Source organism: Neorhizobium sp. PAMB6630 (assembly GCF_058242775.1).
The window spans coordinates 555,001-611,353 of the sequence record NZ_CM177836.1 but is presented as its reverse complement, the minus strand read 5'-3'; the positions used below and the strand labels follow the sequence as shown (position 1 = coordinate 611,353).

Annotated in this window: 52 protein-coding genes, 1 tRNA gene, 2 rRNA genes and 1 pseudogene (2 of these 56 running past the window's edge); 32 read left to right on the top strand and 24 right to left on the bottom strand. The window is 61.1% G+C overall.

Translation table 11 applies throughout. From position 1 onward, the window contains the following. The 3 genes from ngg to AC4CWF_RS02860 form a co-directional block, all read left to right on the top strand. On the top strand, window positions 1–1,563 hold the 3' portion of the coding sequence (gene ngg, locus AC4CWF_RS02870) for an N-acetylglutaminylglutamine synthetase (protein ID WP_491283628.1). Its footprint begins 246 nt before the window's first position; only the last 1,563 of its 1,809 coding nucleotides appear in the window; its start codon lies off the left edge, out of view; its stop codon occupies window positions 1,561–1,563. A 4-nt stretch (window positions 1,564–1,567) separates the two neighbouring features. Next, the gene (locus tag AC4CWF_RS02865) at window positions 1,568–2,776 is read left to right on the top strand and encodes an osmoprotectant NAGGN system M42 family peptidase (RefSeq protein ID WP_491283627.1); all 1,209 of its coding nucleotides are present in this window, start codon (window positions 1,568–1,570) and stop codon (window positions 2,774–2,776) included. Between the two features lie 75 nt (window positions 2,777–2,851). Further along, window positions 2,852–3,253: a four-helix bundle copper-binding protein gene (locus AC4CWF_RS02860; RefSeq protein WP_491283626.1), complete on the top strand. Its 402-nt coding sequence runs from the start codon at window positions 2,852–2,854 to the stop codon at window positions 3,251–3,253. A gap of 94 nt (window positions 3,254–3,347) precedes the next feature. On the opposite strand, the gene AC4CWF_RS02855 is transcribed toward AC4CWF_RS02860, so the two are convergent. Continuing rightward, window positions 3,348–3,734, bottom strand: a complete 387-nt coding sequence (locus AC4CWF_RS02855; RefSeq protein WP_491283625.1) for a diacylglycerol kinase — start codon at window positions 3,732–3,734, stop codon at window positions 3,348–3,350. Window positions 3,735–4,007: 273 nt separating this feature from the next. Here AC4CWF_RS02855 and AC4CWF_RS02850 point away from each other — a divergent pair, with 273 nt between their 5' ends. The 5 genes from AC4CWF_RS02850 to AC4CWF_RS02830 all read left to right on the top strand — a co-directional run bounded on the left by AC4CWF_RS02850 (window position 4,008) and on the right by AC4CWF_RS02830 (window position 8,767). Then, window positions 4,008–5,177, top strand: coding sequence for an ABC transporter substrate-binding protein (locus tag AC4CWF_RS02850; protein WP_491283624.1), 1,170 nt, complete (start codon window positions 4,008–4,010; stop codon window positions 5,175–5,177). 263 nt (window positions 5,178–5,440) lie between these two features. Then, a complete protein-coding gene (locus AC4CWF_RS02845) occupies window positions 5,441–6,301 on the top strand; it encodes a branched-chain amino acid ABC transporter permease (protein ID WP_491283623.1) in 861 nt (286 codons plus the stop codon). Next, entirely contained in the window at window positions 6,298–7,329 is a 1,032-nt protein-coding gene (locus AC4CWF_RS02840; RefSeq protein ID WP_491283622.1) for a branched-chain amino acid ABC transporter permease, read from the top strand. The genes AC4CWF_RS02845 and AC4CWF_RS02840 overlap by 4 nt, the downstream gene beginning before the upstream one ends. Next, on the top strand, window positions 7,326–8,072 hold the full coding sequence (locus tag AC4CWF_RS02835; protein WP_491283621.1) for an ABC transporter ATP-binding protein: 747 nt from the start codon (window positions 7,326–7,328) through the stop codon (window positions 8,070–8,072). Before AC4CWF_RS02840 ends, AC4CWF_RS02835 begins: the two co-directional genes overlap by 4 nt. Then, window positions 8,069–8,767, top strand: a complete 699-nt coding sequence (locus AC4CWF_RS02830; protein ID WP_491283620.1) for an ABC transporter ATP-binding protein — start codon at window positions 8,069–8,071, stop codon at window positions 8,765–8,767. The genes AC4CWF_RS02835 and AC4CWF_RS02830 overlap by 4 nt, the downstream gene beginning before the upstream one ends. 104 nt (window positions 8,768–8,871) lie before the next feature. Here the strand turns inward: AC4CWF_RS02830 and AC4CWF_RS02825 are convergent, their stop codons facing one another. From AC4CWF_RS02825 to AC4CWF_RS02805, 5 genes are all read right to left on the bottom strand, one after another. Then, window positions 8,872–9,000: a hypothetical protein gene (locus AC4CWF_RS02825; RefSeq protein WP_491283619.1), complete on the bottom strand. Its 129-nt coding sequence runs from the start codon at window positions 8,998–9,000 to the stop codon at window positions 8,872–8,874. 209 nt (window positions 9,001–9,209) lie between these two features. After that, window positions 9,210–10,475 carry an ABC transporter substrate-binding protein gene (locus tag AC4CWF_RS02820; RefSeq protein ID WP_491283618.1) on the bottom strand — a complete coding sequence of 422 codons (1,266 nt, stop codon included), beginning with the start codon at window positions 10,473–10,475 and terminating at the stop codon, window positions 9,210–9,212. Window position 10,476: 1 nt separating this feature from the next. Then, the gene (locus AC4CWF_RS02815) at window positions 10,477–11,523 is read right to left on the bottom strand and encodes an aldo/keto reductase (protein ID WP_491283617.1); all 1,047 of its coding nucleotides are present in this window, start codon (window positions 11,521–11,523) and stop codon (window positions 10,477–10,479) included. Between the two features lie 4 nt (window positions 11,524–11,527). After that, window positions 11,528–11,872 (bottom strand): TIGR04076 family protein, encoded by a 345-nt coding sequence (locus tag AC4CWF_RS02810; protein ID WP_491283616.1) that lies wholly within the window; start codon window positions 11,870–11,872, stop codon window positions 11,528–11,530. A gap of 9 nt (window positions 11,873–11,881) precedes the next feature. Further along, complete coding sequence (locus tag AC4CWF_RS02805; RefSeq protein ID WP_491283615.1) at window positions 11,882–12,595, bottom strand: GntR family transcriptional regulator; 714 nt, start codon at window positions 12,593–12,595, stop codon at window positions 11,882–11,884. Window positions 12,596–12,692: 97 nt separating this feature from the next. Between AC4CWF_RS02805 and AC4CWF_RS02800 the strand changes: the two genes are divergently transcribed. The 9 genes from AC4CWF_RS02800 (at window position 12,693) to AC4CWF_RS02760 (ending at window position 21,717) form a co-directional block, all read left to right on the top strand. Then, window positions 12,693–13,496 carry an ABC transporter ATP-binding protein gene (locus tag AC4CWF_RS02800; RefSeq protein WP_491283614.1) on the top strand — a complete coding sequence of 268 codons (804 nt, stop codon included), beginning with the start codon at window positions 12,693–12,695 and terminating at the stop codon, window positions 13,494–13,496. Continuing rightward, the gene (locus AC4CWF_RS02795; protein WP_491283613.1) at window positions 13,493–14,236 is read left to right on the top strand and encodes an ABC transporter ATP-binding protein; all 744 of its coding nucleotides are present in this window, start codon (window positions 13,493–13,495) and stop codon (window positions 14,234–14,236) included. Before AC4CWF_RS02800 ends, AC4CWF_RS02795 begins: the two co-directional genes overlap by 4 nt. After that, complete coding sequence (locus tag AC4CWF_RS02790) at window positions 14,233–15,144, top strand: branched-chain amino acid ABC transporter permease (protein WP_491283612.1); 912 nt, start codon at window positions 14,233–14,235, stop codon at window positions 15,142–15,144. Before AC4CWF_RS02795 ends, AC4CWF_RS02790 begins: the two co-directional genes overlap by 4 nt. Beyond that, the gene (locus tag AC4CWF_RS02785; protein ID WP_491283611.1) at window positions 15,141–16,112 is read left to right on the top strand and encodes a branched-chain amino acid ABC transporter permease; all 972 of its coding nucleotides are present in this window, start codon (window positions 15,141–15,143) and stop codon (window positions 16,110–16,112) included. Before AC4CWF_RS02790 ends, AC4CWF_RS02785 begins: the two co-directional genes overlap by 4 nt. A gap of 5 nt (window positions 16,113–16,117) precedes the next feature. After that, window positions 16,118–17,584, top strand: a complete 1,467-nt coding sequence (locus AC4CWF_RS02780; protein WP_491283610.1) for an aldo/keto reductase — start codon at window positions 16,118–16,120, stop codon at window positions 17,582–17,584. 313 nt (window positions 17,585–17,897) lie between these two features. Beyond that, complete coding sequence (gene osmF, locus AC4CWF_RS02775) at window positions 17,898–18,764, top strand: glycine betaine ABC transporter substrate-binding protein OsmF (RefSeq protein WP_491285169.1); 867 nt, start codon at window positions 17,898–17,900, stop codon at window positions 18,762–18,764. A gap of 66 nt (window positions 18,765–18,830) precedes the next feature. After that, entirely contained in the window at window positions 18,831–19,997 is a 1,167-nt protein-coding gene (locus AC4CWF_RS02770) for an ABC transporter permease (RefSeq protein ID WP_491283609.1), read from the top strand. Continuing rightward, window positions 19,994–20,932, top strand: coding sequence for an ABC transporter ATP-binding protein (locus AC4CWF_RS02765; RefSeq protein ID WP_491283608.1), 939 nt, complete (start codon window positions 19,994–19,996; stop codon window positions 20,930–20,932). The genes AC4CWF_RS02770 and AC4CWF_RS02765 overlap by 4 nt, the downstream gene beginning before the upstream one ends. Then, a complete protein-coding gene (locus tag AC4CWF_RS02760) occupies window positions 20,929–21,717 on the top strand; it encodes an ABC transporter permease (RefSeq protein WP_491283607.1) in 789 nt (262 codons plus the stop codon). Before AC4CWF_RS02765 ends, AC4CWF_RS02760 begins: the two co-directional genes overlap by 4 nt. On the opposite strand, the gene AC4CWF_RS02755 is transcribed toward AC4CWF_RS02760, so the two are convergent. Continuing rightward, window positions 21,714–22,469 carry an IclR family transcriptional regulator gene (locus AC4CWF_RS02755; RefSeq protein WP_491283606.1) on the bottom strand — a complete coding sequence of 252 codons (756 nt, stop codon included), beginning with the start codon at window positions 22,467–22,469 and terminating at the stop codon, window positions 21,714–21,716. The genes AC4CWF_RS02760 and AC4CWF_RS02755 overlap by 4 nt on opposite strands. Window positions 22,470–22,573: 104 nt before the next feature. Here AC4CWF_RS02755 and AC4CWF_RS02750 point away from each other — a divergent pair, with 104 nt between their 5' ends. The 9 genes from AC4CWF_RS02750 to AC4CWF_RS02710 are packed head-to-tail and all read left to right on the top strand — an operon-like array spanning window position 22,574 to window position 33,169. Then, on the top strand, window positions 22,574–23,506 hold the full coding sequence (locus AC4CWF_RS02750) for a polysaccharide deacetylase family protein (RefSeq protein ID WP_491283605.1): 933 nt from the start codon (window positions 22,574–22,576) through the stop codon (window positions 23,504–23,506). Between the two features lie 45 nt (window positions 23,507–23,551). Beyond that, window positions 23,552–25,045 (top strand): ABC transporter substrate-binding protein, encoded by a 1,494-nt coding sequence (locus tag AC4CWF_RS02745; protein WP_491283604.1) that lies wholly within the window; start codon window positions 23,552–23,554, stop codon window positions 25,043–25,045. A 15-nt stretch (window positions 25,046–25,060) separates the two neighbouring features. Beyond that, window positions 25,061–25,981, top strand: coding sequence for an ABC transporter permease (locus AC4CWF_RS02740; RefSeq protein WP_491283603.1), 921 nt, complete (start codon window positions 25,061–25,063; stop codon window positions 25,979–25,981). A gap of 4 nt (window positions 25,982–25,985) precedes the next feature. Continuing rightward, the gene (locus AC4CWF_RS02735; RefSeq protein WP_491283602.1) at window positions 25,986–26,855 is read left to right on the top strand and encodes an ABC transporter permease; all 870 of its coding nucleotides are present in this window, start codon (window positions 25,986–25,988) and stop codon (window positions 26,853–26,855) included. Between the two features lie 10 nt (window positions 26,856–26,865). Continuing rightward, a complete protein-coding gene (locus AC4CWF_RS02730; protein WP_491283601.1) occupies window positions 26,866–27,654 on the top strand; it encodes an SDR family NAD(P)-dependent oxidoreductase in 789 nt (262 codons plus the stop codon). 11 nt (window positions 27,655–27,665) lie between these two features. Continuing rightward, window positions 27,666–28,661, top strand: a complete 996-nt coding sequence (locus tag AC4CWF_RS02725; protein WP_491283600.1) for an ABC transporter ATP-binding protein — start codon at window positions 27,666–27,668, stop codon at window positions 28,659–28,661. Then, window positions 28,658–29,638 carry an ABC transporter ATP-binding protein gene (locus tag AC4CWF_RS02720; RefSeq protein ID WP_491283599.1) on the top strand — a complete coding sequence of 327 codons (981 nt, stop codon included), beginning with the start codon at window positions 28,658–28,660 and terminating at the stop codon, window positions 29,636–29,638. Before AC4CWF_RS02725 ends, AC4CWF_RS02720 begins: the two co-directional genes overlap by 4 nt. A gap of 11 nt (window positions 29,639–29,649) precedes the next feature. Next, window positions 29,650–32,001 carry a penicillin acylase family protein gene (locus tag AC4CWF_RS02715; RefSeq protein WP_491283598.1) on the top strand — a complete coding sequence of 784 codons (2,352 nt, stop codon included), beginning with the start codon at window positions 29,650–29,652 and terminating at the stop codon, window positions 31,999–32,001. A gap of 7 nt (window positions 32,002–32,008) precedes the next feature. Then, window positions 32,009–33,169 (top strand): M20 family metallopeptidase, encoded by a 1,161-nt coding sequence (locus AC4CWF_RS02710; protein WP_491283597.1) that lies wholly within the window; start codon window positions 32,009–32,011, stop codon window positions 33,167–33,169. Between the two features lie 294 nt (window positions 33,170–33,463). On the opposite strand, the gene AC4CWF_RS02705 is transcribed toward AC4CWF_RS02710, so the two are convergent. From AC4CWF_RS02705 to AC4CWF_RS02645, 13 genes are all read right to left on the bottom strand, one after another. Then, window positions 33,464–34,102, bottom strand: a complete 639-nt coding sequence (locus tag AC4CWF_RS02705) for an SRPBCC family protein (RefSeq protein ID WP_491283596.1) — start codon at window positions 34,100–34,102, stop codon at window positions 33,464–33,466. Window positions 34,103–34,121: 19 nt separating this feature from the next. Continuing rightward, a complete protein-coding gene (locus AC4CWF_RS02700; protein WP_491283595.1) occupies window positions 34,122–34,940 on the bottom strand; it encodes an XdhC family protein in 819 nt (272 codons plus the stop codon). Between the two features lie 2 nt (window positions 34,941–34,942). Then, complete coding sequence (locus tag AC4CWF_RS02695; protein ID WP_491283594.1) at window positions 34,943–36,130, bottom strand: vWA domain-containing protein; 1,188 nt, start codon at window positions 36,128–36,130, stop codon at window positions 34,943–34,945. A 1-nt stretch (window position 36,131) separates the two neighbouring features. Further along, complete coding sequence (locus tag AC4CWF_RS02690) at window positions 36,132–37,013, bottom strand: AAA family ATPase (RefSeq protein ID WP_491283593.1); 882 nt, start codon at window positions 37,011–37,013, stop codon at window positions 36,132–36,134. Window positions 37,014–37,027: 14 nt separating this feature from the next. Then, window positions 37,028–39,457: an aerobic carbon-monoxide dehydrogenase large subunit gene (locus tag AC4CWF_RS02685; RefSeq protein ID WP_491283592.1), complete on the bottom strand. Its 2,430-nt coding sequence runs from the start codon at window positions 39,455–39,457 to the stop codon at window positions 37,028–37,030. Continuing rightward, window positions 39,454–39,954: a (2Fe-2S)-binding protein gene (locus AC4CWF_RS02680; RefSeq protein ID WP_491283591.1), complete on the bottom strand. Its 501-nt coding sequence runs from the start codon at window positions 39,952–39,954 to the stop codon at window positions 39,454–39,456. Before AC4CWF_RS02680 ends, AC4CWF_RS02685 begins: the two co-directional genes overlap by 4 nt. 10 nt (window positions 39,955–39,964) lie before the next feature. Further along, window positions 39,965–40,831 (bottom strand): FAD binding domain-containing protein, encoded by an 867-nt coding sequence (locus AC4CWF_RS02675; protein WP_491283590.1) that lies wholly within the window; start codon window positions 40,829–40,831, stop codon window positions 39,965–39,967. Between the two features lie 173 nt (window positions 40,832–41,004). After that, window positions 41,005–42,273, bottom strand: coding sequence for an MHYT domain-containing protein (locus AC4CWF_RS02670; protein WP_491283589.1), 1,269 nt, complete (start codon window positions 42,271–42,273; stop codon window positions 41,005–41,007). Between the two features lie 553 nt (window positions 42,274–42,826). Further along, window positions 42,827–43,321, bottom strand: coding sequence for a GNAT family N-acetyltransferase (locus tag AC4CWF_RS02665; RefSeq protein WP_491283588.1), 495 nt, complete (start codon window positions 43,319–43,321; stop codon window positions 42,827–42,829). A 20-nt stretch (window positions 43,322–43,341) separates the two neighbouring features. Next, window positions 43,342–44,220, bottom strand: a complete 879-nt coding sequence (locus AC4CWF_RS02660; RefSeq protein WP_491283587.1) for a carbohydrate ABC transporter permease — start codon at window positions 44,218–44,220, stop codon at window positions 43,342–43,344. A 3-nt stretch (window positions 44,221–44,223) separates the two neighbouring features. Beyond that, window positions 44,224–45,114: a carbohydrate ABC transporter permease gene (locus AC4CWF_RS02655; RefSeq protein WP_491283586.1), complete on the bottom strand. Its 891-nt coding sequence runs from the start codon at window positions 45,112–45,114 to the stop codon at window positions 44,224–44,226. Next, window positions 45,111–46,220, bottom strand: coding sequence for an ABC transporter ATP-binding protein (locus AC4CWF_RS02650; protein ID WP_491283585.1), 1,110 nt, complete (start codon window positions 46,218–46,220; stop codon window positions 45,111–45,113). The genes AC4CWF_RS02655 and AC4CWF_RS02650 overlap by 4 nt, the downstream gene beginning before the upstream one ends. A 107-nt stretch (window positions 46,221–46,327) precedes the next feature. After that, window positions 46,328–47,584: an ABC transporter substrate-binding protein gene (locus tag AC4CWF_RS02645; protein ID WP_491283584.1), complete on the bottom strand. Its 1,257-nt coding sequence runs from the start codon at window positions 47,582–47,584 to the stop codon at window positions 46,328–46,330. 157 nt (window positions 47,585–47,741) lie between these two features. Here AC4CWF_RS02645 and AC4CWF_RS02640 point away from each other — a divergent pair, with 157 nt between their 5' ends. Next, window positions 47,742–48,539, top strand: a complete 798-nt coding sequence (locus tag AC4CWF_RS02640; protein WP_491283583.1) for a GntR family transcriptional regulator — start codon at window positions 47,742–47,744, stop codon at window positions 48,537–48,539. 87 nt (window positions 48,540–48,626) lie between these two features. On the opposite strand, the pseudogene AC4CWF_RS02635 reads toward AC4CWF_RS02640, so the two are convergent. Next, window positions 48,627–48,821: pseudogene (locus AC4CWF_RS02635) on the bottom strand (integrase core domain-containing protein); the annotation flags it as partial. A gap of 262 nt (window positions 48,822–49,083) precedes the next feature. Here AC4CWF_RS02635 and AC4CWF_RS02630 point away from each other — a divergent pair. The 5 genes from AC4CWF_RS02630 to AC4CWF_RS02610 all read left to right on the top strand — a co-directional run bounded on the left by AC4CWF_RS02630 (window position 49,084) and on the right by AC4CWF_RS02610 (window position 53,090). After that, window positions 49,084–50,057, top strand: a protein-coding gene (locus AC4CWF_RS02630) for an IS630 family transposase (RefSeq protein WP_491283582.1) whose coding sequence is annotated in 2 segments (ribosomal slippage) — window positions 49,084–49,434 and window positions 49,437–50,057 — 972 coding nt in all. Because the reading frame shifts where the segments join, the coding sequence is not laid out codon by codon here. Window positions 50,058–50,086: 29 nt separating this feature from the next. After that, window positions 50,087–50,428: an IS66-like element accessory protein TnpA gene (tnpA, locus tag AC4CWF_RS02625; protein ID WP_491281694.1), complete on the top strand. Its 342-nt coding sequence runs from the start codon at window positions 50,087–50,089 to the stop codon at window positions 50,426–50,428. Then, on the top strand, window positions 50,425–50,772 hold the full coding sequence (gene tnpB / locus AC4CWF_RS02620) for an IS66 family insertion sequence element accessory protein TnpB (RefSeq protein ID WP_491281693.1): 348 nt from the start codon (window positions 50,425–50,427) through the stop codon (window positions 50,770–50,772). The genes tnpA and tnpB overlap by 4 nt, the downstream gene beginning before the upstream one ends. Window positions 50,773–50,850: 78 nt before the next feature. Beyond that, window positions 50,851–52,506 carry an IS66 family transposase gene (gene tnpC / locus AC4CWF_RS02615; RefSeq protein ID WP_491281692.1) on the top strand — a complete coding sequence of 552 codons (1,656 nt, stop codon included), beginning with the start codon at window positions 50,851–50,853 and terminating at the stop codon, window positions 52,504–52,506. Beyond that, entirely contained in the window at window positions 52,506–53,090 is a 585-nt protein-coding gene (locus AC4CWF_RS02610; RefSeq protein WP_491281691.1) for a plasmid pRiA4b ORF-3 family protein, read from the top strand. Before tnpC ends, AC4CWF_RS02610 begins: the two co-directional genes overlap by 1 nt. Before the next feature lie 163 nt (window positions 53,091–53,253). Here AC4CWF_RS02610 and AC4CWF_RS02605 read toward each other — a convergent pair. From AC4CWF_RS02605 to AC4CWF_RS02595, 3 genes are all read right to left on the bottom strand, one after another. Next, window positions 53,254–53,330, bottom strand: a tRNA-Met gene (locus AC4CWF_RS02605). A 178-nt stretch (window positions 53,331–53,508) separates the two neighbouring features. Then, window positions 53,509–53,623 (bottom strand): 5S ribosomal RNA (gene rrf, locus AC4CWF_RS02600). 273 nt (window positions 53,624–53,896) lie between these two features. Further along, window positions 53,897–56,353, bottom strand: a 23S ribosomal RNA gene (locus AC4CWF_RS02595); it runs 427 nt beyond the window's last position.

The window sequence follows — 56,353 nt, the reverse complement described above, 5'->3', positions numbered from 1 at the left end:
GATATCGCCATCTATGTGCATGATCCGCATGTGCTGCTGGCTGAAGCGCCGCAGGAGATCTTTCTCGACCCGTCGCACACCTTCCGCCTCGACCTTGCGACCTACCGCTCGGGACGCCGCCAGCCACGTGGCTTTTCCGTGCGTCGCCTGTCGTCCGAAGCGGATGCGCGGGCCGTCAACCGCATCTATTCGGCCCGCGGAATGGTGGAGGTGCGCCCGGATTTCTTCTGGTCGAACCGTGACAACCGGGCGATCACCTACCTGGTCGCCGAAGACGAGACGACCGGCGAGGTGATCGGCACCGTCACCGGCATCGATCACACCCGCGCCTTTGCCGATCCCGAACAGGGTTCTTCGCTCTGGTGCCTGGCGGTCGATCCGCAGGCCCGCCATGCCGGGATCGGCGAAACGCTGGTGCGGCGCCTCGCTGAACATTTCAAGGCGCGCGGCGCGGGCTTCATGGACCTATCGGTGCTGCACGACAACGAGCAGGCGATCGCGCTTTACGAAAAGCTTGGTTTCCGCCGTATCCCCGCCTTTTCCGTCAAGCGCAAGAACTCCATCAACGAGCGGCTTTATGCCCGCCCGCTCGAGGCCTATGACGCCCTGAACCCCTATGCGCGGCTGATCGTGGACGAGGCGCGCCGGCGTGGCGTGCATGTGGAAATCACCGATGCGGAAGGCGGCTTCTTCCGGCTGTCGAATGGCGGGCGCTCCGTCCATTGCCGCGAAAGTCTGTCGGAAATGACATCTGGCGTTGCCATGTCGATCTGCGACGACAAGGCAGTGACCCGCCGGGTGGTGGAACGGGCCGGGCTTGTGGTGCCGGAACAGATGACCGCCGATGGCAATGATGACGCTCTTGCCGGTTTTCTGACAAAACATGGCCGGGTGGTGGTAAAACCCGCACGCGGCGAACAGGGCCGTGGCGTCGCGGTCGGCCTCGATACGATGGAGGACATCAAGGCCGCCATTGCCATTGCCCGTGAAGTCTGTGACCGGGTGCTGATCGAGGCCTGCTTCGAAGGTGAGGACCTGCGCCTCGTGGTCATCGATTTCAAGCTGGTGGCCGCTGCCATCCGCCGTCCGCCGCATGTGATCGGCGATGGACGCCAGACCGTGCGCCAGTTGATCGAAACCCTGTCCCGGCGAAGGGCCGCAGCGACCGGCGGCGAAAGTACCATTCCGATCGATGGCGAAACCGAACGTTGCCTGCAGATGTCCGACCTGACGCTGGATGACGTGCTGGAAGAGGGTCGCGACGTGGTGGTGCGCAAGGCGGCAAATCTTCACACCGGCGGCTCGATCCATGACGTGACCTCCATCGTGCATCCACGGCTGGTGGACGCGGCCATCAAGGCCGCGCGCGCCATCGATATCCCCGTTGTCGGCATCGATTTCATGGTGAAGGCGCCGACCGAACCGGATTACGTGTTCATTGAAGCGAATGAACGTCCGGGCCTTGCCAACCACGAGCCGCAGCCGACGGCTGCCCGTTTTCTCGATCTGCTCTTCCCGCTTTCGGGCCACCGCGCCGCCCGCAACGCCCTGGGGAAAATGTAACCGCATGACCATCGATATCGACGAAGACTATCTCCTTGGCCAGCTTAAGGCGCTGCTGTCGATCGACAGCCCCACGGGTTACACCGACCAGGTGGTGCGATACTGCTCGCAGGAGCTGGAACGGCTGGGTCTCACGCCGGAACTGACGCGGCGCGGTGCCATCCGTGCCGTGCGCCAGGGCAGCCGGCGCAAGGGGGCCCGCGCCATCGTCTCGCATGTCGATACGCTCGGCGCGCAGGTGAAGGCGATCAAGGACAATGGCCGGCTGGAACTGGTGCCCATCGGCCATTGGTCCGCCCGTTTTGCCGAGGGCGCGCGGGTGACGATCTACAGCTATCACGGCACCTTTCGCGGCACGATCCTGCCGCTGAAGGCGTCCGGCCACACGTTCAACGACGAGGTGGATACCGCGCCTGTCGGCTGGGCACATGTGGAACTGCGCATCGATGCCATCACCGCGTCCGCTGCGCAGACACGCGGGCTCGGAATCGATGTCGGCGATACGGTGGCCATCGATACCGGCACCGAATTTCTCGACAACGGCTTCATCAATTCCCGCCATCTGGACGACAAGGCGGGCGTGGCCATTGCCCTTGCCGCCATCGAGGCGCTGGAGCGGACGGGGGCCTGCACGCCCGTCGATACGCACTGGCTGTTCACCATAGCCGAAGAGGTCGGCGTTGGCGCCTCATCCGTTCTGACGGCCGAAATCGCCTCGATGCTGACCATCGACAATGGCACCACGGCACCGGGGCAGAATTCCTCGGAATTCGGCGTTACTATCGCCATGGCCGACCAGACCGGACCTTTCGATTATCACCTGACGCGAAAACTGGTGGATCTCTGCATCGAAAACGACATTCCCTACCAGAAGGATGTCTTTCGTTATTACCGCTCAGATTCAGCCTCCGCGCTGGAAGCAGGCCACGATATCCGCACCGCACTTGCCACTTTCGGCGTGGATGCCTCGCATGGTTATGAACGCATCCACACCCATGCGCTCACAAGCGTTGCAAAGCTGGTCTCGGCCTTTGCCGTCAGCCCCGTCAATATCGACCGCGACGCCGAGGAAATTTCGAGCCCCAAGGGGTTTACCACCCAGCCGACGGAAGAGGCGGAACAGGTGGTGCAGCTTGCCACCGAAGGTGGACGCGCGCCGGAACAGCAGCGGCCGATTGGAGCGCATTTGACTGGAAAGCCTGAACGGACCTGATCACCTTGGAACCATGGCTGGCACGTTTGGTTGGAAGAGCATTAACCCCGAACAAAGACCATAAGGAGAAGATCCATGCAGGTTCGCGAGATGATAGCCAGCCATCCCCACGTTGCCGGCAATCCGCAGGACGCGCTTCTGCGCTGCATCGAGGCGTGCTACGACTGCGCCCAGACGTGTACAAGCTGCGCCGATGCCTGCCTTGGCGAAAAACAGCATGACATGCTGATCCAGTGCATTCGCCGCAATCTCGATTGTGCCGACATCTGCGCGGCAACAGGCGCCATCGCCTCGCGCCGCACCGGTTCGAATATTGAAGTGATGCGCGCCGTGATCCAGGCCTGCGCCGAAGCCTGCCGCGTGTGCGCAGAGGAATGCAGCACCCATGCCGAGATGCACGAGCATTGCCGCATCTGCGCCAAGGCCTGCGAGCGCTGCGAAAAAGCCTGCCGCGAGGCCCTGCCCAACGTTCACTGAGCAGCAGGCCCCTTTCGGCTGGCACGAGCCACCCAGGCGCTGCCCGCCGGATTTTCTTTCCTCAACACAGGTATGGTGGTCAAGGCTGGCTTGCTCAGCCCGGGAAGGCGGCGCTGTAAAGCGTGTGCAGGAACAGGATGCCATTGGCCAGAAGCAGGCAGAACACGGCAAACGAGCCGAGATCCTTGGCATGGCGAGCGGCCAGCGAAAACTCGGGCGAGACGCGGTCGACGATTTCTTCGATGGCCGTGTTCAGCGCCTCCACCGCCACCAGAACCAGGAACAGCACAAGTGCCGCCAGATAGGTGCTGAACGCAACGCCGATCAGCGCATAGACACAGCTGATGGTCAGAAATACCGCGCATTCATGCCGAAACGCCGTTTCGCCAAACAGGCGACGCGCACCGCCCAGCGAATAACGCGCAGCCGCCAGAACATGGCCAAGGCCCCGTTGTCTTTGATGCCGAAGAGGTTCGGACATGTTTGCGCTCCCCACACAATCTCCTGCACATAACAAGGCTGCATGCATCACGCAAAGGCAAAGCTCTAAAGCACCGCGCGGTCAGCCCGCAGCGCTTGCGTCTCTGCCTTGCCTGCCGCAAGGTGGCGCTTGTCCTTCGCAGATTTGGTGTATACATTGCTTCCTGCGGCTCGAGGAGGAGACTTGAATGCCGCAGCGAAAACATGCGCATAGCATTCATCGGGTTCATGGGAGTGAGCCTGTCGCGGGATTTGAACTCTGGGAGGAGTATACATGGCATCCGTATCGAGACGCCTTTTCATGACAGGCGCTGCCCTGTGCAGCCTGTTGTTTTCGCATGCCCAAGCCGCAGAAACCGTCAAGATCGGCCTCGTATTGCCGATGACGGGCCCCTTCGCCTCGACCGGGCGTCAGGTGGAAGCCGGCGTCAAGGCCTATATGGCGCTGAATGGCGACACGGTGGCGGGCAAGAAGGTGGAAGTGGTGCTGCGCGACGACGCCGGAACGGCGGACCAGACGCGGCGCATCGCGCAGGAACTGGTGGTCAAGGACGGCGCCTCGATGCTGATGGGCTTTGGCCTGACGCCGCTGGCGCTGTCGGTTGCGCCGGTGCTGAGCCAGGCCAAGGTTCCCGCCATCATCACCTCGGCCACCACCTCTATCATCACCCAGAAATCCGATTATTTCGTGCGCACCAGCATGGCCGGCCCGCAATCGGCCGTGCCGGTTGCCACCTGGGCGGCCAAGAACGGGCTGAAGCGCGTCGTCACGCTCGTCTCCGATTACGGCCCGGGCATCGATATCGAAAAGGGCTTTACCGATCAGTTCAAGAAGGACGGCGGCGAGATTCTGGAAGCGGTACGTGTGCCCCTGCAGAACCCGGATTTTGCCCCCTTCCTGCAGCGGGTGCGCGATACCAAGCCGGACGCCGTCTTCGTCTTCGTGCCCTCGGGCGTCGGCTCCATCTTCATGAAACAGTTTGTCGAACGCGGCCTTCGCGATGCCGGCATCAAGCTGATCGCAACCGGTGACGTGACCGACGATGACCTGCTGAACGGCATGGGCGATGCGGCACTTGGCGTGATCACCGGCCACTTCTATTCCGCAAACCATGACAGCCCGGAAAACAAGGCGTTCGTGGCGGAGGTGCGCAAGGCCAACAAGAACATGCGGCCGAACTTCATGTCCGTCGGCGGTTATGATGCCATGGCGCTGGCCTATGCAGCGCTCAAAAAAACCAATGGCAATACCGACGGCACCAAGCTGGTGGACGCCATGAAGGGCATGGCCTGGACGAGCCCGCGCGGACCAATCACCATCGACGCGAAAACCCGCGACATCGTGCAGGACATCTACATGCGCGAGGTGAAGAAGGTGGATGGCGAGCTTTACAACGTCGAATTCGCCACCTTCCCGAAGGTGCGGGACCCGAACACACCCTGATGGGCAGGATGCGCCGGCAAGGCTCACGCCTTTCGGCGCATCCGTCTGCCGCATCAGATCCCTGATGGCGCGGAACGGGACGGCTCTTCGGCAGCTTCGCCGCCCTCCTTCGCCAGCCAGACACTGGATGCAGCGATAGTCGCCGGCATCCGGAGCGATGATGCAGCCATCAAAGCGCGTGCCGGGGCATCAGCGTTCCGGCAGCAGACACACCCTGCGCCTGATCCGCGTCTTATCATGTCCCGCCATCTCCGGGAGGAACGATGCTGACAATCCTGTTCGATGGCATTGCCTATGGCATGCTGCTCTTCGTTCTTGCCTGCGGGCTGGCCGTGACGCTTGGCCTGATGAACTTCGTCAACCTTGCCCACGGCGCCTTTGCCATGGCCGGCGGTTACGTGACCGTGGTGCTGATGAACCGCTATGGCATTTCCTTCTACTGGTGCCTGCCGGCGGCATTTCTCCTCTCCGGCGCGCTGGGCGCATTGCTGGAGGTCACCCTCTATCGCCGCCTCTACAACGCCTCGCATCTCGATCAGGTGCTGTTTTCCATCGGCCTCGTTTTCATGGCCGTGGCGGGCGTGGATTATGTCATGGGCGGACAGCAGCAGCTGATTTCGCTGCCAAGTGCCCTGTCGGGCCGGTTCAGCCTGATGGGCGTCGATATCGGCCGCTACCGGCTGTTCATTATCGTCCTCTGTGCAGCGCTCACCATCGCGCTTCAAACGACGCTTGCCAGAACCCGTATCGGCAGCCAGCTGCGGGCCGCCGTTGATGATGGACGGGTGGCGCGCGGACTTGGCATCAATGTCTCGCTGATCTTCATCCTGACCTTTGCACTCGGGTCGGGCCTTGCCGGCCTCGGCGGTGCGCTCGGGGTGGAACTGCTGGGGCTCGATCCGAATTTTCCGCTGAAATACCTCATCTATTTCATGATCGTTGTGACGATCGGCGGCACATCCTCCATCACCGGGCCGTTTCTGGCTGCCCTGCTGCTGGGTATTGCCGATGTGGCGGGTAAATATTACCTGCCGTCGCTTGGGGCCTTCATCATCTATGCGGTGATGATCGCCTTCCTGATCTTGCGCCCCAACGGGCTGTTTTCCAGGGAGGGAGGACGATGAGCCGACTGCCCCGACAGGCGCTGGCCAGCGCCTTCCTTCACCGCAAGGCCCGCTGGAAACCGCTGGAATTTGCCTTCTGGATAACAGCACTTGGGGCAGCCTTTGCATTTCCCTCGCAGCAATTGCTGCTGAGCGAAATCGCCATCCTGGCGCTTTTTGCCCTGTCACTCGATCTGATCGTCGGTTATGCCGGCATCCTGTCGCTGGGTCACGCCGCCTTCTTTGGGATCGGCGCCTATGCCGCCGGGCTTATCAGCCTGCATGCTGTGGCAGAACCGGTCACGGGGCTGATCCTGTCCGGCGCGATTGCCGGCCTTGCCGGTCTTGCCACCAGCTTTCTCGTCTTGCGTGGCAGCGATCTCACCAAACTGATGACAACGTTCGGCGTCAGCATGCTTCTGGCGGAAGCGGCAAACCAGGCCGCCTGGCTGACAGGTGGTGCCGACGGCTTGAGCGGCATCGTGATCGATCCCATTGTCGGCCTGTTCGAATTTGATCTCTTCGGGCGCACCGGCTATCTCTACTGCCTGGGGGTGCTGTTTGCCGCGATGTTCGTCGCGCGCCGCATCGTCAATTCGCCCTTCGGCCTGTCGCTGAAGGCGATCAAGCGCAACAGCCGGCGGGCGGCGATGCTGGGCATTTCGCCCAATCGCCGGATTGTTGCCATCTATACTTTGTCTGCACTCTATGCCGGCTTTTCCGGCGCGCTTCTGACCCAGACAACCAGCTTTGTTTCGCCCGATGTGCTGGCCTTTCACCGCTCGGCAGACGTGCTGCTCGTTCTCGTGCTGGGTGGCGTCGGTTATCTCTATGGGGGCGTGATCGGGGCGGTGATATTCACCGTGCTGCGCGCCTGGCTGTCGGTCGTCACCCCGCAATACTGGATGTTCTGGATCGGGCTGATCCTGGTGGCGCTTGTGCTTGTCGGGCGTGATCGCATCAGCCCTGCCCGGCTTCTGGCCGGGCTCCGGGCGCGAACCGGCAGCCCTCCCTCCAGTCCCGCACAACACCAAAAGGAGGAGGCATGACACCCGCACTCGAAACCCGTGCACTGGTCAAGCGCTTCGGCGGCCTTGTCGTGACCAATGATGTTTCGCTGTCCGTCGCCCCCGGTGCCCGCCATGCGCTGATCGGCCCGAACGGCGCCGGAAAGACCACGATCATCAACCTCCTCACCGGCGCGCTCACCCCCAGCAGCGGGCGCATCCTGATCGGCGGCGAAGACATCACCGATGCAACACCCTTTGCCCGGGTAAAAAAGGGCATGGCCCGCACCTTCCAGATCAACCAGTTGTTTGACGACCTGACACCGCTGGAATCGATGGCGTTGGCGGTGAGTGAACGGCTGGGACACGGCACTCGCTTTTGGCGGCCTCTCGCCTCTGACAGGCAAGCGGCCGCAGAAGCTGCCGATATCCTTGAGCGCTTCCGCCTTGCCGACGTGATGTGCCTGCCGACGCGCGGTCTTCCCTATGGCAAGCAACGCCTGCTTGAAATCGCCCTTGCCATCGCGCTGAAGCCGAAGGTGCTTCTCCTCGACGAACCGGCCGCCGGCGTGCCGGAGGAGGATCGCCACGAGGTGCTGACGATTGTGCGCGACCTGCCGACGGATGTGACGGTGGTGCTGATCGAGCACGACATGGACCTGGTGTTTTCCTTTGCCGACCGCATTTCGGTTCTGGCGGCAGGCCGGCTGTTTGCCGAAGGCAGCGTCGCCGACATTTCGCGCAATCCCGACGTGAAGGCCATCTATCTCGGAGATGCCGCATGACCCAATTGCTGCGCATCGAACAGTTGGTTTGCGGTTATGACGAGGCGCAGGTGCTGAACCGCATCGACCTTTCGCTTGGCGAAGGGCAATCGCTGGCCCTGCTCGGGCGCAACGGTGCCGGCAAGACGACGCTGATCAACAGCATTGTCGGGGTGACCACCCATCATGCCGGCCGCATTCACCTCAACGGCGAAGACATCACGCAGCTTCGCCCCGAACAGCGCGCCGCGCGCGGCATCGGCTGGGTGCCGCAGGAACGCAACATCTTCCGGTCGCTGACGGTGGAGGAAAACCTCACCGCCTCCGCCCGTGCCGGCCGCTGGGACCTTTCCACCATCTATGCGATGTTTCCGCGATTGAAGGAGCGCCGCCGAAACCTTGGCAACCAGCTTTCCGGCGGTGAACAGCAGATGCTGGCCGTGGGCCGCGCCCTGATGCTCAATCCAAAACTCCTGCTTCTCGATGAGCCCCTGGAAGGGCTGGCCCCGATCATCGTGGACGAACTTCTGGCAGCGCTGCGCCGTATCGTCACCGAAGAAGGCCTGGCGGCCATCATCGTGGAACAGAAGGCCCGCAAGATCCTGCCGCTGACGGACGAGGCCATCGTCCTCAACCGCGGCAGCATCGCCCTTGCCGCAGCCTCACGAGACCTCTTGGACAATCCTCACCAGATGGACGCACTGCTGGCGATCTGAGCCGCAGCCGTTCCCCACCACGACCGGATCTGCCTGATGCCGCGCATAAAAAAGGCACGGCGCTGAAGAACGCCGTGCCGAAATGTCCAACTGCAATCGTCAGCCTAGAACTTGATGCTCAACTTGCTGCCGAAGATCTGCGACGTGGTCGTCGAACCGAAAGCACCGTCATAATAGAGACGCAGCGTTGCAGCTTCGCCGGCAAACACATCCGCGCCGACCGAAGCGCGCACTGCGTTCCTACAAGCAGTCAACCGAAGGCGCTCTTTTTCCCGGCGCGCAGGATCTCCTGCTATGCAGCAGCAAAGGCTGCGCTACAAGGCAGGCACCGTTGACGCAGCGGCTTCCGCGCTCGCATCAGATCGGGAGCGCCCGGATGAACGGGCGCTCCAGTTCTTCGGCTGGGATTCCACTTCAGTGGTTTGGCACCGCTCAGGACCCTTTACGGGGCAAGCGAGGCCTTCAGCTTGGACACATCATCGGCTTCCATCTGGCCGATCGTGGTAACTTCGCCATCCTTGATCTTCCAGAGGCGGAAGGGGCCGGTGATGTCGCCGTACTTGTCGAAGGAGACGGGGCCAATCACGCCTTCATATTTGATCGGCTTGCCGTCCTTGATCAGCTTCAGCGCCTTTTCGAATTCGGCCTTGCCGGCATGGATCGGCGTGCCGCCTTCGGCCACCACTTCGGAAATGGCGGTCTTGATGGCGGCCTTGTCCGCCTTGCCGGCCTTGGCAATGGCCAAAGCGACGATGGCACCGGCATCATAGGAACGGTCGGCGGCAGGCGCACCCGGCGAGATGCCACCCGAGAATTTTTCATAATTGGCGTTGAAATACTCCGTCGATGCCGTCGGGCTGGTGCCGGACGAGGTGCCGTAGGCATCGTTCAGATACTGTGCGCCGACGCTTTCGATGAAGTCCTTGGAGTTCATGCCGTCATTCAGCAGGAACTTGGCGGCCCCGCCGCCGGAGAGCCAGGCGCGGGCAATCGTTGCGCCGTCCACCGGCGTGCTGACGAGGTAGAGCGCATCGGGCTCGTCCTTCATCGCAGCACTTGCTTCTGACGAATAACTCGCCTGCTTTTCGTTATAGGGCGTCGTGGAGGTGATTGTGCCGCCGAGCTTGGCATAGGCAGCGGTGAATTCCTTCACCATGTTGACGCCAAAATCGTTGTTGACGTGGATGATGGCGATCTTCTTCAGGCCCTGATCGAGGGCGTACTTTGCAGACGCCGTGCCCTGCAGCGCATCGGACGTGATGGTGCGGAAGAAGACGCCGTTCGTCTTGCCGTCGCGACCGAGCACCGTCAGCGTCGGCGAGGACGAGGCGGGCGACACCTGCACCACGCCGGCGGGCGCCGTCACGGAGGTAAGGATCGGGATCGAAACCGACGAGATGATGCCGCCGATGATAACAGGCACCTTCTTGATGTTGACGAGCTGGGTGGCCTGATCGACAGCAACCGTGCCCTGGCTCTGGCTGTCGCGGGTATCCATGACAAGCTTGCAGCCGCCGACGCCGCCGGCATCGTTGAAATCCTTGAACGCCATTTCGACGGATTTGGCGCCCGCCTTGCCGTATTCGCCGGCAGGACCGGTGAGTTCCATGACGACGCCGACCGTGATGTCACAATCGGCGGAAAAGGCCGGAAGGGCGGATACGGCAAGCCCTGCCAGCATGGTGGATGCAAGAACCAGTTTTTTCATCTCATTCCCCTTTGTTGAGATTGTACTTCATGATGCTGCCGTGACGCCCGTTGCGGTCGCGTTCGAGCGTGTAGACGTCACCCTCCAGTTCCTTCGCCTCGGCCATGACAGCCTCGATGTCGGAGAGATCCTCGGCCGACAGTGCAATGTCGGATATGGCGAGGTTCGATATCAGATGATCGCGGTTGCGCGCGCCGACGATGACGGCGGCCACACCGGGACGCCGCAGCATGGCAGCACTTGCAACGGTCGCGATATCCGTTTGGTGCCGGTCAGCGATCCGCCGCAACGTGGCAAGCAAAGCCTGGAACAGGTCCCAGCCGCCGATATCGTCGATGATCAGCTTGTATTTGGTGAGCGAGCGGTTTTCGAGCGGATGCGCGGGCTCAGAAACACCCAGCCACTTGTCGCTGAGGAAACCGCCTGCCACCGTGCCGTAACAGAAGAGCGCAAAGCTGTTCTCTGCCGCCAGCGACACCATGCGCTTTTCCGGTCGGCGGTCGAGTAGCGAATATTGCAGCTGCAGGGAGGCCAGCGGAATGCCGGCGGCAATCATCGCCGCGATATGGTCGCTGTCGAAATTGGTGCCGCTCACCTTGTCGATCTTGCCGGCCTGCTGAAGTTCTTTCAGCCAACCGGCCGTTTCCAGCCAACCATCGATGTCATAGGCCCACCAGTGGAACTGCACGAGATCGAGTCGTTCGAGGTTGAGCCGCTTCAGCGAGGTGTCGATAACGCTTTCCACATATGACTTGCTGATCGTTGGCAGCACCGTGAGGTCAGGCACAAACTTGGTGTGAACACGGATCCGGCTCAGCGCCTCCGCACCACGCAGGTCGCGGTAACGCAGGCGGAACTGGCCGATCAGGTCTTCCACGCCGGTATAGATGTCGGCGCAGTCGAACGTGGTGATGCCGGCATCGGCAAAGGCGACCATGTCCTCCACGGCCTCGGCCGGATCGACGGCGCCGTGCCCGCCGGCAAGCTGCCAGCCGCCGCGGATGACGCGGGAAATTTCATAGCCGGGGGCGAGCGTGATGCGTTGCATGGGATCAGTCTTCTTCTAAGGGAACGGCAGTGGTTTCGGCATGGCTGAAACGGCGGAGCCCCGTGCGGCGGATGCGCAACCGCGTTGCGCAGTTCGGATCGGGACAGGCAATGTCGGCATCCGTTGTCATCCAGTCATTTGGATGGGTAGGGCGCTGCTTGGCGGCCAGAAGCGGCAGAACGGAGGCAAGCGAATAGATCGATATGCCCTGCCCCGGTGGCAGATGCAGCATCTCGCCCTTCAGTTCGAAATAATCGCCGGGTCTTGCACCACAATAAACCGGCCCATCTTCAGGCACGACGACCTCCACATGCAGGTCGAAGAGATCAAAGCCGTCATCCTTGCTCATTGGCTTTCCTCACGCTGCCTGTTCGCCGGCATCGATCCGGGCGCGGACCAGATCGAAGGAGCGGCCGATATCGTTGGCGAGCGCCTGCATGGCAGCGTCCGCATCACCCGTCTCGATTGCCTCGATCATCGCCCAGTGATGGTCTGTGGCGGCAAGGCCGCCCTGTTCGTCATGGATCTGGGCAGCGGCACGCACCACCGGGCCCGATTGCAACCAGAGGCTTTCAACGATCGGGATCAGCACATGGGAGCCGGCGGCGCGGTAAATGTGGAAATGGAAACGCTGGTTGAACTGCGAGGTGACGGGACCGATGTCCTGCCCATGCTCCTCGAAGGCGTGGTCACAGTCGTGGTTGACCTGTTTCAGGAACGCGATGTCCTCGGCGCTGAGGTTCTCCAGCGCCATCTGCACGAGACGCCCCTCGATCAGAACGCGGGCGCGCTCCAGATCATCGAGCCGTTGGCGGGTGATCAGCGGCACGCGCACCGTGCGGTTCGCCATCGCCTCCAGCGCCTGTTCGGAGACAAGCCGCCCCAGCGCTTCGCGAACCGGCATGGTGCTGGTCTGCAGCCGTTCGGCGAGATCCACGATCCGCAGCGGATCGCCGGCGGCAAATCCGCCATTGATCAAGGTCTGGCGCAACTGGGCGTAGACACGGTCCTGCACGGTTTCCCGCCCGACCGGCGTCAACGCCTCGACGCTGTTGATCTGTGTGTCCATCATCCTTGCCTCATGTATCAACCGTTCAATTTTCCGGTTGATTTTCGGATAGGCTTAAAGTTTGATCAAACATCACACATCAAATCAAGATCCAATTTTCATGATGATCGCACGTGTAGCTTCAGACAGTCCCGCCCAGCCTCCGCCTGTTATCGAGGCCAAAGGCCTGACGAAGCGGTTTTTCGGTATGACGGCGGTGGACGGGATGTCGCTGACGGTGGCGCGTCAGGAAATGGTGGGGCTGATCGGCCCGAATGGCGCCGGCAAAACCACGATGTTCAGCCTGATTGCCGGAAGCCTGCAGCCGACATCCGGTGAATTGTGGATTTCCGGCCGCGAGGTATCGCGGGAGACGCCGGACAGGCGCATCGGCCATGGGCTCGCCCGTACCTTTCAGATCCCGAAACCCTTTGCCGAAATGAGCGTGCTGGAAAACCTGCTGGTTGGCGGACAGCGACAGGAAGGCGAAGGCCTGCTGGCGAACTTCCTGAAGCCGGCTGCAGTGCGGGCGCAGGAAAAGGCCCTGATCGAAAAGGCGCGCGGGCTTCTCGACTTCGTAACCCTCTCCCATCTCGAACATCAGCCGGCGCGGGTTCTGTCCGGCGGGCAGCGCAAGCTTCTGGAACTTGCCCGCGTGTTGATGGCCGATCCGGACGTGATCCTGCTCGATGAGCCGGCGGCGGGCGTCAACCCGGCGCTGCTGGAAGTCATCATCGAGCGCGTCATCACGCTGAACAACCAGGGCAAGTCGATCCTGTTGATCGAACACAACATGGACATGGTCTCGCGGCTCTGCACGCGCGTGGTCGCCATGGCGCTTGGCAAGCTTCTGGCAGAAGGCACACCTTCGGAAGTGGCCTCCAACCCGACCGTGATCGAAGCCTATCTCGGAGGCGGCGCATGACAGGCTCCATCCTTTCGACGAGCGGACTGGTGGCCGGTTACGAACCCGATCTTCCCATTGTCCACGGCATCGATTTTTCCGTGGCAAGCGGCGAACTCGTCGTGCTGCTCGGCCCGAATGGGGCCGGCAAGTCCACCTTTGTGAAGGCAATCGCGGGGCTGGTGCCGATCCATGCCGGCACGATGCTGCTGAACGGGCGTGACATCACCCATGTAGCACCTCACCGCAAGGTGGCGGAGGGTCTCGCCTTTGTGCCGCAGACGGAAAACGTCTTTGCGACCATGACCATTCTGGAAAACCTGCAGATCGCCGTGGCGCACCTGCCGAAGGCAAAGCGCACTGCTGCCATCGAGGCGCTGTTTGCCCGTTTCCCGGATCTGGCCGCCCGGCCCTCGCGTCTTGCCGGTGCGCTTTCCGGCGGGCAGCGGCAGATGCTGGCGGTGGCCCGCGCGCTGGCGCTTGATCCGCCGGTCATCATTCTCGATGAACCCTCGGCCGGCCTCTCGCCCAAAATCGTCAGCGAGGTTTTTGAGATGCTGAAGGCGATCAATGCCAGCGGCGTGACCGTGCTTCTGGTGGAGCAGAACGTGAAAGCGGCACTCGCCATTGCCAGCCGCGCCGTGATCCTTGCCGAGGGGCGCATTGCCCATGAAGGCCTGCCACAGGACCTGGCAAGTGATCCGCTGGTCGGAAAGATCTATCTCGGCACCGCGCACGATCATCAGAAGGCGCCCGCATGAACCCGCAATTCATCATGGACGGCCTGATTGCCGGCGCGATCATCGGTCTTGGCGCTGTCGGCGTCACCCTCACCTATTCGATCCTGCGCTTTTCCAATTTCGCCCATGGCGAACTTCTGTCCTGGGGCGCCTATCTGGCGCTTGCCGTCGCCGGAGCGCTCGGCACCCTGTCTGCCGGCCTCACCAAACCGATCGCCCCCTTCTCCTTCGGCTGGGCACTGCCGCTGTCGGCGGTGATCGCCATCGGCCTTACCGGGCTTCTGGCGCTGACGGTCGACGCCCTGCTGTTTTCCAGCTTCCGACGACGCGGCAGCGCGATCATCATCATGGTGATGGCAAGCTTCGGGGCGTCGCTAGCCCTGCGCAGCCTGCTCGAATTCCTCTTCACCTCGCGCCCGGCCTATTTCACCAAAGCGCTGCAGATCGCCATGAAACTCGGCGGCGGGCTTCGCGCCACGCCGGACCAGTTGCTGATGCTCGGCGTGACCTTGGTTTCCGTCGTCACCGTGCATCTCCTGATGACACGCACCGATATCGGCCGCGCCATGCGGGCGGTCAGCGAAAATCCGGCGCTCGCCAGCATTGCCGGCATCGATGTGCGCCGCGTGATCCGAACCACCTGGTTCCTGGGCGCCGCCTTGGCTTGCGTCGCCGGCATCATGAGCGGGCTTTTGATCCAGATCCGCCCCTATATCGGCCATGACCTTCTGCTTCCGCTGTTTGCCGCCGCCATCCTCGGCGGCATCGGCTCCGTGCCGGGGGCCATGCTGGCCGGCCTTATCATCGGCCTTTGCGAGGCGCTCGCGGTTCAGGCCGTCGGTGCCGAATGGCGCGCCGCCGTCTCCTTCGTCATCCTCATCTCCGTCCTCCTCGTGCGTCCGCGCGGCCTGTTCGGGAAAGCGTCATGACCCTCGATATCCTTGCCTATGCCGCCTTTTTCCTGTCGATGGCGCTGACCTATGCGATCATCTGCCTTGGCCTCAATGTGCAATGGGGGATGACCGGCCTGTTCAATGTCGGCATTGCCGCCTTCGTCGCGGTCGGGGCCTATACCTCGGCGCTTTTGACCACGCCGCCGAGCCCGGACCGTTTTGGCGGTTTTGATCTGCCGATCTTCGTCGGCTGGCTGGGTGCGGCGATCACCTCCGGCCTGCTCTCCTGGGCGGTCGGGGCGCTCACCATCCGGCTCCGGTCCGATTATCTGGCCATCGCCACCTTCGGCATCGCCGTTACCGTGCAACTGTGCATGCTGAACCTGCAGCCCATCACCGGCGGTGCCTTCGGCATCGGCTTCATTCCGCGGCCGTTCGCCGGCTTACAGGAGAATGCGCTTCTGTTCAGCCTCGCCAATTGCGGCGTCATGGCGCTGGTGGTGCTGGTCCTTTATCTCGGGCTTGAGCATCTGGCAAAAAGCCCCTGGGGCCGCGTGCTGCGCGCCATCCGCGAGGATGAGATGGCAGCGCAGGCGCTCGGAAAACGGCCGATCCGCTTTCGCCTGCAGGCTTTTTCGCTGGGCGGCGCCATCATGGGGCTTGCGGGAGCCGCACAGGCGCATTTCATCGGCTTCATCGCGCCTGACAATTACATGCCGATCCTCACCTTCCAGGTCTGGGCCATGCTGATCGTCGGCGGATCCGGCAACAATCGCGGCGCAATTGCCGGCGCCGTCCTCGTCTGGGGGCTTTGGGCGCTGTCAGCCGCTGCCGTCTCCAGCTTCGTCCCGGCAGAACAGCAGGCGCGTGCCGCCTCGCTGCAGATCGTCGCCATCGGCGTCGGCCTCTGCCTCATGCTTCTCTGGCGCCCGCGCGGCCTGTTCGGCGAGGTCAGTCCGCTGACCCGCCTGAAGTCGCTGCGCAGCGCCCCATCCAAGGAATAAATCTCATGCACACCCGTCCCGAACGCACCCTTCTCGCGCCCGATCTGGAAATCAGCCGCCTCGTCTGTGGCCTCTGGCAGGTGGCCGATATCGAGAAGGATGGTACGACCATCGATCCCGAACAGGGCGCCGATGCGCTGGAGGCCTATGCCCGTGCCGGTTTCGATACCTTCGACATGGCCGACCATTACGGATCGGCGGAAATCATCACCGGCCACCTGCTGAAGCGTTTTCCGGCAGGTGGCGCAAAGCCGCGCGCCTTCACCAAATGGTGCCCGGAGCCGGGGCCGATGACGCGCGATATCGTGCGGCGCGGCGTGGAAGACCGCCTCCAGCGCCTCGGCGTGGAAAAAATCGATCTTCTCCAGTTCCACTGGTGGACGTTTGAGCATCCGGCCTGGCTGGATGCCCTGCACGAAATGCAGGCGATGAAGACGGAAGGCTTGATCGGGGCGCTCGGCCTCACCAATGTCGATGCGGCGCATCTGGCGCTGGCGCTCGCCGACGGCATCGAGATCGCCAGCAATCAGGTCTCCTTCTCGCTCATTGACCGCCGCGCTGCCGGCGCGCTTTCGGATCTCTGCGCCCGCAGTGGCGTCAAGCTTCTCGCCTATGGCACGCTCTGCGGTGGCTTCCTGTCGCAAAAGTGGCTCGGACAGCCGGAACCGGCCTCCATTCCCGACTGGAGCCGCTCGAAATACAAGCGCTTCATCGATACGGCCGGCGGTTGGGAGCCCTATCAGGCCATTTTGCGCGCGGCCTCAGAGATCGCTGGCAAGCACGGCGTCTCGTTGTCGAATGTCGCAAGTCGCTGGGTTCTTGAACACGAAGCGGTGGCCGCCACCATCATCGGGGCGCGGCTTGGCGAAAATGAGCACCGCGACGACAACCTGAATGTCTTCCGCTTTGCTCTCGATGCGGAAGACCACGCCTTGCTCGACGCAGCCTTTGCACAGACAAATCCCATCCCCGGCGATTGCGGCGATGAATACCGCAAGCCCCCTTTCCTCACCGCGTCTGGCGACCTCAGCCATCATCTCGACGCCATCCCGTCGGTGTACAGCGCCGAGCCGATGCCGGGTCGACCGGGCCGCATGCGCGTCTCCTCCGGAAGCATCTGGGAGCCGATTGCCGGCTACAGCCGTGCAGTCCGGATCGGCAACCGGGTTCTGGTATCAGGCACCACGGCGACCCACGGCACCGACCGTTGCGTGGCACCGGGCGACGCCGGCGCCCAGGCGACCTATATTCTCGACAAGATCGCCGCCTCCCTCAATCCGCTCGGGGCGAAGATGGAAGACGTCGTGCGCACACGCATCTACCTGAAGGACGCATCCCAGTGGGAGCCGGTATCGCGCGCGCATGGCCGCGTGTTCGGCGAAATTCTTCCAGCCAATACACTGATCGAGGCGGGCAACCTGATCGGTGACTATGCGGTGGAAATCGAGGTGGAGGCGATTGTAGAAGAATGAGCCCGGCTGCCCTCGGTTTCTGATCAGGTGCAGCGATCGTCGAATGCGCGGGTATGATCTCGATATCCGCGTCGACGTGGCCCATACCCTGCGGGCTCAGTGTATGTGGCCTTTCCCTCAACTTTTGGACGTGAAGTCCCGCGATGCAAATTCTGTCTTGGCCATGGGCTATTTTTCTCCGAACAGCGCCACATATGGATGCTTACGCTCCTATGGACGCCGACCGGCCTTGGAGAACTTGCATCCTTTTTGAAGGGAAAACCCAACTGTGCGCATCAACACACTCTTTATCGCCAGCACCTTTGCCGCGCTGATGTCGGCAGCGGCCGCCAATGCTGAAGTCACCGTTTCATCGAAGATCGACACGGAGGGCGGCGTTCTCGGCAACATCATCCTGGCGGTCCTGAAGGCCAACAATATCGAGACGACGGATCGCGTGCAGCTTGGCGCGACACCGGTGGTGCGCAAGGCGATCACCGCCGGCGAGATCGACATCTACCCGGAATATACCGGCAATGCCGCCTTCTTCTTCGAAAAGGCCGACGATCCCGTCTGGAAGGATGCCGCCAAGGGTTACGAGGCGGCAAAAAAGCTTGACTACGACGCCAACAAGATCGTCTGGCTGACGCCGTCGCCGGCCAACAACACCTGGGCGGTTGCCGTGCGCAAGGATCTCGCCGAAGCCAAGGGCCTGAAGACATTCAGCGATTTCGGAAAATACGTGGCGGGCGGTGGCACTGTCGTGCTGGCGGCTTCTTCCGAGTTCGTCAATTCCGCGGCCGCCCTGCCGGCATTCCAGACGACCTACGGCTTTACGCTGAAGCCGGACCAGCTGATCACGCTGTCGGGCGGCGATACAGCCGCGACCATCGGCGCTGCGGCAAACCAGACCAACGGCGCCAATGCCGCCATGGTCTACGGCACGGATGGCGGCATCGCGCCGTCGGGTCTGGTCGTCCTGGAAGATGACAAGGCCGTGCAGCCGGTCTACCAGCCGGCACCGATCATCCGCGAAGCCGTTCTCAAGGAACATCCGGAAATCGAGACGCTGCTGAAGCCCGTGTTCGAAAAGCTCGACCTTGTGACGCTGCAGGACCTCAACGGCCGCGTTCAGGTCGGCGGCGAACCTGCCAAGGCGGTTGCCGAAGACTTTCTGAAGAAGAATGGCTTTTTGAAATAAGCTTTCCGCAAGACGGCCGGGTTCCTGTTGGAGGCCGGCCTTTTCAACACGATCAGGGACGCGGGTTTGACGGGTCGATTGGATAAGCTGGGCGTCGTCATCACGCTCCTGATTGCCTATGGCGTGGCCGTTGCGCCGTTTGCAACAGTCCGTGCCAACCGCATCGTTCCAGGTGTCGCAAAATCGATCCTCGATGCCCTGCCGAGCGGGATCGGCCTCATTCTTCTCGGGCTGATGTGTGCTGCCGCCATCATCGTTCTCCTGAAGACGCCGCCATCGATCAGGCTCGTGACGTCGGCCGTTGCGCTTGTTTCGATCAGCCTTTTCATCGGGATGGCGGCATCGCACCTGACGCCGCCGGAAAACACCTATGCCCGTGTCTCGCCAGCATCCGGCTTCTGGGTGCTGCTGTTTGCCTATGCACTGCTCGCAGCTGACGCGATCACGCGGCTGGGGCCACGGCCGATCATCCGGGTCGTGCTGCTTTTGCTGACGCTCGCCGGTGCGGCGGCGATCCTGATGTCGGGGCAGTGGGACGGGCTGTCGATCCTCAAGGAATATACGGGCCGCGCCGACGTGTTCTGGAGAGAAGCCCGCCAGCATGTGGCCTTGGCGCTCGGGTCTCTGCTGGCCTCGGCCGTCGTCGGGCTTCCGCTCGGTGTCCTCTGTCATCGGGTGGCGCCGCTTCGCGACAGTGTGCTGAACACGCTCAACCTGATCCAGACAATCCCCTCGATTGCGCTGTTTGGCATCCTCATCGCACCGCTCGGCTGGATCGCGATCCATGTGCCGGGAGCGGCAGCCATCGGCATCCGCGGCATCGGGGCGGCGCCCGCCTTCGTCGCGCTGTTTCTCTACTCGCTGCTGCCAATCGTTGCCAATACAGTGGTGGGGCTGGCCGGCGTGCCCCGCGAAACAAACGAGGCGGCGCGCGGCACCGGCATGACGAACCGACAGAGGCTGTTTCGCATCGAACTGCCGCTGGCGCTGCCGGTCATCCTCACTGGCATCCGCATCGTTCTTGTCCAGAATATCGGCCTTGCAACGATTGCGGCGCTGATCGGCGGCGGTGGTTTCGGTGTCTTCGTGTTTCAGGGTATCGGCCAGACGGCGATGGATCTGGTGCTGCTTGGGGCCGTACCGACCGTGGTGCTGGCCTTTACGGCGGCCATCGTTCTCGACGCCCTCATTGAAATGAATGCTCCGTCGCACAATCGAGGCAGGACCGCATGATCGAAATCGACGGCATCACCAAGCGTTATGACGGCAACACGGTCGTCAACACTGTGACAATGACGATCGAGCCCCGCACGGTGACAGTTATCGTGGGCACATCGGGATCCGGCAAGACGACGCTCCTGCGGATGATCAACCGGCTTGTCGAACCGTCGGAAGGGGTGATCCGGATCGACGGTGAAGACAATCGCGCCATGCCGGGTTACGTCTTGCGCCGCCGCATCGGTTACGCCATCCAGGGTCACGGTCTGTTCCCGCATCGCACGGTGGCGCAGAATATCGCAACGGTGCCGGCTTTGCTCGGCTGGGACAAACCGCGGATCGATGCCAAGGTCGAGGAACTGCTGACCCTGTTCCAGCTCGATCCCGCCGTGTTTGCGCAGCGGTTACCGCATGAACTGTCCGGCGGCCAGCAGCAGCGCGTCGGCGTGGCGCGGGCGCTGGCGGCGGAGCCAAACATCCTGTTGATGGATGAGCCGTTCGGAGCGCTCGATCCGATCATCCGGGCAAAGGCGCAGGCCGATCTGCTCGACATTCAGAAGGTGACGAAGACTACGATTGTTCTCGTGACCCACGACATGGACGAGGCTTTCCATCTTGCCGACCGGATTGCCGTCATGGACAAGGGAGCGCTGGTTCAATACGGCACCCCCGCCGAACTGGTCAAAAACCCGGCGACGGATTTCGTCCAGACCATGATCGGCGCCAGTGAACGGCCGTTCCGGCTTTTGTCGATCGGGACGGCAGGAGATGCAGTCGAACCGGGGCTGGTGAGCGGAAAACCGGTCGCAGCAATGACGAGCCAGCGAGAGGCCTTGTCCGAAATGCTCTGGAGCGGCCGCAACGCCTTGCCGGTCGTCGATGCCGATGGAACGATCCTTGGGCAGGTGACGCTGGACGCGCTCACCCGGCGCGCGGCGAAACCGCAATGAGGGCGTGGATCCCTTCTCTTCTGCGAGGCCTGTTGCTGGCGGTGCTTGTCACCTTCCTGGTCTCACCCCAATGGTTCGAGCCGCTTTTGAAGCCGCTGGTGCAGGAAAATGCTCCCGCGATCTACAATCAGGGCAGCCTGCTGACATTGACCATCCTGCACCTGCGCACGGTCGCAATCGCAACAGTCGGCGCGACCGTTGTTGCCCTTTCGCTCGCCATTCTGGTAACCCGGCCCTTCGGGGCAGAATTCCTGCCGCTGTCGCGCAGCCTGGTGAATATCGGCCAGACGTTTCCGCCCGTGGCCGTGCTGGCGCTTGCCGTCCCGATCCTCGGGTTTGGCGAAAAACCGACGCTGGTGGCGTTGTTTCTTTATGGCCTGCTGCCAATCTTTGAAAATACGCTGACGGGGCTCACCACTGTCCCCGCTTCGGTGATGGAAGCAGCACGCGGCTCCGGCATGACGGAGCGGCAGCGCCTGTTCAAGATCGAGCTGCCGCTGGCAATGCCGGTCATTGTCGCCGGCATCCGGTTATCGGTGGTGATCGGCCTTGCCACCGCAACCATCGGCTCCACCGTTGCGGCCAAAACGCTGGGCGAGGTGATCATCGCTGGCCTGCAATCCAACAACCTCGCCTTCGTGCTGCAGGGCGGCCTCATCGTCGGCGCGCTGGCCGTGCTGATCTATAACGGCCTCACGGCCATCGAACGCAGGCTGGCGCGCTCCCGGGGGGTGTCGGCAAAAAACCAGGCGGGCGACAAGAGATCCCTGAAATCTCCGTCCTAGGGCCGCCAATCCATGGCCCGGCTCAGCCGGAAGGCGGCTTCCCGCACCATCAGGATCAGCAGTTCCCGTCGTTCCAGGAAGCGGGATGTCAGTGTGCCCAGGTTGAGCGCGGCAATCACCTCACCCTTGCTGTTCCAAACCGGCGCGGCGATGCCGGTGGAACCGGTGACGAATTCCTGATCGTTCAGCGCATAGCCGTCACGGCGCACCTTGACGAGCAGCCGGCGCAATTCGTCCGGGTCGGTGACGGTATAGCGGGTGTAGGTAAGGAACTGCACCCGGGACATATAGCTTTCCAGAACGTCGGGGCGGGCATGGGCCAGCAGAAGCCGCCCGGTGGCCGTACAATAGGGCGTGATCGCGGCATCCAGATTGACGTCGTAGCGGAGTGGATGATGGCTCACGCACTTGGCAAGCCTGCGGATATCGCAATTTGCGTTCATGGTCGAAAGCAGCACTGTTTCTCCCGATTCGTCACGCAGCTTTTCCATGTGAGGGCGCGCGGTAACGACCAGCGGCTCCTCGTGCGGGCGAAAGGGAAAACCGTGGCTGGACTCAATCAGCGTATAGCGCCCGGCTTCATCCTGGGTGAGATGGCCGCGGGCCGTCAGGGTCTGGAGCAAGCCATGGGCGCTGGACTTGGGAAAGCCCAGGTCACGGATGATCTGCGACAGCGATACCGCTTCCCGACGCTGCGAGAGGTATTCGAGCAGATCGAGGATACGCCCGGCGCTTTTTACCTCGGAGTTCATATCCGTGAACAAACCCTAGATTGCTGATTAATTCTTAGGCTTGTAACACTTTTGAAGCAGAGGCGAAACGCGGATTGCGAAGCGCCACAGGATGAAGGTGACCGATGAGCGCCACGCAAGATCATGATCGGCAGAAGCCCTGGCTGTGGCCCGAGGAAATCTGGCGCCAGAAGATCGGCAAGGCGAGAGCCGGACGGTCTCTGAAACCGGCGGCCTGGAAGAACGGCGCGCGCATGGCTGTCGCCATCTCGTTTGACAGCGACCACGAGACATTCGAACTCCGAAACGGCGGTGAATCCATCAGCCGGTTGAGCCAGGGCCAGTACGGCGCCCGCCGCGGCATGCCGCGTATTCTGGCGCTCTTGGAAAAATACGGCGTGCCTGCATCCTTCTTCATGCCGGCCGTCTCGGCGATGATCAATGCGGACGAGGTCAAGGCCGTGATTGCCGGTGGCCACGAGCTTGGCATGCACAGCTGGATCCACGAATTCAACTCGCGTCTCGACTTTGAGACCGAACGGGATCTGGCGCTGCGGGCTGCCGACATGCTGGCAAAGCTTTCCGGCGTCCATCCGGTCGGAATGCGTACCGCATCCTGGGATTTCAGCCCCTATACGCTGGCGATCGCCCGCGAGATGGGCCTGCTCTACGATTCCTCCCTGATGGCCGACGACGACCCTTACGAGCTTCTGGAAGACGGTGAGCCGACAGGCATGGTCGAGATCCCCGTCGAATGGATCCGCGACGATGCGCCTTACGTGGCGATGGACCGAATGACCGGCGCGCGCCCCTATGGCGGGCCCGCCATGGTGGCGGACATCCTGCGGCGCGAGATGGACGTCGCGTGGGACGAAGGCGGCCTCTTCCAGGTGACGCTTCATCCCCATCACGTCGGCCATCGCTCCCGAATCTTCATTCTTGAGGAAACTATTCGCCATGCGAAGGCAAAGGGCGAAGTCTGGTTCTGTACGCATGCGGAACTGGCCCGATACTGTGCGCAGGAGTGCGGCCTGCCCGTCGCTGCGCCGGCCAGCTGAAACCGGTTCAACAACCAAAAATCAATAGGGAAGAGGGTGAACGACATGAAAACAGGACTGGCCTCCATCGCTGCCGCCGTCATGATGCTGATGGCATCGACCGCCGTCGCGCAGACCAAGGACACGCTGACGATCGATCTGCCCAACGATGCGGCAACGCTCGACCCGCACCTCCAGTGGAACACCGATAGCTACACGGTCTATCGCAACATCTTCGACAATCTCCTGACACGCGATACGTCCGGCAAGATCGTGCCGCAGATCGCAACCGCCTGGACCTATGACAACGACACGACCCTCACCTTCAAGATCCGTGACGATGTCACCTTTCAGGATGGTTCCAAGCTGACCGCCGACGATGTCGTCTTCTCGATCAACCGCATCATCAATCCGGCGCTGAAGAGCCCGCAGCTGTCGCAGTTCGATCAGATCAAGACGGCAGAAGCCGTCGATCCCACCACGGTGAAGGTGACGACCAAGTCGGCCTATCCGGCTTTGCTGGCCCAGCTCGTGAAACTGTCGATCGTTCCCAAAGCCTATGTCGAGAAGGTCGGCGACCAGGAATTCAACCTGAAGCCGCTCGGCAGCGGACCCTATAAGCTGGTGGAATGGCAAAAGGGTATCGCAACCAATCTCGAGGCATACGGCAACTACTGGCGCGGCCAGCCGCCCTTCCAGAAGGTCGTCTTCCGGGCTGTGCCCGATGTTTCCACCCGCATCGCCGACCTGAAGACCGGCAAAGCCGACCTCATCCGCGACGTGCCTCCGGATCAGGCATCCTCGCTTGAGAACGACAGCGGCACGAAGCTTCTGTCGGGCGAGACCGAGCGCGTCGGTTATCTCTACATCAATGCCGAAGCAGGCCCGACGAAGGACCTGCGCGTGCGCCAGGCAATCGCCTATGCCATCGACAAGCAGGGCCTGGTCGATGCCCTTCTCGAGGGCTATGGCAAGGCAGTGGACATCGTCGGTGCCGAGCCGATCTTCGGTTATACCGCCGACGTGAAAGGCTACCCCTACGATCCGGCAAAGGCAGCTCAACTGGTCAAGGAGGCCGGCGCCGAAGGGGCAACCGTCGAATTCCTGACCTCGCCATCCTATCCGCGCGCGCTCGTCGAAGCCATTCAGCAGATGGTGAATGAGGTCGGCCTCAACGTGACGATCTCCTCGAGCGATCAGGCGACCTTCCTGAAGCGTCGCCAGGGCGATGCCGACAATGCCGGCGGCATGGCCTTCGGCGCCTGGTCCTGCGCCTGCCAGGATGCCGACGGCATCATCTTTCCGCTGTTCCGCAGCGGCAGCATCTGGGCAAAATACAAGAACGAGAAATACGACGCACTGGTTGACGAGGCCCGCACCATTCTCGACGAGCAGAAGCGCAAGGCACTTTATGCGCAAGCCTACGAGATCCTGCGCGAAGACGTGCCGGGTCTTGGCCTCTACCAGGTCTATGCGCTCTATGGGGCAGCCAAGAACCTGGAGTGGAAGCCGACGGCCAACGAAGCCATGTTCGTCATGGACATGAGCTGGCAGCAGTAAGGCAAGGAAGGGATCGTGTTGAATTACGCCGTCCAGCGGTTGATACAGGCCATTGTCGCCATCTTCGGCGTGCTCACGATCGTCTTTGTCGTCATGCATCTCTCGGGGGATCCGACGCTGCTTCTGGTCCCCCAGGATGCCTCTGCCGAAATGATCGCCCAACTGCGCCACCAGCTCGGCTTCGACCGGCCGATCCATATCCAGTATCTCGATTATCTCTATGGGCTGACCCAGCTGGACTTCGGCATCTCCGTCGTCCAGCGCGTGCCGGCCCTCGATATCGTCGCCTCGCGGCTGCCCTATACGATCCAGCTTGCCGCCGGCGCCCTGCTGGTGGCGATCGGCATCGGTATTCCCGCCGGCATCATCATGGCCACAATGCGCGATACCGCCATCGCGCGGATCCTTGCCGCCATCGTCGTCACCGGCCAGAGCGTGCCGACCTTCCTGTCGGCCATTCTGCTGATCTTCATCTTCGGCGTCACGTTGCGCTGGCTGCCGACATCAGGGGCCGGCGAGCTGTCCGCCATGATCATGCCATCAATTGCGCTCGGGGCACTTTCGATGTCGACCTTTGCGCGCATGACGCGGATCGCGATCATCGACGAACTCGGCAAGGATTATGTCCGCGCCGGCCGCGCTCGCGGCTTGTCGCTTCGTGAGATCGTCTTTCGCCACGTGCTGCGCAATGCCTCCATTCCGGTCATCACCATTGCCGCACTGGAGATTGGCAACCTGCTTGCAGGTGCTGTCATCATCGAGACTGTCTTTGCCTGGCCGGGCATCGGGCAGCTTGCCATCCAGTCCATCCAGTCGCGCGACTTCCTGGTCGTCCAGGTCATCGTGCTCTTGATTTCATTCGTTTATGTGCTGACCAGCGTGGCGGCCGATCTCGTTTATGTGGTCGTTGATCCGCGCATCCGGCTGGTGAGGTGAGGAAATGTCCGTGATTGCAAGCGCCCATGCCGTGCGCCAGCGCCTCCGCCGCGTTCCGCTGTCGGTCATCGTCGTCTCCATTCTCCTCTGCGTGATCATCCTTCTCGCCGTCTTCGCGCCCTTTTTCGCGCCAGCCGATCCGAACAGCCAGGCGCTTTTGGCCCGTCTGAAGGCACCCGGCTTTTCCTATCGCGGCATCACCTACTGGATGGGCACGGATGATCTCGGCCGCGATCTTCTGTCGCGCACCCTTTATGGCGCGAGGATTTCCCTCGGTGTTGCCGTGCTTTCGGTGGTCGTCTCCACACTTGTCGGCGTGTCGCTCGGCATGCTGGCCGGCTGGTTCCGCGGCTGGACCGAAACCATCATCATGCGCCTCGTCGACATCATGATGTCGATCCCGGCCATCCTGCTGGCGGTCCTCACGGTTGCTGTGCTGGGTCCTGGTTTCCTGAAGCTCGTCCTCGTTCTTGGCCTCACACGCTGGCCGCGCTACACCCGCGTTGCCTATGCCCAGACGCTACAGGTGTCGAACCTGCCGTTCATCAAGGCATCCGAGCTTGCCGGAGCAGGCGCCGTGCGCATCCTCCTTCACCATATCCTCCCCAATATTGCCGGTCCGCTCCTGATCGTCGCAACGGCGGAGTTCGGGCTGATGATCCTGATGGAATCGGGCCTTTCCTTCCTCGGGCTCGGCATACAACCTCCATCGGCCAGCTGGGGCTCGATCATGAGCGTCGGCCGGCAGTATCTCGAACGCGCCTGGTGGATCGTCGCCGTTCCCGGCGCCTGCCTCTTCCTCCTCGTCTTTTCCGTCAATGTGCTCGGTGACTGGCTGCGTGACCAGCTCGATCCGCGCTCCCGTTCCCGCTGAGGTGACATTTATGGACTTCCACGACAAGACAATGGTCATCACGGGCGCTGCCGGCATTTTCGGCGGCTGGACGGCCGCCTATTTCGCCAAGCGCGGTGCAAAACTCTGCCTCAGCGATATCCGCATGGAGGCGCTGGAAAAGGTCGCGGCCGATCTCAACCTTGATCCGGCAACCACGCTCCTGCATGCGACGGAACTGACGAGCGATGCCTCCATGCTCGACCTCGTGGATCTGGTGCGCCGCGAGTGGAAGGCGCCGGATATTCTCGTCAACAATGCCGGCATCTACACCCGTTTCGGCCTGCTGGAGATGGAATTTGCCGATTGGGACCGCGTCTTCGGTGTCAATCTGCGGGCACCCTTCGTGCTGACGCGCGAGATGGCGAAGCTGATGATTGCCGAGGGCAAGAAGGGGTCAGTGATCAACATTTCCTCGGGTGCCGCGCGCAAGATGAACCAGAATTCGGTGCCCTATTGCACCTCGAAGACGGCGCTGGAGCGCCTGTCCAAGGGTTTTGCCATGGAGCTTGCCCACCATGGCATTCGCGTCAATATCGTCGAACCCGGCTTTGCCCCGGGCAGCGAGGTCTCGGCTCTCGACGACGACTACGTCAAAAACATGCTCAAAAACATACCTCTCGGGCGCGCCAGCGGCCCGGAGGATGCACCGGGCGCGATTGCCTATCTCTGTTCCGAGCAGGCGTCCTTCATCACCGGTGCCGTCTTCAGTGTCGATGGTGGCAATTCCATCGGCAATTACAAACGACCTGAACCGGCCTCGCCGGCAGCCGCAGGTTAAGGGATCACCGTATGGAGACGGACCCACGCCCGCTGCTGTCGGTTGACGACCTGACCATCGAGATCGGCGGCGCCAATGTTGTCGACGGCATATCGTTTACCGTGGCACCGGGAAAGGTGATGGCGCTGGTCGGTGAATCCGGCTGCGGCAAGTCACTCACGTCCTATGCCCTGCTCGGCCTGCTGCCGCCGGCAGCACGCCGGTCCGGCGGAACCATACACCTCGGCGACCGGGAGCTTACGGCCCTGTCCGAGCGTGCGTTCCGCAAGGCGCGCGGCAAGGAAATCTCGATCATCTTCCAGGAGCCGAGCGCATCGCTCGATCCACTGACGACGGTCGGAGCCCAGATCGCTGCCGCCTACCGGACACATCACAAGGTGTCGCGCGCAGAAGCCTACGCCAAGGCGCGCCAGATGCTTGAAGATGTCGGCATTCCCGATCCCGACCGACGGCTGCATCAGTATCCGTTCGAGTTGTCGGGCGGCATGTGCCAGCGCATCATGATCTCGATTGCGCTGATCTGCAGCCCGCGCGTGCTGGTGGCCGACGAGCCGACGACGGCGCTCGACGTCACCATCCAGGCCCAGATCCTGGACCTCATGAAGAAACTCGTGGCGGACCGCGACACGGCCATCGTCATCATCACCCATGACATGGGCGTCGTCGCTGATATCGCTGACGATGTGGCGGTGATGTATGCCGGACGCATTGCCGAGATCGCGCCGGTCCATGCCCTGTTCGAAAAGCCAAGGCATCCCTATACCGCACTCCTGCTCGCCAGCGTCCCGAAACTCAGCGATGCGCCGAAGGCGGATCTCGCGACGATCGAGGGTCGCGTGCCGACGCCGAACGAATTTAATGCCGGCTGTCGCTTTGCAGACCGCTGTCCGCTGGCAACCGAACGCTGCCGAGCAGAACAGCCGCCGCTGTTCGATTGCGGTGGCGGTCATCGCTCCGCCTGTTGGCACATCGACCGCATGGCCGAGATCCATGGGAGGACCGCATGACCGAAAACCTGCACAATGTTCTGGAACTGCGGGATGTCGCCGTTCATTTCGGTGGCCGCGGCGGGCTTCTAGGCTCGTCAGGAGCGGTGGTGAAAGCCGTCAACGGCGTTGACCTCGAGATCAGGAGAGCCGAGACGGTTGCCCTTGTCGGGGAGTCGGGCTGTGGAAAGTCGACGCTCTCCAACACCATCGTCGGCTTGCAGGCGCCGGTGTCGGGAAGCGTCAAGATCAGCGGCGAGGAAGTGGTCGGCGCCGACCGTCGCAAGCTCAACGACATCAGGCGCAAGGTGCAGATGATCTTTCAGGATCCGGCCCTGTCGCTCGACCCGCGCTCGACCATCGGGGCCACCATCGGCGAGCCGCTGATCGTTCGCGGCATTGCACGCGGCAAGGCGCTGAAAGAGCGCGTGGCGGAACTGTTGACGCAGGTCGGTCTGAGGCCCGAACATGCCGACCGCTATCCCCACCAGTTTTCGGGCGGCCAGCGCCAGCGCGTGGTGATCGCGCGGGCTTTGGCGCTGGAGCCGGACCTGCTGATCTGCGACGAGCCGGTTTCGGCGCTGGATGTTTCCGTGCGCGCGCAGATCCTCAACCTGCTCGTGGCCCTGCAGCAGCGCATGGGCGTCTCCTACCTCTTCGTCTCCCACGATTTGAGCGTCGTGCGCCATATCTGCGACCGGGTGGTGGTGATGTATCTCGGCCGCTTTGTGGAAATTGCCGACCGCGACACCTTTTTTGCCGATCCCAAACATCCCTATACCCGCGCGCTGATGTCGGCGGTGCCGGAGGCCGATCCGACGGTGCAGCGGAGCAGACAGCGTTTCATCCTGCAGGGCGAACTGCCGAGCCCGGCGAATATTCCCTCCGGCTGCGCCTTTCACACGCGCTGTCCGCTCGCGACGGAGATCTGCTCGCAGGTGCGCCCCGAACTGACATCGCGCGCCGATGGCGCCCGCGTCGCCTGCCACCATGCCTGAAGAGAGATGTCATGACCGATAGCGCCACCGAGGAAACCATCCGGCTTGCCGGGCTGCAGGACGAAGCCGAGATCCGCGTTGATCGCTGGGGCATCCCGCATATCCGTGCGGCGAACGAGGCGGATCTGTTTTTCCTGCAAGGCTTCAATGCGGCGCGCGACCGGCTGTGGCAACTCGACCTCTGGCGCAAGCGCGGCCTTGGCCTGCTGGCTGCCGATTTCGGCCCGGGCTATCTCGCGCAGGATCATGCCGCGCGGCATTTCCTCTATCGCGGCGACATGGCAGCGGAATGGCTCGCCTATGCCGATGACACGCAGGCGATCTGCACCGCCTTTGCCGATGGGTTGAACGCCTATATCGCGCTCTGCAGCCACGAGCCGGAGCGCCTGCCGCCGGAATTTGCCGTGTTCGGCACGCGGCCCGCCCGCTGGCAGCCGGAGGATGTGGTGCGTATCCGCAGCCATGCGCTCACCCGCAACGGCGTCTCGGAAATCCTGCGCGCCAATGTCATGGCGATGGCGGATGCGCAAACGGATCTCCTGCGGTTCGAGCTGGACCCGCCGGTGGAATCGAAGCTGGCGGACGGGCTGTCATTTGCGGATATTCCGTTGGAGGCGGTGCGGCTGTTCAAGCTTGCGACAGCGCCGGTCACCTTTGAAAAGGCTCGGCTCGCCGCCGGCCTTGCCGATGTCTGGGCCTGGACGGAGGTGACGGATCTCGGTGAGATCGTGCAGCGTAGCGCCGAGGAAGGGTCCAACAACTGGGCCGTCCATGGCTGGCGCACCGAAAGCGGCCGGCCGATCCTCGCCAGCGATCCGCACCGCGCTCATGCGGTGCCCTCGCTCCGCTATCTCGTTCACCTGGAAGCGCCTGATCTCAACGTCATCGGAACTGGCGAACCGAATGCGCCGGGCGTCTCAATTGGCCACAACGACCGCACCGCTTTCGGCCTGACGATTTTCGGCGCCGACCAGGAAGATATCTACGTTTACGAGACACGGGAAGGCGAACCGGATTTCTATCGTCACGGCGATGGCTGGGAAAAGATCGAGCGGATCGAACAGGCCTTTGCAGTCAAGGGTTTTGACCCGCAGGTGCTGACGCTCTCGTTCACCCGTCACGGGCCGGTGTTGCTTGAAGATCAAAACCGCTGCCGTACTGTTGCCATGCGCACCGTCTGGCATTCGCCGGGGGCGGCCGCCTATCTCGGCAGCCTGTCCTATATGCGCAGCGCCTCGACGCAGGCCTTTGCGAATAGCCTTGGCCATTGGGGCACGCCGTCGGTCAATCATGTCAGCGCCGATGTCGAAGGCAATATCGGCTGGTTCACCGCCGGCTTCACGCCGGTGAGGCATAACTGGCAGGGCCTGCTGCCCGTGCCCGGCGACGGAAGCCATGAGTGGGACGGCTTTCTGGCGCCGGAGGAACTGCCGCGCAGTGTCAACCCCGCCGCCGGTTACGTCGCCTCTGCCAACGAGATGAACCTGCCCGCAGGTCGGGATGCCGCAGCCCCTTCCATCGGGCATGAATGGGCCGAAGGCAGCCGGGCAAGGCGTATCAAAGCCGTGCTCGCCGCCGACCGCAGCCATACGCTGGCGGCGTCGATGGCGCTCCAGACCGATGTCTATTCGCGCCCCGCCGAGATCATCGTTACCCTTCTGAAGGAAATCGCGCCCGCAGCGCCGCTCGATAGCCTCCAGCTGTTCGATGACTGGGACTTTCATCTCAAAGCCGGCAGTGCTGCGGCCGCACTCTTCGAAGTCTGGTGGATGAAGCACCTGCGGCCCGGCCTCCTCGCCCGTTTTGCGCCGGATCAGGCTGTGCGCCAGCTTCTGCTCCCCGGGGATTTCGACCGGCTTCTCACCCTGCTCCAGACGCCCGAACAGTTCTTAAGCCGTCATGAGCGGGATGCGCTGATGCTCTCGACGCTTGCAAAAGGCTTCGAGGATTGCGCCACGCGTCTCGGTCCAGATACCTCCGCATGGCGCTGGGGCGACCTGCACCGGGCGCTCTTCGAACATGCCGCGAGCCGCGTCAAGCCTGCGACCGAGGCCGAATGGAATGTCGGGCCGCTCGCCGTCGGCGGCAGCCGCTCGACCCCCATGCACGCGGCCTATCGCTTAAGCGATTTCGGCGTGAATGCCGGGGCCTCGGTGCGGCTCGTCATGGACGTCGGGTCCTGGGACAACAGCATCTGCGTCAATACACCCGGCCAGTCCGGCGATCCACGCTCTCCCCATTATGCCGATCTCTCCGGGCCATGGTCGCGCGGAGACTATGTGCCGTTGCTTTACAGCCGTGAAAGGGTGGATGCGGAGACGACCCACCTGATCCGGCTTTTCCCTGCCGCAGACAAGGAGTGATAGTGGGATGACCCTTTCCATCAAGACGGATGACATTGATCTCGCAGCACTCCTTGAAGAACTTCGCCTCTGGGTGGAGATGGAAACGCCGAGCAGCGATGCCGCAGCCGTCAACCGTCTGGCCGATCGCGTCGAACTTCTGGCCCGCGACGCACACTTTTCAGTCGAACGGACAACCGGCACGCTCGGCTTCGGTGACATCATTGCTGTGCGCACACCGCGGCCAGAGCGCTACAACGGCCGGAGCATTCTGATCCTTGCGCATATCGACACCGTGCATGCGACCGGCACCATAAGCGGCAAACTGCCGTTTCGCCAGGACGGCGACCGGCTGTATGGCCCCGGCATCTACGACATGAAGGCCGGCGTTCTGATGGCCTTGGAGGCGATGAAACTTGCGACGAAGAGGGGCCACGCCCTGCCGGTCGACCTGCTGATCGTCCCGGATGAGGAAGTGGGCTCGAAAAGTTCTCGCCCGATGATCGAGGAATTTGCCCGCAATGCGGCTTATGCGCTGGTTGTCGAGCCGGCGCGGGACGGCGGCAAGATCGTTACCGCCCGCAAGGGCGTTGCCATGTTCGACATCACGGTTCGTGGTCGCGCCGCGCATGCGGGCGTGCGCCCGCTCGACGGACGTTCCGCCATCCGCGCGGCAGCCCGCCTGGTTCTGGAGCTTGAAGCTCTGAACGATCCGGCGCGCGGCATCACGGTTACCACCGGCACCATTCAAGGCGGCACGGGCCGCAACACCATTCCGGCCGAATGCCGGCTTCAGCTGGATCTGCGGCTTCCCGATATTGCGATAGCTGTCGAGATCATGGACAAGATCCGGGCGATGACCCCGGTTGATCCCGATATTACCTTCGAGATTTCAGGCGACCTCAACCGACCGCCCTTTGCCCAAAGCCAAGCAGGAGCCAGGCTTTTTGACGAGGCGGCGAAGATCGCAGCCGAACTCGGCATCATGCTGGAGGGGATGGCGACAGGCGGTGGTTCGGACGGCAATTTTACCGCCGCGCTCGGCGTGCCGACCCTGGACGGGCTTGGAGCCGATGGCGCGGGAGCCCATACGTTCGACGAACATATCCTTGTCAGCAGCTTGGCGCCCCGCACGGCCCTGCTCGCCAACCTGATATCATTGCTGGACAGCAACTGCGCCGCGCCTTGACCTGGATGGGCCGTGAATGACGTTGCAGCCAGAAGCCTTGGTCAGTCGCGCAACCATCCGCGTTTCGATCAATTATCTTGCGATAATCAGGCGGGTGCGTGGACGATACCCGGTCGGAAACTGCCCTTCTCGCAAGCAGCAGCGCTCCGGCGGGTAACGCAATGTAGACAGGTGGCGGGCGTCGAGACTCCGAATACATGCACCGGCGGCTCGACGTCCCTTAGGAGGCGGATGGAAACAGAAACTCCACCGCCACACGGCAGAACGATTTCCATGAACGGCGAAACAACCGCGTTACAGCACAGCGCCAGACGCACAGATCGAGAACATCACCGTGTCGTTCGCCATGGCGGAATGATTGCCGGTGATACAGCACAGGCCTGGCGTCAGGGCGAGGATGACAAAGGCCGTTGCACTGGTGCCGAGGATGCGGCTCATCCAGCCTTTGCTGGCCGGCTCCTCCGCAGATGCCTCGACGACAGGTTCCTCGATGGCAGGCGGCTTGCCGACAACCGCACCGAATTTCGCAAAAAAATCGCCGGCAAGTTTCTTCGCCGTGCTGTCGATCAACCTGCTGCCCATCTGTGCCAGCTTGCCGCCGATTTCGGCAGTGACCGTATAGTTGAGGATCGTTGCCTCGCCATCCGGTTCGAGCGTGACCTTGGCTCCACCCTTGGCGAAACCGGCCATGCCGCCTGATCCCTCGCCGGAGATCGTATAGCCGTTCGGCGGATCGAGATCGGACAGCGTGACATTTCCGGCAAAGCTTGCCTTGACCGGGCCGATGCGCAGCGTGACCTTGGCGACCATCTCGGTTTCGGACGTCTTTTCGATCGACTCGCAACCGGGTATGCACTGGCGCAAGATGTCGACATCGTTCAGGCCCGCGTACACTGCTTCGCGCGACGCCTCGATGCGTTGTGATCCGTTCATGTCCATGACTGTCCTCCCTTTATGCGTTTCTTTGGCCGCGCCGACGGATCTCGATCATTTCCGCCACGATTGAAAAGGCAATTTCATCCGGTGTGATGGAGCCGAGATCGAGACCTGCCGGCGAGCGCATGTCATCCATCGACCTGGCATCGAGCCCGGCCGCTTCCAGATCCCGTCTCAGCGAAGCAAATTTCTTGCGTGAGCCGACAAAACCGGTGTAGCGCGTCGGTACGTCAAGTACGGCCTTCAGCGCGGCGCCGTCGCCACGCCCCTGGGTCGCAATGACGATAAAGCCATGCGGCGAGCCGTCGTTCGGCAGGTCGAAACCATCGACCATCCGGTCGGCGATGCTAAAAGCCGTATGATCGGCCAGCGGCGCACAGACCGTAACAAAGAAGCCCATACGACGGGCAATATCGGCAAGCGCCGCGGCTACCGGAGAGGCGCCCAGAATGGTAAGCTGCGGGCGCGGCAGGACAGGTTCGACGAACACATCCATCGTGCCCTGGCTCGGGCACATGTTGCGGGCGTAGAACACGCCGTCTCTGGTATCTCCGGGCTTCACCTGCTGCACATGGAGTAGATCTTCCGGCTGGATGCTGACCAGCCGAGGCTGACCGTCGCGGATGGCCTCACCCGCAGCCTTCAGCACGGCGCCACGGGCGCAACCGCCGCCGATCCAGCCGGCCGACATGCTTCCGTCTGCCAACACCACAGCCTTGGCACCCGCCTTGGCCGCCGTGACGGAGACGGTGCGGACAACCGTTGCAATCGCAAAGGGCTCCCCACGCGCCTTGGTCTGACTGACCAGATCGAGAATGTCGTAAGCTTCCTGCATGCTCAGATCCTCGCCAGATAGGGTTCGAGCGCCTTCAGGCTCTCAAGGTTATGCGCCGGGGCGAAGAGATCGATAAAAGGAAGCGCTGCCTTCATGCCTGCCGCCTCCGGGGCATAATCCTGCCAGCCGATCATCGGATTCAGCCATGCAATGCGCCGGCACCGCCTGCGCAGCGCCCGCATCTCTTCGCCCAGTCGTTCTGCTGGTCCCGTGTCATAACCGTCCGACACGATCATCACGCAGGTTCGCGAATGGATGCAGCGTTTCGCATGCCATTTATTGAAGGTTGCAAGGCTTTCGCCGATGCGGGTCCCGCCGCCCGTGCCCTGCCCCATCAGCGCCATGCGCTCGACGGCGCGCTGCGGATCGCGCTCCCGAAGCGCCGGCGAGATATGAACGAGCCGCGTATGAAAGAGGAACGCCTCGGCCTCTCGAAAAGCGTCGAGCATGCCATGCATGAAGCGCAGGAACACCGCCGAGTAGAGGCTCATCGATCCGGAGCCGTCGAGAACTACAACCAGCCGCAACGGCTTTTCCCGGCGCTTTCGGAACACCAGCTGCATCGGCGTGCCGCCATTGGCAATGCTCTTGTGGATCGTGCGTCTGAGATCGAGCCGCTGGCCTTGGCGCCGTGCCCGCATGCGCCGCGTGATGCGCGCGCGCATCGCAAGCGCAAAGCGCTCAGCAAGGTGGTGCGCCTCGGCGAGATCGTCCGGATGCGTCAGGTGCCGGAAGTCGGTCTTTCCCATGAACTCGGCGCGGGATGCTCCCTCACGCCGGGTTTCACCCGTCTCAACCGCATCCGCACCCTCGCCACGCTGCACATGATCGGCGTGTTCCTGGAGGCCCTGGCCGCGCGCAGCGGATGAGGCGGCCTGCACCCCGTCCGGAGCCTTTTGCGGCGCGCCCGACATCCGCGTGGCCGATTTCATCCCCCGCTTCAGCCAGAAGGCATCGAAAATCTCGTCGAACTTCGTCCAGTCCGAATGCCGGCTGCAAAACAGCGATCGGAGTGACGGACGAAGCCGCGACGGACGGCTTGCGCTGTCCCCGCTCATCACCGTCAGCGCATCACGATATTCCGCAAGACCGACGACAAAGCCATTGTCGCGCAGCGTGGCGGCAAAGCCAGCAAGCTTTGTGCGCATCAATTCGCCCAGGTCAGGCTCGGCCTTTCTCAGCGCGCTCATGTCACGCCACCTTTCCGAGCAGCCGCTCGGTGACCTGACGCGTCATGCGCGCCTTGTCCTCGGCCGTCTTGATCAGGCACATCAGCGTGTCGTGTACCGCTTCGGGCTCGTCGTGCAGGTGCCGTATATCCAGGCCGGCAAGCGTTGCGGCCCAATCGAGCGTTTCGGCAACACCCGGCGTCTTGCGCAGATCTTCCTTGCGGATGAGGCCGACCATGCCGGCGATCTGCAGCGCCAGCGCCGCATCGATGCCAGGCAGTCGTGACAGGATGATCCGCGCTTCGCGATCGACATCGGGAAAATCGACATAGTGGTATAGGCACCGCCGACGCAGGGCGTCCGACAGTTCGCGGGTGCCATTGGAGGTCAGAATGACCCGCGGAATGGTCGTCGCCGTCACCGTCCCGAGTTCGGGGATCGACACCTGGAAATCCGACAGAAGCTCAAGCAGAAAAGCCTCGAACTCCTCGTCTGCCCGATCCACCTCATCGATCAGGAGAACCGGTGCCTTTGCCTGCCGTATGGCGGATAGAAGCGGCCTTTCCAGCAGATATTTCTGCGAGAATATATGCTCCTCGACGGCATCGGCATCCGACCCCTCGCGCGCCTTGATGGCCAGCAACTGCCGCTGGTAATTCCATTCATAGAGGGCCGAACTCTGGTCCAACCCTTCATAACATTGCAGCCGGATCAGCTTGGTATCGTGTGCGAGCGCCAAGGCGCGCGCAACCTCCGTCTTGCCGACACCTGCCTCGCCTTCCAGAAGCAGCGGCCGTGACAGGCTGTCCATCAGCCATAACGCAGTCGAGAGGTCGCGATCAGGAACATACCCGACCGCGGCCATCTGCGTGGCAATTCTCTCCTGTGGAAGTTTCACTGCCATCGACCGATCCAGCCTTATCCGTGCAACCCGAGACGTTCGCCCACCTTCCAAAGCCGCCAGGCATCGTGCGGCATCTGGATATGACCGGCATCGAGGAAGGCATAGGCGTCGTTGACCGCATTGGAGAAACACGGAACGCCGCCGACATGCGGGCTTTCACCGACGCCCTTGGCACCGATCGGATGGTGCGGCGATGGCGTCACCGTAAAGTCCGTTTCCCACTTCGGCGTCTCGACGGCGGTCGGCAGGAAGAAGTCCATGAAGGACGCCCCCATGACATTGCCCATCTCGTCGTAGCGGATCTCCTGGCCCATGGCACAGGCGAAGGCTTCCGTCAGCCCTCCATGCACCTGCCCCTCGATGATCATCGGATTGATGCGCGTGCCGCAATCATCAAGCGCATAGAAGCGCCGCGTCTTGGCAACGCCCGTATCCACGTCGATATCCATGATGCAGAAATAGGCGCCGAACGGGTAGGTCATGTTCGGCGGCTCGTAATAGTTGACCGCCTCCAGACCCGGCTCGAGGTTCGGCGGCGGGGCGTTGTAGGCCGACCAGGCGATCTCCTTCATCGTCTTGAACTTCTCCGGCAGGCCCTTGACGCGGAAGCGGTCGATATCCCATTCCAGGTCGCCCTCATGCACTTCCAGCATATGGGCAGCGATCATCTGTGCCTTGGCCTTGATCTTGCGGGCCGCCACAGCAGTTGCAGCGCCGGCGACCGGGGTCGAACGGGAGCCATAGGTACCGAGACCATAGGGTGCGGTATCGGTATTGCCCTCCTCGATCATGATGTCATCGGCGGGAATGCCGAGTTCGGTGGCGATGATCTGGGCATAGGTTGTTTCGTGCCCCTGCCCCTGGCTTTTGGTGCCCATGCGGGCAATCACCGAGCCGGTCGGATGGATGCGGATCTCTGCGGAATCGAACATCGCGATACCCAGAATATCGCAGTTCTTGGCAGGTCCGGCACCGACAATTTCCGTGAAGAACGAAATACCGATACCCATAAGTTCGCGCGTTTCGCCGCGTTTGAAAGCCTCGCGCTTTTCCGCCTGCTCTGCACGCAAGGCGGTGTAGCCGATGGCATCCATCGCCTTCTTCATGGCGGTGTGGTAATCGCCGCTGTCATATTCCCAGCCGAGCGCCGAGTGGTAGGGAAACTGCTCGGCCTTGATAAAATTTTTGATCCGCAGTTCGGCCGCATCCATGCCGAGTTTCTGGGCCAGAACTTCGATGGCGCGCTCGATGGCAAACACCGCCTCCGTCACCCGGAACGAACAGCGATAGGCGACACCGCCTGACGCCTTGTTGGTATAGACACCATCGACGGCCAGATGTGCGACCGGGATGTCATAAGAGCCCGTGCAGATGTTCATGAAACCGGCCGGCCATTTGGACGGGTCGGCGCAGGCATCGAAGGCGCCGTGATCGGCCAGCACATGCACGCGCATGCCGAGGATCTTGCCCTGCTTTGTGGCGGCAAGTTCCGTGGTCATGTGATAGTCGCGGGCAAAGGATGTGGTGGAGAGGTTCTCCATCCGGTCTTCCACCCATTTGACCGGCACGCCCAGCACGATCGATCCGACGACAGAGCAGACATAACCGGCATAGGCGCCAACCTTATTGCCGAATCCGCCGCCGATATCGGGCGCGATCACATGGATCTTGTGTTCCGGCAGGCCCGAAATCAGCGAGACAACCGTGCGGATGACATGCGGGGCCTGGAACGTGCCCCAGAGCGTCAGTTCGCCCTTGACCTTGTCGAACGAGGCAACCGACTGGCAAGTCTCCAGCGGCGACGGATGGGTGCGATGGTCGACCAGCATTTCCTTGATCGTCACATCGGCATTGGCAAAAACGTCGTCGGTTGCCTGCTTATCGCCGATCTGCCATTCGAAGATGTGGTTGGCATGTTTGCGCGGCCCGTGGGCGCCGACCATCTTATCCTGGATATCCTCGCGCAGGATCGGCGCATCCGGCAGCATCGCCTTGAACGGGTCAACGATGCAGGGCAGCGCTTCATAAACGACATCCACGAGTTCGGTCGCATCAGAGGCGATGTAGCGGTCCTCGGCAATGACGAAGGCGACTTCCTGGTTCTGGAACAGCACCTTGTGCTCGGCCAGAACTGCCTGGACGTCACCGGCAAGCGTCGGCATGTAATGCAGGCCAAGCGGTTTCAGATCAGCCGCCGTCAGGACCGCAATCACCCCCGGCAGGGCTTTGGCGCGCGATGTGTCGATGCTGACGATGCGGGCATGCGCATGCGGCGAGCGGACAAAATCGCCGAACAACATGCCCGGCAGTTTCAGGTCGTCGACATAGGAGCCCTTGCCTTGCGTGAAACGGATGTCCTCGACGCGCTTGCGCTTGCACCCCATGCCCTGCAGCTTTTCGGTCCGCTCGGCGCGATCGATGTCAATCTTGACTTGCTCGTTCATTCCGCGGCCTCCTGAAACGGTGTTCCATTGATCTTGGCCGCCGCATACTGGATGGCCTTGACGATGTTCACATAGCCGGTGCAACGACAGAGATTGCCGGCGATGCCGTAGCGAATTTCCTCTTCGGTCGGATTGGCGTTTTCCTGAAGCAGGCGATGGGCGCGCAAGATCATGCCCGGCGTACAATATCCGCACTGCAGTCCATGCATCATCCGGAAGCCTTCCTGAAGCGCGCTGAGCGTTCCGTCGGCATTGGCGACACCTTCAATCGTGGTGATGCTGGCGCCATCGGCCTGGACTGCGAAAGTCATGCAGCTCTTCACCGACATGTCGTCCATGTCGACCGTGCAGGCGCCGCAATGGCCGGTGTCGCAGCCGATATGGGCACCCGTGAGGTTTTGCTGCTCCCGCAGGAAATGGATCAGAAGAGTGCGCGGCTCGACGAGAGCCTCGACAGCCTTGCCATTGATCGTGACCTTGATATGTGACTTTGTCATTGTTTCCCCCTCAGACCGTGGCGCGGACGCGTGCCCGCTCAAGCGCGCGGCGCAGCATGATACCGGCCATCTTCGTGCGGTATTCGGCAGGACCGCGCATGTCGGACGCTGGGTTGGTGATCGCCTCGGCCGCGGCAATTGCCGCATTGACGGTTGCTGCATCGAGCGTACTGCCAATCAGAATGCCAGCCGCCTCGGATGCCCAGAGCGGCGTTTCCGACACATTCGTCAGGCCGATGGATGCGCTGGTGCAGGTGCCATCCGCCATGGTGATGACCACCGCCGCCGCCGCCGTTGCGTAGTCTCCCACCTTGCGCTTGAGCTTTTCATAACCGTAACCATGACCGGCCGGTGGGATCGGAATGCGGATCTCGGTGAGGATCTCACCGGGCTCCAAAGCGGTCTCATAGGCACCCACATAGAAATCCCGAGCCGGCACCTCACGGTTGCCACTGGCGCCGGTCAGTTGGTAGCTGGCTCCGAGACACTGCATCAGCGCCGGCATGTCATTGCCCGGATCACCATTGGCACAATTGCCGCCGATCGTGCCCTTGTAGCGGATCTGCGGGTCGGCGATGACGAGGGCTGTCTCGCGCAGGATTGGGACGAGGTCTGCGAGCAAGCTGCTGGTGATGACCGAATGCTGCGTTGTCATCGCCCCGACGATGACATCATCGCCCACCACTTCAATACGACGCAGTCCCTCGATTGCGGCAAGGTCGACCAGATGCTCGGGCGCTGACAGCCGTGTCTTCATCAACGGTATCAGACTGTGACCGCCGGCAAGCGGCCGCGCATCCTCGCCGAGTTGCAGCAGCAGCGCGACAGCGCTTTCGACCGTTGTCGGCCGATGGTAATCGAAGGTCCCTGGTATCATCCGTCGCTCCTCCCAAAGCTTCGTGTCGAACGACAGGGGCCATCCTCAAGGCCCAGGCGTTCTGTGCAACAGCAGGCAGTGATTGTTCCTGCCAGACAACGGCAAGGACACCAAACGCCCGGATTTGCACGAAATGCACTGGGCTGCGCACGAAATGCGAAAGGAGAGCTGACCTAACTTTCGGTGTAGGAGCCTGCGTTTTCGGATGTCTTGAAGGCAGCCAGTTCGGAGCGAAAGGCTGCAAGCTTTGACCGGCTGATAGGCACCGTGCGCCTGACGGGCGTGTCGAGTTCGGCTACGCCCGAATCGCCAGCCTTCTTGATGCGGACAACGAAGGCGAGATTGACGATATAGCTGCGATGGATGCGGGGAAACAGCGCTTCAGGCAAACGCGCCGCGATGTCGGAGATGGACAAAGGACAGAAGAGGTCGTCACGACCATTAAAGATATAGGTATAATGCGCGTTGGAATGAACCGACGCGATGTCGTCAGCGGCAATGTGGAAGCGCTTGCCGTTCTTTTCGATCGGCAAAAGGAGTTCGCCCGCAGCCAAGCATTCGGGATCGGCGGGCGCTCTGTCCATGCCGGCCGCCGGCTGTATGGCGTCTAGCGTATTCGGTTGCGGGCTGTGCGGTGCGAGCGCGGCCGGTTGCGGGGCGTCAGGTTGCGGGGTTTCCGGCGCCTGGCGTACGGTGGTGCGCCAGGCGGTATCGCCATGCGCGCTCTTCGCCTCCCCGGGGATGAGCGCGAGCATGAAGACAGCGGAGATGGTACAGGCGACCACGCTGACCACGGCTGCCAGCATGTCGCCGGATATCAAGGATTTGATGTTTTCGGCCTTGGCTGCGGCCAGATGTAATGTCGTTCCTGCCATCGCCATATAATGCATGCCCGATACAGCGCAGCCGAGCACAAGGGCACAGAGCAACAACGGCGGCCGCCGTTCGGCGGAAAAGGCAAGCCACAGCGCAAGGCCGGACGCAGCAATCGCGATTGCGATGCTGGCCAATGCATAGGCAGTATCGTGGGTGAGATGCAGGACAGAATGCACGGCAATCATGCCGACATAATGCATCGTGGTGATGCCAACGCCCATGAGCACGGCAGCGATCACCAGCATGCGCTGCGAGCGCAGGCTCGCCAAGTAAACCGCGACGCCGGTGACGAGACTGCAAATCAGGAACGAGAGGAGCGTGGGCACAACGGCGTAGTCGATCGCCACGGAGGTCCTGACAGCCAGCATACCGATGAAATGCATGCTCCAGATGCCGACTGCGAGCGTGATGGCCGAGCCCGAGATCAACAGCCGGCGCCGGTTTGCAAAAGCGACGGGGATGAGAAGCGCGAGGCTGATGCCGACATATCCGGCCTGGATTGCAACCACCACCGAAAGGACAACGAGGATCGGGCTGTAGGTGAACGATGTGGGTAGTTCCGTCATGGCGTTCTCTACAACCTTCAAAAGAGCATAGGCACCACTCCCGTGATCCCGGGTGCGGATTCATACTGCGAGATTTTGCTGTACTGGTTTCGGCGCGCCTCCCAGCGACCGCGTATGACTGTATCGACTTTCGGGAGGATTTGTCGAGCCAGGTGGATCGATTGATCGAGACGATCCATACGGTTCGGAAACAACCACAGCGCTTCCGATGATGTCGCTCGATAGGTAAATTGGGCAGGCTTGATGGTTTGATTTTAAGGGGTAAATCGACATCTCCCTTGCGGGCGCTGACCGAAGCTTGGACGACGCAATGAGCGCGATCCGAAATTTCAGTCACAACGATCAAGACACAACGCCTTCCGACAAGGAAGCAGACGCCCACCCCTCGATTTCCTAAAGCACTTCAAGCGGAGACATCGGTTAAGCGTAAAGAGCGAGTTATGCCTGAACTTGTTGCGGGGGAGGCGATTTGTGTCACAGGAAGAAGGGCACGACATTTTTGCCCAGCTGCGCGGTCGCAGCTACGCATGCAGCCATATGCGCGTGCTGTCGCTTAGCCGGACACCTCGGTTGGATGTGCCAGCGGCAGCATGCCGCGATAGATGCCGGGGACGGATCCTTCGATCGGAATGGCGCCAACGCTTCGGCGATAAAATTCCATCGGTCCTGCCCCTCCGATGACGCCATAGGGATAACCCTGCGCATACATATCGAGCAGCGTTTCCAAGAGAAGCGCGTGGCCGACGCCTTGTCCGCGGCCTGCCTGATCAACGCCCGTCGGGCCGAAGAAGCCTTTGGCGGTCGCCTCGTGGCAGGCAAAGCCCAGAAGCTCGTCATTTTTGATCGCGATAAAGCAGGTGGTCGGCTGGCGCATTGTGGCAACGGTCGCTTCCGCTGCCCACCCTGCCCCGAAGCGCGGCTCGATCCACGCGGTCAATGCCGGCAGTTCCGGTGCCAGCACGCGCCGGATTATCACTCCCAGCTCTGCCATACGGGCGTCGAGGGCGGTATCGCGTTTTAGGTCGTACAGTTTGACAAGCATATCCATGGGTCTGTTCCTTAAAAGTATCAGCCTTTGACCGCACCGGCCGTGAGGCCGGCCACGATGCGCCGCTGGAAAACGAGTACCACGGCAATCAGCGGCAAGGTTACGGTAACGGAGGCCGCCATGATCTGCCCGAAGGGATATTCATAACGGCTGGTGCCGGCAATCAGCCCGATGGCGACAGGCACCGTGCGATTTTCGTCTGTCAGCGTGAAGGTCAGCGCAAACAGAAATTCGTTCCAGGCGAGAATGAAGGCGAGAATGCCGGTGCTCGCCAGCGACGGCCCCATCAGCGGCAGCAGGATCTTCATCAGGATACGGAAATGCGAGCAGCCGTCGATGATGGCGGCCTCTTCCAGCTCCCGCGGAAACTCGCGGATGAAGGTGGTGAGGATCCAGGTGGTGAACGGCACGGTCGAGAGAAGATAGGTCAGGATCAGCGCGCTTGGGCGGTTGAAGAGGCCCAGCCAGTTGATCAGCTCGAAGAGGCCTGACAGGACCACAACCTGCGGAAAGATCGAGATCATCAGGACGATCATCAGCATGGCGCGCCGCTGCGGAAAATCGATCCGGCCAAGGGCATACGCTGCCGAGACGCCGATGATGAGAGACAGAAGGGTGGTGGAAACCGCCACATACGCCGAGTTGACCAGTGAGCCCATGAAGATGGGATTGTCGATCAACTGCCGGTAATAGGTGAAATCAAGCGCCGGCAACAGCGCCGAACGATAGAGTGCGGCGCCTTGCTTGGTGGAGGACACGAAGGCCCAGTAATAGGGGAAAAGCGCATAGATGAGCACGAGCAGCAGCGCAAAAATCTGCAGGCCGCGCACGACCCGGCGCTTCAGCCGGTAAAAGGAAGCGGGCTTGCGGTGTGTTCGTTGAGCGATCGCGTTTTGCATGGATCAGGTCCCCGCCGCCTTGTCGAGGCGCAAGACCCCGATGATGATGATTGCGACGAAAGCGACAAGCAGGAAGACCCAGGTCGATGCCGCAGAGCCGACGCCGAGTTCCTGAAAACTGATGAGCCGGTCACGCGCATAGATCGATACCGTCATGACGTTTTCGTTGCTGGCCGCCAGCACATAGGCCAGATCGAACATGCGCAGGGCGTCGAGAACCCGGAACAGCACGGCAACCCCGATGGCCGGCCGCAGCATGGGCAGCGTGATCGACCAGAAGCGTTTCCACGCGGGGATGCCATCCACGTCGGCTGCCTCGAAAATTTCCGGCGAAATCAGCTGCAGTCCGGCCAGGATCAGCAGCACCATGAACGGCGTCGTCATCCAGACATCAACGAAAATCACCACGCCCATGATCAGGGAGCTGCTGGCAGTCCAGGCAATGCCGTGATCGACAAGGCCGAGCCCGGAGAGCACCTTGTTGATGACGCCGAACTGGTCGTTGAGCATCCATTCCCACATCTTCGTGGCCACCACGACGGGAATGGCCCAGGGCACCAGAATGGCCGCCCGCGCCAGTCCGCGGCCGGGAATGGCGGAGTTCAGCAGAAGCGCGATCGCCAGTCCAAGCACCGTCTCGATTGCAACCGAGATCGCGGCGAAAATCAGCGTATTTTTGACGGCAATCCACCAGCTGCGATCCTGGAGGACCTCGATGAAATTATCGAAGCCGACCATGGAATACACTGAGGGCTCATCGAGATAGGCGTCGGTGAAGGAGAAGAAGAAGGTGCGGGCGAGCGGCCAGACGGCAACCAGCAGGATGACCGCAATGACGGGAAGGAGAAAGAGCCAGGCGGACCTGTGGTCGCGGCGTGCAAGGCGGGCGCTCATGGCAGAGGGGCCTCCTCCGCCAATTTCTGCAGGCCAGCGAGTGGAATACGCCGGCCGTCGCCTGCAAAGGCAAAAACGGCCGCATCGGCAAAATCCAGCCCCACGGGTTTCCCGATCCTGTCCGGCGAAGGCGCCTCCGGAAGCCGGATCACCCAGACGGTGTCGTCGCTGATCCGGCAATAACCGAAATGCTCATGCCCGAGATCCTCGATACGCTCGAGGATGCAGACCATCCGACCAGCACCTTCTGCAACCAGACGCAAGCCTTCCGGGCGAATGCCGATTTCGGTAATGGGATTTTCAAGATTACTGCTTGCCAATGCCAGCGAGAGATGACCGGCGCCAACAATCCGGCCAGCACTCGCTTGCGAGGATACGCCCATGAAATTCATGCGCGGGCTGCCGATGAAGCCTGCCACGAAGCGGTTGTCCGGCGCGTGATAGAGCTGCTGCGGGGTTCCGACCTGCTCGATGCGGCCGTGGTTGAGGACGACGATACGGTCTGCCAGCGTCATCGCTTCCGACTGGTCATGCGTCACATAGATCATCGTCGTCTTCAGGTCATTGTGAAGCCTTGCGATTTCCAGCCGCATTTCCATGCGCAGGTCCGAATCGAGGTTTGACAACGGCTCGTCGAAGAGAAAAATTTCCGGCTGGCGCACCAGTGCCCTACCGATCGCCACGCGTTGCCTCTGGCCGCCGGAAAGCTCCCGTGGCCGGCGATCCATGAGGTGATCGACCTTCAGCATGCGCGCTACGCTCAAAACCTTCTGGCTGATGGCCTCTTTCGCCATGCCGAGCGTTTCCAGGGCAAAGCCGATATTGCGGGCAACGCTCATATGCGGATAGAGCGCATAAGATTGAAAGACGAAGGCAACGCCGCGGCGCGAGGCCGGAACGTCGGTCACGTCGTCTCCGCCGATTGCAACAACGCCGTCAGTGGGCGCGACAAGGCCCGCCACGATACGCAGAAGGGTCGATTTTCCGCATCCCGAAGGGCCGACAAAAACCACGAACTCACCGTCGTCGATCTGCAGTTCGACACCTTGAATAACCGCGTGGGTGCCGAAACTTTTCGACACGGAGTGAAGGGAAACCGATGCCATTTTTCACCTGGGCTCGTCAGAACAGAAGGCGCGCGCCCATGATCAGGGCGGCGACACAGAGGGCGAGAGCCGGTCCTTCAAGACCGCCTCTCGCATTCAAGCCAGGTTCAGCGGCTTTCCTTCAGTTTTTCCAGACGCGCTGCCAAGGTCTTCAGCCCCGATTTCACATCGCCGTTTCCTGACAACATGTCGTGGACGGTCCGATAGAAGGCCTGCGACACGCGATTGTAGCTGGTGCCGGTATAGCCGGAGGGACGCACGGCGCTATCGGCAAAGGCCTGCTGGTTATCCTTGAGGAAGGGGATGGTGGCCAGCACTTCGGGGTCGCTGTAGAGCGCCGGGATCGACGGATTGACGGCATCCTTCAGCGCGCGCTTCTTCTGCATGTCCGGGCCGGTGATGAAGTTGACGAAATCAGCGGCAACGCCCGGCTTGGCGCTATATTTGGAAACACCGTAATACATCGGGCCGAGGCAACCGCTGGATTTCTGGCCGGCACTGCCGACTGGCAGCGGCATCACGCCAACCTTGTCGATGACAGCGCTGCCTTCCTTGTGCGACGTGCCCCAGACATAGGGCCAGTTGCGGTGGAACACGGCATTGCCGGATTCAAACACGGCGCGCGAGGCTTCCTCGTCATAGTTCAGCGTGCCCTCCGGGCTGATCGAGCCGATCCAGCCTTTGGCCTTTTCGATGGCTTCGGCCGCTTTCGGATTGTCAATCGTCACCTTGCCGTTGTCGGAAATGATCGTGCCGCCGCCGTTCGATGCAATCAGTTCGATGGCGTCGCAGGTCAGGCCCTCGTAGCTTTTGGCCTGCCAGGCATAACCCCACATTTCGCCGTTTCCGGCAGCGCGTTCCTTGTCCTGGATTTCCTTGGCGGTTGCGGCCAGCTCATCCCAGGTCTTGGGCTGTGGCTTACCGTATTTCTCCAGAAGATCCTTGCGGTAGAACATCAGCCCGACGTCCATATAGGCCGGCATTGCCACCAGATGTCCGTCAAGCTTTGCGGCAGCAAGGGTGGAGGCGAAGTGCTTGTCCTGATCGGCTTGCGGGATCGTCGCCTTCAGGTCGAGCAGGCCGTTCTTGAACATGCCGAGCCAGATGACATCAAGAAACAGCACATCGATGTCGGTCGATTTTGCCGCCAGCAGCTGCTGATAGATCGGGATCGCGTCATCCAGCAGGGCGGGCATCTTGTTGATCTTTGCTTCGTTGCCCGTCTTTTCCTTCCAGGCATCGGCGACGCTCGTGCAAAGTTCGAACTCCGTCGGCGCGCAGAACACGGAAATCGTCTCGGCATGCGAGGTTCCGCTCCAGAGAGCTGCGGACAGCGCGAGGGCGGCAAGGCTCTTCTTAAACATGAATAGTTCCCTTGATTGTGATAGATCTGACATCTTCGAAACTCTCCGGTTCCCTGCGATAATAGGACTGGTTATGACCAGTCATGTCAACATAGGATGCGGAGGATTTTCGCTAGAGAACGCTGGGCGGACGTAAGGCCAAGGGGGAAAGCCGGATTTGAAGACGCGTGGGGCTGACGATGTATTGGTTTCAACACAGGGTGCGGTTGATCGTGGCGATCCACGCCCGCTGCACAAGCAGGTTTATGAGGCGTTGCTGGCGGCAATCAGCGATGGCAGGCTGCCCTTGCGGGGCAAGCTTCCCTCCGAGCGGGAACTCGTGGATCTCTACGCCGTCAGCCGCATCACCATACGCCATGCGATCCGCGAACTGATCCAGCAGGGTGTGGTGCATAGCCAACCGGGCAAAGGGCTTTATGTCACGGAGCGTGGTGGAAGCTTTGAACTGCAGGTTCTCAAAAGCTTTACCAGCATTGCGCTTGCCAATGGTAGAAATCCCGGCCACCAGCTGATCGAAGCCAGCCTTGTGCGCGCGCCTCTGGAGGTCAGTCGCCCCCTGTTTCTCGGGCCGGGTGCGGAAGTGGTGGTTCTGTCGCGGCTGCGCCTGCTCGACAACATACCCGCGGTCATCCAGACGGACTGGATCCCGGCCGCGCGGGTGCCTGGACTGCTGGACCTCGACTGGGGCGTCGCAAACCGCTCTCTTTACGAGGAACTGCGCCAACGCTATCAGATCTTCCCCAAGCGAGGGCAGACGACGCTCAGCGCCCGGCTGGCAAGCGACAATGAGGCCCGCCTCCTACAGCTATCGCCCCCTGCCGCCGTGCTGACAGTCGACCAGATCGCCTTCGATGACAGGAACCGGCCGGTGAACATGACAGCCCTTGCGCATCATCCTCTGCGCTATCCACTGACACTGCTGCAATCGGAAACCGGTGATTTCACTCAGTATTGACAAGGGTCTCGGTTACGACGCGGGGGGTGGAGCAGCAGACCCGTTGCATGGTAATCCCCCAATTTTAACGGGGCTGTTTCGTAGAATTCACGCGGCCATTTTCAGTTTCTGTGCAGGCGTTATGCCGCCGATGCCCATATTGGGGCGTTCATTGTTGTAGGTCCAGAGCCACTGCGTGGCGAACTCCTGTGCCTCCTCGATACTTTCGATGATGCTCTGATCGAGCCATTCATGCCGGACCGTTCGGTTGTAGCGCCCGACATAGGCATTCTGTTGCGGCTTATGAGACATGCCCGCGCAGATGTCTCAGTATATCCGCCTATTCATCGCCTGGTAGTTCCGGGGCGACATCACGAGTCCCTCCGTCGAAGGTGGCAATCGACACGCTGGAGCGAGGTCCGGCATTTGCCCTGCCACCTGCTGCCTACTGTGGGCGCGGTCACCACCTGCTACCCTAGAGCGTTTCCCTAACTGATTGAATCGGATGGCTTTGCAAATCAGTCTCCTTCTGATTCAAACTATCTGCCGATGGAGGTCGGCAGATATGTCGAAAGCCCTTTCCGTTGATCTTCGCATACGTGTGCTGGCTGCCGTGAACGGCGGCGCATCTCATAGAGAGGCTGCCGAGCGTTTTGGCGTGAGCGCAGCCAGCGTGAGCCGCTGGCGTCACTTGCAAATCCAGCAGGGAAATGTTCGACCCGGTCCACTCGGCGGCGACCGCAATTCCCACAAGACAGAAGCGCATGCCGATCTGATCATGACCTGGCTCGGCGAGCACCGGGACGGCACCCTTTTCGAGCTTCGCAAAGCCTTGGCTGACCAAGGCATTTCCATCAGCAAGTCGGCGCTGCATCGCTTTCTTGTCCGGCACGAACAAACGCGCAAAAAAAGACTGGCCATGCGGTAGAGCAAAGCCGCCCGGACGTTCTGGAAAAGCGGCAATGCTGGTTCGAGGAGCAACTCGATCTCGATCCAGAGCGGCTCGTGTTCATCGACGAAACCTGGACCGCGACCAATATGGCCCGTACTCACGGGCGATGCCGCAAGGGCGAGCGATTGAGGATGGGTTTCCCTCACGGTCATCGCAAGACGACCACATTGGTTGCGGGCCTCCGTAACACGGGAATGGTCGCGCCACTTGTCATAGACGGACCGATCAACGGTGAGTGGTTCGAGGCGTATGTCGCCCAGGTTCTGGTTCCGACATTGAAACCAGGGGATGTTGTCATCCTCGACAATCTGTCCAGCCACAAACGACCGGCAGCAAGGGAGCTGATCGAGGCGGTCGGCGCGACAATGATGTTCCTTCCGCCCTACAGCCCAGACTTCAACCCCATCGAGAAGGCCTTCTCCAAGCTCAAGGCTCTCCTGCGAAAAGCTGCGGAGAGAACCGTCACCGGACTGTGGGATCGCATCGGAAAGCTGATTGATATGGTCGAACCGCAAGAGGCTCAGAGTATCCCTCCGGCGTGGACCGCCTTGCGAGTTTTTGGTGATATCGTGATTTTGCGCTCTTGAGAGTGAACTTAAGAGCGCAATGAGGAACGATGGCACAGGCCATTTTGCTGACGGGTCAAGAACGACGTCGTCGTTGGTCACCGGATGAACGGCGGGAGATTGTGGAGGCAGCATTTGCTCCGGGGGCAAATGTCTCGGCAGTAGCGCGTCGTTTTGATGTTTCGACGGGGCTGCTCTACACGTGGCGGCGCCAAGCGCTGTCTTTGAAAGATGAGCCCGCTTTCGTGCCGGCAACTGTCCTGGACGTTCCTGGCAACGGCGATGGTTGTGCGACAACCATCGTTGTGGACTTTGCGAACGGTATCAAGGTGAGGATTGCGTCCGGGGCGCCTTGTGATCTTGCTGCAGCCGTGATGCGTGCGCTCAAATGATCCCGATCAGTTCGAGCGTGCGGGTTTGGATTGCGAGCGGCCATTGCGATATGCGCAAGGGAATGCACGGCCTTGCTCTGATCGTGCAGGAAGGTTTGGGTCGTGATCCGTTCAAGGGTGACGTTTTTGTCTTCCGCGGGAAAAGCGGCCGGCTGATCAAGGCTCTTTGGCATGACGGATTTGGGCTTTCGCTATACGCAAAGCGGCTCGAGCGCGGCCGTTTCATTTGGCCGGCGACGCAGGGTGGAGCTATTGCGCTGACGGCTGGCCAGATGTCCTATTTGCTTGAGGGAATTGACTGGCGGAACCCGCAGCAGACATGGCGGCCGACGAGCGCTGGATAGTGTCTTTTGGGGCGGGATTTGCGAGCGGGGCGCCAGGAAAAGCTATACAAATCAGTGGTTTTATGATTCACTTCGAGCATGGAAACCGGCTCGGAAAATCCCCGTGATCATGCTGCTGCCCTGGAGGCAGAGCTGGCGATTGCGCGGTTGGAACGAGCTACCGCTTTGGCCGAATTGGCTGTTGCCAAGGCCAAGGAAGCCGATGATCAGGCCATCATTCTTCGCCAGAAAGTCTATATCGAAAAGCTGCAACGGGAACTGCGCGGTCAGAAGTCGGAACGGACGGCGCGGCTGATTGCTCAGATGGAGCTGATGCTTGAGGACGCCGAAGCGACGGCGACCGAAGATGAGCTTGCTGCCGAGATGGCCGTTGCGGCGGCGGCGATTGCGGTCACCGGCTTTACGCGCAAGCGGCCGGTCAAGAAGCCATTCCCGGAACATCTGCCGCGTGAGCGTTTTGTCGTGCCAGGCCCGGTTGCCTGCAACTGCTGTGGCGGTGAACGGCTTCGCAAGCTCGGCGAAGACATTACCGAAACGATGGAGAGCGTACCGCGGAGTTGGAAGATCATTCAGACCGTTCGGGAAAAGTTCACCTGCCGTGACTGCGAGAAGATCAGCCAGGCACCTGCACCCTTCCATGTCATACCGAGAGGGTGGGCTGGTCCGAGCCTTTTGGCGATGATGTTGTGCGACAAGTTTGGCCAGCACATTCCGCTCAATCGCCAGGTCGAACGTTTTGCCCTGGAAGGTGTGCCAATCAGTCTGTCGACTGCGGCAGACGCGATTGGCACGTGCTGCCAGGTCCTGGATCCGCTGGTGCGGCGGATTGAAAGCCATACGTTCGCGTCTGAACGGATCCACGGTGATGACACGACCGTGCCGGTTCTGGCTCTCGGCAAAACCGTTACCGGTCGGATATGGAGCTACGTCAAGGATGATGCTCCGTTTGGCGGTACGGCGCCTCCGTCGGCGATGTTCTATTATTCCCGGGACCGGGCCGGCGAACATCCACAGGCGCATCTGGCCAACTATAGCGGTATCCTTCAGGCGGATGCCTATACGGGCTATGGCCAGCTTTATCTTCCTGATCGAAGTCCGGGCCCGATTCATGAGGCAGCGTGTTGGGCGCATGCCAGGCGACCATTCTTTGCGCAAGCCGATCTGGAGGCCAACGCGCGCCGAAAAGCGCAGGGTAAAAGTGCCGCCGTCATCTCGCCGGTCGCCTTGAACATGGTGCAGCGGATCGACGCTTTGTTCGAAATCGAACGCCATATCAATGGCCGCACTCCCGATGAGAGAAAAGCAATCCGCCAGCAGTTGTCAAAACCGCTGATTGACGACATGGAGATATGGATACGCGAACACCGCGCCAGGTTGCCGCGCGACAATGACTTGGCAAAGGCATTTGACTATATGCTGAACCGCTGGGAATCCTTCACCCGCTTCCTGGACGACGGCCGTATCTGCCTGTCGAACAATTGCGCGGAGCGCTCTCTGCGCGGTGTGGCGCTCGGACGAAAAGCCTGGCTATTTGCCGGGTCCGATCGAGGGGGGCAGCGGGCGGCGTCCATGTACAGCCTGATCGTCACCGCGAAGATGAACCGCATTGACCCACAGGCCTGGCTTGCCGATGTTCTCGCCCGCATCGCCGATCATCCAGCCAGCCGTCTTGATGAGCTTCTCCCCTGGAATTGGCGGAAAACCGCAACATCGCCACTGAGGCAGGCGGCCTGATGGCTGGTCCTCTCGTTCGCTTGAAGGTCACGCTCGATGACGTTGACCCCTTGGTGATGCGCCGCGTTGTCGTGCCATTCCGCATTCGGCTGGACCGGCTTCATGAGATCCTTCAGGAGGCCTTCGGCTGGACCAACAGCCATCTGTATGAGTTCAGGATCCGTGACATCGGCTTCGGCCTGCCTGATGACGGCTTTGGTGGTCCCATCGATGCACGCAAGGAAACGCTTCTTGCTGCCATCGAAGATATTGGCGCGAAGTCATTCAAGTATCTCTATGACTTCGGCGACGGCTGGACGCACTCTGTGAAAATCGAAAAGATCTTTCCGGCGACCGCCGGCTTCGAAGATCCATTCCTTCTCGAGGTTGTCGGACGGTGTCCACCGGAGGATGTCGGCGGTCCCTGGGGCTATCAAGAGTTCCGCGAAGCCATTGCGGACACCAACCATGAGCGTCACCACGAACTTGTCGAATGGTGGGGCCACGCACACTACGATCCGGGCGATGTCGACGCCGCCAATCTCCGCAAAAACGTCGAGGCTCTAGCCGCAAAGTGGAAGCGCCGATCGCGCAAGAAAAGCTGACCTGCGGTCCTCGGCGAATGCTTACGGCTCAGAACTACTTCAATTCCTGCGGATATGATCCAACATGACAGGGAAACGCTCTAAAACGTCTTGCGCCGCCGACGACGTAGGCCAGAAACGCAAAAATCCCGCAGCATTTTGTGCTACGGGATGTAGGGGAATTTGGTTGCGGGGGCAGGATTTGAACCTGCGGCCTTCAGGTTATGAGCCTGACGAGCTACCGGGCTGCTCCACCCCGCGCCAAGAGCGTGCACTGATAGTTGCGACGCTTTAGAGACTTACAGCAAGAAGGGCCACTTTGAGCGACCCTTTTGTTATCGGCTGGGCCGTTAGTGTTTGTGACGAGAAGATTGGCGGATTTGCTATGCAAACCGCGAGGTATTTGCTTTGCAAACCGTGACAACATTGCCTTTAGCAGACCTGGCAGCGACCTACTCTCCCGCGTCTTGAGACGAAGTACCATTGGCGCAGGGGCGTTTCACGGCCGTGTTCGGAATGGGAACGGGTGCAGCCGCCCCGCCATGACCACCAGGTCAGCTAAGGGCAATGTGTTGAGAAGCTGGATTTTTTGTGAGCGAATAGGGAGTAGCCAATAGCGAATAGTTTGTTCGCTGTGGCCTCAGTTTTCGCTGGTTTTGAACACGTCGAATGGGACCTCTTAAGCGCATTGCGGTGCTTTGGGCACCGATACAGGCCAGAGGCCGTCGCGCCTTGTGGCGCGGGCCGTCCGCAGCACATTTTCGTGCGTCAGGACAAAACAAAACTCTTATTGTTTTGCTCATCTTCGATGAGCACAAACAATGAGAACGATCAAGCCAATCGAGCTATTAGTAACGGTAAGCTTCATGCATTACTGCACGTCCACACCCGTCCTATCAACGTGGTCGTCTTCCACGGCTCTGATAGGGAATACTCGTTTTCAGGTGGGTTTCCCGCTTAGATGCCTTCAGCGGTTATCCCTTCCATATATAGCTACCCTGCTATGCCCTTGGCAGGACAACAGGTCCACCAGAGATATGTCCATCCCGGTCCTCTCGTACTAGGGACAGATCCTGTCAATATTCCTACACCCACGGCAGATAGGGACCGAACTGTCTCACGACGTTCTGAACCCAGCTCACGTACCGCTTTAATTGGCGAACAGCCAAACCCTTGGGACCTGCTCCAGCCCCAGGATGCGATGAGCCGACATCGAGGTGCCAAACAACCCCGTCGATATGGACTCTTGGGGGTCATCAGCCTGTTATCCCCGGCGTACCTTTTATCCGTTGAGCGATGGCCCTTCCACACGGGACCACCGGATCACTATGACCGACTTTCGTCTCTGCTCGACTTGTCAGTCTCGCAGTCAGGCGGGCTTATGCCATTGCACTCGACGACCGATTTCCGACCGGTCTGAGCCCACCATCGCGCGCCTCCGTTACTCTTTCGGAGGCGACCGCCCCAGTCAAACTACCCACCATACACTGTCCCGGATCCGGATGACGGACCGCGGTTAGACATCCATGACGATAAGGGTGGTATTTCAAGGATGGCTCCACGAGAACTGGCGTCCCCGCTTCAAAGCCTACCACCTATCCTACACATGCCGACACGAATGCCAGTGTAAAGCTATAGTAAAGGTGCACGGGGTCTTTCCGTCTGACCGCAGGAACCCCGCATCTTCACGGGGAATTCAATTTCACTGAGTCTATGTTGGAGACAGCGGGGAAGTCGTTACGCCATTCGTGCAGGTCGGAACTTACCCGACAAGGAATTTCGCTACCTTAGGACCGTTATAGTTACGGCCGCCGTTTACTGGGGCTTCGATTCAAAGCTTGCACCTCTCCTCTTAACCTTCCAGCACCGGGCAGGCGTCAGACCCTATACGTCGTCTTGCGACTTCGCAGAGCCCTGTGTTTTTGATAAACAGTCGCTACCCCCTGGTCTGTGCCACCCTGACATACTTGCGTACATCAGGGTCACGCTTCTTCCGAAGTTACGCGTGCAATTTGCCGAGTTCCTTCAACATAGTTCTCTCAAGCGCCTTGGTATACTCTACCTGACCACCTGTGTCGGTTTCGGGTACGGTCTATAATGATGGAGCTATTTCCTGGAACCGCTTCCTCGCCCATCCAATCCAATAAGAATGAACAAGTTACGCAATCCGTCACTACCACCAGGCCCACGAATATTAACGTGGTTCCCATCGACTACGCATTTCTGCCTCGCCTTAGGGGCCGGCTAACCCTGCTCAGATTAACTTTAAGCAGGAACCCTTGGTCTTTCGGCGAGGGGGTCTCTCACCCCCTTTATCGTTACTCATGTCAACATTCGCACTTCCGATACCTCCAGAGGCCCTCACGGGTCCTCCTTCGCAGGCTTACGGAACGCTCCGCTACCACGTGCAGTAAACTGCACATCCTCAGCTTCGGTGCATGGCTTTAGCCCCGTTACATTTTCGGCGCAAAGACCCTTATTTAGACCAGTGAGCTGTTACGCTTTCTTTAAATGATGGCTGCTTCTAAGCCAACATCCTGGTTGTTTTGGGATCCTCACATCCTTTCCCACTTAGCCATGACTTGGGGACCTTAGCTGGAGGTCAGGGTTGTTGCCCTCTTCACGACGGACGTTAGCACCCGCCGTGTGTCTGCCGATTAGTACTCCCGGGTATTCGGAGTTTGGTTAGGATCAGTAAGACGGTGAGTCCCCATAGCCCATCCAGTGCTCTACCCCCCGGGGTATTCGATCGACGCACTACCTAAATAGTTTTCGCGGAGAACCAGCTATTTCCGAGTTTGATTGGCCTTTCACCCCTAGCCACAAGTCATCCCAATCTATTGCAACAGATGCGGGTTCGGCCCTCCAGTTGGTGTTACCCAACCTTCAGCCTGCTCATGGCTAGATCACTCGGTTTCGGGTCTAATGCATCTAACTGAACGCGCTATTAACACTCGCTTTCGCTGCGCCTACACCTACCGGCTTAAGCTTGCTAGATACACTAAGTCGTTGACCCATTATACAAAAGGTACGCAGTCAGGCTTTCGCCCTCCTACTGTTTGTAGGCATCCGGTTTCAGGTTCTATTTCACTCCCCTTGTCGGGGTGCTTTTCACCTTTCCCTCACGGTACTTGTTCGCTATCGGTCATGCACGAGTACTTAGGCTTGGAGAGTGGTCTCCCCATGTTCAGACAGGATTTCTCGTGTCCCGCCCTACTCTAGGACAATGCGTATTTTACGTGTACGGGGCTATCACCCGCTACGGCCGAACTTTCCAGATCGTT

What these genes read in the sequence shown, in the direction of transcription:
- AC4CWF_RS02865 (WP_491283627.1), top strand. Translation starts at nt 1,568, where the DNA reads ATGACCATCGATATCGACGAAGACTATCTCCTTGGCCAGCTTAAGGCG.
- AC4CWF_RS02860 (WP_491283626.1), top strand. Translation starts at nt 2,852, where the DNA reads ATGCAGGTTCGCGAGATGATAGCCAGCCATCCCCACGTTGCCGGCAAT.
- AC4CWF_RS02855 (WP_491283625.1), bottom strand. Translation starts at nt 3,734, where the DNA reads ATGTCCGAACCTCTTCGGCATCAAAGACAACGGGGCCTTGGCCATGTT.
- AC4CWF_RS02850 (WP_491283624.1), top strand. Translation starts at nt 4,008, where the DNA reads ATGGCATCCGTATCGAGACGCCTTTTCATGACAGGCGCTGCCCTGTGC.
- AC4CWF_RS02845 (WP_491283623.1), top strand. Translation starts at nt 5,441, where the DNA reads ATGCTGACAATCCTGTTCGATGGCATTGCCTATGGCATGCTGCTCTTC.
- AC4CWF_RS02840 (WP_491283622.1), top strand. Translation starts at nt 6,298, where the DNA reads ATGAGCCGACTGCCCCGACAGGCGCTGGCCAGCGCCTTCCTTCACCGC.
- AC4CWF_RS02835 (WP_491283621.1), top strand. Translation starts at nt 7,326, where the DNA reads ATGACACCCGCACTCGAAACCCGTGCACTGGTCAAGCGCTTCGGCGGC.
- AC4CWF_RS02830 (WP_491283620.1), top strand. Translation starts at nt 8,069, where the DNA reads ATGACCCAATTGCTGCGCATCGAACAGTTGGTTTGCGGTTATGACGAG.
- AC4CWF_RS02820 (WP_491283618.1), bottom strand. Translation starts at nt 10,475, where the DNA reads ATGAAAAAACTGGTTCTTGCATCCACCATGCTGGCAGGGCTTGCCGTA.
- AC4CWF_RS02815 (WP_491283617.1), bottom strand. Translation starts at nt 11,523, where the DNA reads ATGCAACGCATCACGCTCGCCCCCGGCTATGAAATTTCCCGCGTCATC.
- AC4CWF_RS02810 (WP_491283616.1), bottom strand. Translation starts at nt 11,872, where the DNA reads ATGAGCAAGGATGACGGCTTTGATCTCTTCGACCTGCATGTGGAGGTC.
- AC4CWF_RS02805 (WP_491283615.1), bottom strand. Translation starts at nt 12,595, where the DNA reads ATGATGGACACACAGATCAACAGCGTCGAGGCGTTGACGCCGGTCGGG.
- AC4CWF_RS02800 (WP_491283614.1), top strand. Translation starts at nt 12,693, where the DNA reads ATGATGATCGCACGTGTAGCTTCAGACAGTCCCGCCCAGCCTCCGCCT.
- AC4CWF_RS02795 (WP_491283613.1), top strand. Translation starts at nt 13,493, where the DNA reads ATGACAGGCTCCATCCTTTCGACGAGCGGACTGGTGGCCGGTTACGAA.
- AC4CWF_RS02790 (WP_491283612.1), top strand. Translation starts at nt 14,233, where the DNA reads ATGAACCCGCAATTCATCATGGACGGCCTGATTGCCGGCGCGATCATC.
- AC4CWF_RS02785 (WP_491283611.1), top strand. Translation starts at nt 15,141, where the DNA reads ATGACCCTCGATATCCTTGCCTATGCCGCCTTTTTCCTGTCGATGGCG.
- AC4CWF_RS02780 (WP_491283610.1), top strand. Translation starts at nt 16,118, where the DNA reads ATGCACACCCGTCCCGAACGCACCCTTCTCGCGCCCGATCTGGAAATC.
- osmF (WP_491285169.1), top strand. Translation starts at nt 17,898, where the DNA reads ATGTCGGCAGCGGCCGCCAATGCTGAAGTCACCGTTTCATCGAAGATC.
- AC4CWF_RS02765 (WP_491283608.1), top strand. Translation starts at nt 19,994, where the DNA reads ATGATCGAAATCGACGGCATCACCAAGCGTTATGACGGCAACACGGTC.
- AC4CWF_RS02760 (WP_491283607.1), top strand. Translation starts at nt 20,929, where the DNA reads ATGAGGGCGTGGATCCCTTCTCTTCTGCGAGGCCTGTTGCTGGCGGTG.
- AC4CWF_RS02755 (WP_491283606.1), bottom strand. Translation starts at nt 22,469, where the DNA reads ATGAACTCCGAGGTAAAAAGCGCCGGGCGTATCCTCGATCTGCTCGAA.
- AC4CWF_RS02750 (WP_491283605.1), top strand. Translation starts at nt 22,574, where the DNA reads ATGAGCGCCACGCAAGATCATGATCGGCAGAAGCCCTGGCTGTGGCCC.
- AC4CWF_RS02745 (WP_491283604.1), top strand. Translation starts at nt 23,552, where the DNA reads ATGAAAACAGGACTGGCCTCCATCGCTGCCGCCGTCATGATGCTGATG.
- AC4CWF_RS02735 (WP_491283602.1), top strand. Translation starts at nt 25,986, where the DNA reads ATGTCCGTGATTGCAAGCGCCCATGCCGTGCGCCAGCGCCTCCGCCGC.
- AC4CWF_RS02730 (WP_491283601.1), top strand. Translation starts at nt 26,866, where the DNA reads ATGGACTTCCACGACAAGACAATGGTCATCACGGGCGCTGCCGGCATT.
- AC4CWF_RS02725 (WP_491283600.1), top strand. Translation starts at nt 27,666, where the DNA reads ATGGAGACGGACCCACGCCCGCTGCTGTCGGTTGACGACCTGACCATC.
- AC4CWF_RS02720 (WP_491283599.1), top strand. Translation starts at nt 28,658, where the DNA reads ATGACCGAAAACCTGCACAATGTTCTGGAACTGCGGGATGTCGCCGTT.
- AC4CWF_RS02715 (WP_491283598.1), top strand. Translation starts at nt 29,650, where the DNA reads ATGACCGATAGCGCCACCGAGGAAACCATCCGGCTTGCCGGGCTGCAG.
- AC4CWF_RS02710 (WP_491283597.1), top strand. Translation starts at nt 32,009, where the DNA reads ATGACCCTTTCCATCAAGACGGATGACATTGATCTCGCAGCACTCCTT.
- AC4CWF_RS02705 (WP_491283596.1), bottom strand. Translation starts at nt 34,102, where the DNA reads ATGAACGGATCACAACGCATCGAGGCGTCGCGCGAAGCAGTGTACGCG.
- AC4CWF_RS02700 (WP_491283595.1), bottom strand. Translation starts at nt 34,940, where the DNA reads ATGCAGGAAGCTTACGACATTCTCGATCTGGTCAGTCAGACCAAGGCG.
- AC4CWF_RS02695 (WP_491283594.1), bottom strand. Translation starts at nt 36,130, where the DNA reads ATGAGCGCGCTGAGAAAGGCCGAGCCTGACCTGGGCGAATTGATGCGC.
- AC4CWF_RS02690 (WP_491283593.1), bottom strand. Translation starts at nt 37,013, where the DNA reads ATGGCAGTGAAACTTCCACAGGAGAGAATTGCCACGCAGATGGCCGCG.
- AC4CWF_RS02685 (WP_491283592.1), bottom strand. Translation starts at nt 39,457, where the DNA reads ATGAACGAGCAAGTCAAGATTGACATCGATCGCGCCGAGCGGACCGAA.
- AC4CWF_RS02680 (WP_491283591.1), bottom strand. Translation starts at nt 39,954, where the DNA reads ATGACAAAGTCACATATCAAGGTCACGATCAATGGCAAGGCTGTCGAG.
- AC4CWF_RS02675 (WP_491283590.1), bottom strand. Translation starts at nt 40,831, where the DNA reads ATGATACCAGGGACCTTCGATTACCATCGGCCGACAACGGTCGAAAGC.
- AC4CWF_RS02670 (WP_491283589.1), bottom strand. Translation starts at nt 42,273, where the DNA reads ATGACGGAACTACCCACATCGTTCACCTACAGCCCGATCCTCGTTGTC.
- AC4CWF_RS02665 (WP_491283588.1), bottom strand. Translation starts at nt 43,321, where the DNA reads ATGGATATGCTTGTCAAACTGTACGACCTAAAACGCGATACCGCCCTC.
- AC4CWF_RS02660 (WP_491283587.1), bottom strand. Translation starts at nt 44,220, where the DNA reads ATGCAAAACGCGATCGCTCAACGAACACACCGCAAGCCCGCTTCCTTT.
- AC4CWF_RS02655 (WP_491283586.1), bottom strand. Translation starts at nt 45,114, where the DNA reads ATGAGCGCCCGCCTTGCACGCCGCGACCACAGGTCCGCCTGGCTCTTT.
- AC4CWF_RS02650 (WP_491283585.1), bottom strand. Translation starts at nt 46,220, where the DNA reads ATGGCATCGGTTTCCCTTCACTCCGTGTCGAAAAGTTTCGGCACCCAC.
- AC4CWF_RS02645 (WP_491283584.1), bottom strand. Translation starts at nt 47,584, where the DNA reads ATGTTTAAGAAGAGCCTTGCCGCCCTCGCGCTGTCCGCAGCTCTCTGG.
- tnpA (WP_491281694.1), top strand. Translation starts at nt 50,087, where the DNA reads ATGGCACAGGCCATTTTGCTGACGGGTCAAGAACGACGTCGTCGTTGG.
- tnpB (WP_491281693.1), top strand. Translation starts at nt 50,425, where the DNA reads ATGATCCCGATCAGTTCGAGCGTGCGGGTTTGGATTGCGAGCGGCCAT.
- tnpC (WP_491281692.1), top strand. Translation starts at nt 50,851, where the DNA reads ATGGAAACCGGCTCGGAAAATCCCCGTGATCATGCTGCTGCCCTGGAG.
- AC4CWF_RS02610 (WP_491281691.1), top strand. Translation starts at nt 52,506, where the DNA reads ATGGCTGGTCCTCTCGTTCGCTTGAAGGTCACGCTCGATGACGTTGAC.